This window comes from Streptomyces sp. NPDC006430 (assembly GCF_040612395.1).
GTDB lineage: Bacteria > Actinomycetota > Actinomycetes > Streptomycetales > Streptomycetaceae > Streptomyces.
The window spans coordinates 1-57,671 of record NZ_JBEXQA010000004.1 but is presented as its reverse complement, the minus strand read 5'-3'; the positions used below and the strand labels follow the sequence as shown (position 1 = coordinate 57,671).

General features: G+C 69.7%; 50 protein-coding genes and 2 pseudogenes (1 of these 52 running past the window's edge). 27 read left to right on the top strand and 25 right to left on the bottom strand.

Annotation, left to right across the window (positions count from 1 at the left end):
- Nucleotides 1-2,014 carry the 5' portion of a glycoside hydrolase family 3 N-terminal domain-containing protein gene (locus tag ABZZ20_RS08295; RefSeq protein ID WP_356868095.1) on the bottom strand. The gene continues 206 nt to the left of window position 1, outside the view, so only the first 2,014 of its 2,220 coding nucleotides appear in the window; the start codon lies at nt 2,012-2,014; its stop codon lies beyond the left edge, outside the window.
- A gap of 9 nt (nt 2,015-2,023) precedes the next feature.
- A complete protein-coding gene (locus tag ABZZ20_RS08290; protein WP_356868093.1) occupies nt 2,024-3,037 on the bottom strand; it encodes a LacI family DNA-binding transcriptional regulator in 1,014 nt (337 codons plus the stop codon).
- A gap of 288 nt (nt 3,038-3,325) precedes the next feature.
- On the opposite strand from ABZZ20_RS08290, the gene ABZZ20_RS08285 reads away from it, so the two are divergent.
- The 9 genes from ABZZ20_RS08285 (at nt 3,326) to ABZZ20_RS08245 (ending at nt 13,045) form a co-directional block, all read left to right on the top strand.
- The gene (locus ABZZ20_RS08285) at nt 3,326-4,618 is read left to right on the top strand and encodes an extracellular solute-binding protein (protein ID WP_356868091.1); all 1,293 of its coding nucleotides are present in this window, start codon (nt 3,326-3,328) and stop codon (nt 4,616-4,618) included.
- A 76-nt stretch (nt 4,619-4,694) separates the two neighbouring features.
- Complete coding sequence (locus ABZZ20_RS08280; RefSeq protein ID WP_356868583.1) at nt 4,695-5,600, top strand: sugar ABC transporter permease; 906 nt, start codon at nt 4,695-4,697, stop codon at nt 5,598-5,600.
- Entirely contained in the window at nt 5,597-6,427 is an 831-nt protein-coding gene (locus tag ABZZ20_RS08275) for a carbohydrate ABC transporter permease (RefSeq protein ID WP_356868089.1), read from the top strand. The genes ABZZ20_RS08280 and ABZZ20_RS08275 overlap by 4 nt, the downstream gene beginning before the upstream one ends.
- A gap of 95 nt (nt 6,428-6,522) precedes the next feature.
- The gene (locus ABZZ20_RS08270) at nt 6,523-7,842 is read left to right on the top strand and encodes a glycoside hydrolase (protein WP_356868087.1); all 1,320 of its coding nucleotides are present in this window, start codon (nt 6,523-6,525) and stop codon (nt 7,840-7,842) included.
- Between the two features lie 29 nt (nt 7,843-7,871).
- Nucleotides 7,872-8,930, top strand: a complete 1,059-nt coding sequence (locus ABZZ20_RS08265) for an endo-1,4-beta-xylanase (protein ID WP_356868085.1) — start codon at nt 7,872-7,874, stop codon at nt 8,928-8,930.
- A complete protein-coding gene (locus tag ABZZ20_RS08260; protein WP_356868083.1) occupies nt 8,927-9,973 on the top strand; it encodes a Gfo/Idh/MocA family oxidoreductase in 1,047 nt (348 codons plus the stop codon). The genes ABZZ20_RS08265 and ABZZ20_RS08260 overlap by 4 nt, the downstream gene beginning before the upstream one ends.
- A complete protein-coding gene (locus ABZZ20_RS08255) occupies nt 9,970-10,830 on the top strand; it encodes a PmoA family protein (RefSeq protein ID WP_356868081.1) in 861 nt (286 codons plus the stop codon). Before ABZZ20_RS08260 ends, ABZZ20_RS08255 begins: the two co-directional genes overlap by 4 nt.
- A complete protein-coding gene (locus tag ABZZ20_RS08250) occupies nt 10,782-11,570 on the top strand; it encodes a cupin domain-containing protein (protein ID WP_356868079.1) in 789 nt (262 codons plus the stop codon). The genes ABZZ20_RS08255 and ABZZ20_RS08250 overlap by 49 nt, the downstream gene beginning before the upstream one ends.
- Nucleotides 11,570-13,045 carry a non-reducing end alpha-L-arabinofuranosidase family hydrolase gene (locus ABZZ20_RS08245; RefSeq protein WP_356868077.1) on the top strand — a complete coding sequence of 492 codons (1,476 nt, stop codon included), beginning with the start codon at nt 11,570-11,572 and terminating at the stop codon, nt 13,043-13,045. The genes ABZZ20_RS08250 and ABZZ20_RS08245 overlap by 1 nt, the downstream gene beginning before the upstream one ends.
- Before the next feature lie 393 nt (nt 13,046-13,438).
- Here the strand turns inward: ABZZ20_RS08245 and ABZZ20_RS08240 are convergent, their stop codons facing one another.
- Nucleotides 13,439-14,605 carry a hypothetical protein gene (locus ABZZ20_RS08240; RefSeq protein ID WP_356868075.1) on the bottom strand — a complete coding sequence of 389 codons (1,167 nt, stop codon included), beginning with the start codon at nt 14,603-14,605 and terminating at the stop codon, nt 13,439-13,441.
- 673 nt (nt 14,606-15,278) lie between these two features.
- Here ABZZ20_RS08240 and ABZZ20_RS08235 point away from each other — a divergent pair.
- From ABZZ20_RS08235 to ABZZ20_RS08215, 5 genes and pseudogenes are all read left to right on the top strand, one after another.
- Nucleotides 15,279-15,440 (top strand): annotated as a pseudogene (locus ABZZ20_RS08235) (pirin family protein); the annotation flags it as partial.
- 554 nt (nt 15,441-15,994) lie between these two features.
- On the top strand, nt 15,995-16,177 hold the full coding sequence (locus ABZZ20_RS08230; protein WP_356868581.1) for a hypothetical protein: 183 nt from the start codon (nt 15,995-15,997) through the stop codon (nt 16,175-16,177).
- A 143-nt stretch (nt 16,178-16,320) separates the two neighbouring features.
- On the top strand, nt 16,321-16,620 hold the full coding sequence (gene merB / locus ABZZ20_RS08225; RefSeq protein WP_356868073.1) for an organomercurial lyase: 300 nt from the start codon (nt 16,321-16,323) through the stop codon (nt 16,618-16,620).
- A gap of 431 nt (nt 16,621-17,051) precedes the next feature.
- Complete coding sequence (locus ABZZ20_RS08220; protein ID WP_053790382.1) at nt 17,052-17,858, top strand: SDR family NAD(P)-dependent oxidoreductase; 807 nt, start codon at nt 17,052-17,054, stop codon at nt 17,856-17,858.
- A 127-nt stretch (nt 17,859-17,985) separates the two neighbouring features.
- The gene (locus ABZZ20_RS08215; protein ID WP_356868071.1) at nt 17,986-18,771 is read left to right on the top strand and encodes a GNAT family N-acetyltransferase; all 786 of its coding nucleotides are present in this window, start codon (nt 17,986-17,988) and stop codon (nt 18,769-18,771) included.
- 226 nt (nt 18,772-18,997) lie between these two features.
- Here the strand turns inward: ABZZ20_RS08215 and ABZZ20_RS08210 are convergent, their stop codons facing one another.
- Complete coding sequence (locus tag ABZZ20_RS08210) at nt 18,998-20,392, bottom strand: serine hydrolase domain-containing protein (RefSeq protein WP_356868069.1); 1,395 nt, start codon at nt 20,390-20,392, stop codon at nt 18,998-19,000.
- A gap of 97 nt (nt 20,393-20,489) precedes the next feature.
- Here ABZZ20_RS08210 and ABZZ20_RS08205 point away from each other — a divergent pair, with 97 nt between their 5' ends.
- The 3 genes from ABZZ20_RS08205 to ABZZ20_RS08195 all read left to right on the top strand — a co-directional run bounded on the left by ABZZ20_RS08205 (nt 20,490) and on the right by ABZZ20_RS08195 (nt 23,011).
- Entirely contained in the window at nt 20,490-21,167 is a 678-nt protein-coding gene (locus tag ABZZ20_RS08205; RefSeq protein WP_356868067.1) for a TetR/AcrR family transcriptional regulator, read from the top strand.
- Between the two features lie 468 nt (nt 21,168-21,635).
- Nucleotides 21,636-22,844 carry a hypothetical protein gene (locus ABZZ20_RS08200; protein ID WP_356868065.1) on the top strand — a complete coding sequence of 403 codons (1,209 nt, stop codon included), beginning with the start codon at nt 21,636-21,638 and terminating at the stop codon, nt 22,842-22,844.
- Nucleotides 22,841-23,011: a hypothetical protein gene (locus ABZZ20_RS08195; RefSeq protein ID WP_356868063.1), complete on the top strand. Its 171-nt coding sequence runs from the start codon at nt 22,841-22,843 to the stop codon at nt 23,009-23,011. Before ABZZ20_RS08200 ends, ABZZ20_RS08195 begins: the two co-directional genes overlap by 4 nt.
- 616 nt (nt 23,012-23,627) lie before the next feature.
- Here ABZZ20_RS08195 and ABZZ20_RS08190 read toward each other — a convergent pair.
- The 6 genes from ABZZ20_RS08190 to ABZZ20_RS08165 all read right to left on the bottom strand — a co-directional run bounded on the left by ABZZ20_RS08190 (nt 23,628) and on the right by ABZZ20_RS08165 (nt 27,348).
- Nucleotides 23,628-24,419 (bottom strand): ABC transporter permease, encoded by a 792-nt coding sequence (locus tag ABZZ20_RS08190; protein ID WP_356868061.1) that lies wholly within the window; start codon nt 24,417-24,419, stop codon nt 23,628-23,630.
- Entirely contained in the window at nt 24,416-25,417 is a 1,002-nt protein-coding gene (locus ABZZ20_RS08185) for an ATP-binding cassette domain-containing protein (RefSeq protein ID WP_356868059.1), read from the bottom strand. The genes ABZZ20_RS08190 and ABZZ20_RS08185 overlap by 4 nt, the downstream gene beginning before the upstream one ends.
- Nucleotides 25,418-25,719: 302 nt before the next feature.
- The gene (locus tag ABZZ20_RS08180) at nt 25,720-26,046 is read right to left on the bottom strand and encodes a DUF1048 domain-containing protein (protein ID WP_356868057.1); all 327 of its coding nucleotides are present in this window, start codon (nt 26,044-26,046) and stop codon (nt 25,720-25,722) included.
- Between the two features lies 1 nt (nt 26,047).
- Nucleotides 26,048-26,404, bottom strand: coding sequence for a DUF1048 domain-containing protein (locus ABZZ20_RS08175; protein WP_053790374.1), 357 nt, complete (start codon nt 26,402-26,404; stop codon nt 26,048-26,050).
- Between the two features lie 2 nt (nt 26,405-26,406).
- Nucleotides 26,407-26,727 carry a PadR family transcriptional regulator gene (locus ABZZ20_RS08170; RefSeq protein ID WP_356868055.1) on the bottom strand — a complete coding sequence of 107 codons (321 nt, stop codon included), beginning with the start codon at nt 26,725-26,727 and terminating at the stop codon, nt 26,407-26,409.
- Nucleotides 26,728-26,784: 57 nt separating this feature from the next.
- Nucleotides 26,785-27,348 (bottom strand): hypothetical protein, encoded by a 564-nt coding sequence (locus tag ABZZ20_RS08165; RefSeq protein WP_356868053.1) that lies wholly within the window; start codon nt 27,346-27,348, stop codon nt 26,785-26,787.
- 132 nt (nt 27,349-27,480) lie between these two features.
- Here ABZZ20_RS08165 and ABZZ20_RS08160 point away from each other — a divergent pair, with 132 nt between their 5' ends.
- The gene (locus ABZZ20_RS08160) at nt 27,481-29,973 is read left to right on the top strand and encodes a DUF4118 domain-containing protein (protein ID WP_356868051.1); all 2,493 of its coding nucleotides are present in this window, start codon (nt 27,481-27,483) and stop codon (nt 29,971-29,973) included.
- Between the two features lie 123 nt (nt 29,974-30,096).
- On the opposite strand, the gene ABZZ20_RS08155 is transcribed toward ABZZ20_RS08160, so the two are convergent.
- The 8 genes from ABZZ20_RS08155 to kdpF all read right to left on the bottom strand — a co-directional run bounded on the left by ABZZ20_RS08155 (nt 30,097) and on the right by kdpF (nt 38,691).
- Complete coding sequence (locus tag ABZZ20_RS08155) at nt 30,097-30,603, bottom strand: hypothetical protein (protein WP_356868049.1); 507 nt, start codon at nt 30,601-30,603, stop codon at nt 30,097-30,099.
- Between the two features lie 111 nt (nt 30,604-30,714).
- Nucleotides 30,715-30,957: a hypothetical protein gene (locus tag ABZZ20_RS08150; protein ID WP_356868632.1), complete on the bottom strand. Its 243-nt coding sequence runs from the start codon at nt 30,955-30,957 to the stop codon at nt 30,715-30,717.
- A 64-nt stretch (nt 30,958-31,021) separates the two neighbouring features.
- On the bottom strand, nt 31,022-31,537 hold the full coding sequence (locus ABZZ20_RS08145) for a hypothetical protein (RefSeq protein WP_356868047.1): 516 nt from the start codon (nt 31,535-31,537) through the stop codon (nt 31,022-31,024).
- Complete coding sequence (locus tag ABZZ20_RS08140) at nt 31,534-33,594, bottom strand: hypothetical protein (protein ID WP_356868045.1); 2,061 nt, start codon at nt 33,592-33,594, stop codon at nt 31,534-31,536. The genes ABZZ20_RS08145 and ABZZ20_RS08140 overlap by 4 nt, the downstream gene beginning before the upstream one ends.
- A complete protein-coding gene (locus ABZZ20_RS08135) occupies nt 33,594-33,917 on the bottom strand; it encodes a hypothetical protein (RefSeq protein WP_356868043.1) in 324 nt (107 codons plus the stop codon). The genes ABZZ20_RS08140 and ABZZ20_RS08135 overlap by 1 nt, the downstream gene beginning before the upstream one ends.
- A gap of 202 nt (nt 33,918-34,119) precedes the next feature.
- Complete coding sequence (locus ABZZ20_RS08130; RefSeq protein ID WP_356868041.1) at nt 34,120-36,048, bottom strand: NAD-binding protein; 1,929 nt, start codon at nt 36,046-36,048, stop codon at nt 34,120-34,122.
- Nucleotides 36,049-36,052: 4 nt separating this feature from the next.
- A complete protein-coding gene (locus tag ABZZ20_RS08125; protein ID WP_356868039.1) occupies nt 36,053-38,599 on the bottom strand; it encodes an ATP-binding protein in 2,547 nt (848 codons plus the stop codon).
- 2 nt (nt 38,600-38,601) lie between these two features.
- Entirely contained in the window at nt 38,602-38,691 is a 90-nt protein-coding gene (gene kdpF, locus ABZZ20_RS08120; RefSeq protein ID WP_107093322.1) for a K(+)-transporting ATPase subunit F, read from the bottom strand.
- A 182-nt stretch (nt 38,692-38,873) separates the two neighbouring features.
- Between kdpF and ABZZ20_RS08115 the strand changes: the two genes are divergently transcribed.
- The 3 genes from ABZZ20_RS08115 to ABZZ20_RS08105 all read left to right on the top strand — a co-directional run bounded on the left by ABZZ20_RS08115 (nt 38,874) and on the right by ABZZ20_RS08105 (nt 41,890).
- On the top strand, nt 38,874-40,466 hold the full coding sequence (locus ABZZ20_RS08115) for a Na+/H+ antiporter (protein WP_356868037.1): 1,593 nt from the start codon (nt 38,874-38,876) through the stop codon (nt 40,464-40,466).
- 87 nt (nt 40,467-40,553) lie between these two features.
- Nucleotides 40,554-40,901, top strand: a complete 348-nt coding sequence (locus ABZZ20_RS08110) for a GntR family transcriptional regulator (protein WP_356868035.1) — start codon at nt 40,554-40,556, stop codon at nt 40,899-40,901.
- A complete protein-coding gene (locus ABZZ20_RS08105; RefSeq protein WP_356868033.1) occupies nt 40,898-41,890 on the top strand; it encodes a DUF1648 domain-containing protein in 993 nt (330 codons plus the stop codon). The genes ABZZ20_RS08110 and ABZZ20_RS08105 overlap by 4 nt, the downstream gene beginning before the upstream one ends.
- A gap of 18 nt (nt 41,891-41,908) precedes the next feature.
- On the opposite strand, the gene ABZZ20_RS08100 is transcribed toward ABZZ20_RS08105, so the two are convergent.
- From ABZZ20_RS08100 to ABZZ20_RS08090, 3 genes are all read right to left on the bottom strand, one after another.
- Entirely contained in the window at nt 41,909-42,766 is an 858-nt protein-coding gene (locus tag ABZZ20_RS08100; RefSeq protein WP_356868031.1) for a GNAT family N-acetyltransferase, read from the bottom strand.
- 476 nt (nt 42,767-43,242) lie between these two features.
- Nucleotides 43,243-44,472, bottom strand: coding sequence for a hypothetical protein (locus ABZZ20_RS08095; protein WP_356868029.1), 1,230 nt, complete (start codon nt 44,470-44,472; stop codon nt 43,243-43,245).
- Nucleotides 44,469-45,458: a hypothetical protein gene (locus ABZZ20_RS08090; RefSeq protein ID WP_356868027.1), complete on the bottom strand. Its 990-nt coding sequence runs from the start codon at nt 45,456-45,458 to the stop codon at nt 44,469-44,471. The genes ABZZ20_RS08095 and ABZZ20_RS08090 overlap by 4 nt, the downstream gene beginning before the upstream one ends.
- Before the next feature lie 559 nt (nt 45,459-46,017).
- Here ABZZ20_RS08090 and ABZZ20_RS08085 point away from each other — a divergent pair.
- Both ABZZ20_RS08085 and ABZZ20_RS08080 read left to right on the top strand, forming a co-directional pair.
- A pseudogene (locus ABZZ20_RS08085) lies at nt 46,018-46,703 on the top strand (response regulator transcription factor).
- A 320-nt stretch (nt 46,704-47,023) separates the two neighbouring features.
- Nucleotides 47,024-48,448: a hypothetical protein gene (locus ABZZ20_RS08080; protein WP_356868025.1), complete on the top strand. Its 1,425-nt coding sequence runs from the start codon at nt 47,024-47,026 to the stop codon at nt 48,446-48,448.
- 63 nt (nt 48,449-48,511) lie between these two features.
- Here ABZZ20_RS08080 and ABZZ20_RS08075 read toward each other — a convergent pair whose 3' ends face one another.
- The 3 genes from ABZZ20_RS08075 to ABZZ20_RS08065 form a co-directional block, all read right to left on the bottom strand.
- Entirely contained in the window at nt 48,512-49,342 is an 831-nt protein-coding gene (locus tag ABZZ20_RS08075) for an alpha/beta hydrolase (RefSeq protein WP_356868023.1), read from the bottom strand.
- A gap of 17 nt (nt 49,343-49,359) precedes the next feature.
- Complete coding sequence (locus ABZZ20_RS08070) at nt 49,360-49,995, bottom strand: GNAT family N-acetyltransferase (RefSeq protein ID WP_356868021.1); 636 nt, start codon at nt 49,993-49,995, stop codon at nt 49,360-49,362.
- Nucleotides 49,996-50,297: 302 nt separating this feature from the next.
- Nucleotides 50,298-51,104, bottom strand: coding sequence for an SDR family NAD(P)-dependent oxidoreductase (locus ABZZ20_RS08065; RefSeq protein WP_356868019.1), 807 nt, complete (start codon nt 51,102-51,104; stop codon nt 50,298-50,300).
- Between the two features lie 681 nt (nt 51,105-51,785).
- On the opposite strand from ABZZ20_RS08065, the gene ABZZ20_RS08060 reads away from it, so the two are divergent.
- The 4 genes from ABZZ20_RS08060 to ABZZ20_RS08045 all read left to right on the top strand — a co-directional run bounded on the left by ABZZ20_RS08060 (nt 51,786) and on the right by ABZZ20_RS08045 (nt 56,707).
- Nucleotides 51,786-52,373: a hypothetical protein gene (locus tag ABZZ20_RS08060; RefSeq protein ID WP_356868017.1), complete on the top strand. Its 588-nt coding sequence runs from the start codon at nt 51,786-51,788 to the stop codon at nt 52,371-52,373.
- Nucleotides 52,374-52,447: 74 nt separating this feature from the next.
- On the top strand, nt 52,448-52,939 hold the full coding sequence (locus tag ABZZ20_RS08055; RefSeq protein WP_356868015.1) for a hypothetical protein: 492 nt from the start codon (nt 52,448-52,450) through the stop codon (nt 52,937-52,939).
- Nucleotides 52,940-53,152: 213 nt separating this feature from the next.
- Nucleotides 53,153-53,698 carry a hypothetical protein gene (locus ABZZ20_RS08050; RefSeq protein ID WP_356868013.1) on the top strand — a complete coding sequence of 182 codons (546 nt, stop codon included), beginning with the start codon at nt 53,153-53,155 and terminating at the stop codon, nt 53,696-53,698.
- A 237-nt stretch (nt 53,699-53,935) separates the two neighbouring features.
- Nucleotides 53,936-56,707, top strand: a complete 2,772-nt coding sequence (locus tag ABZZ20_RS08045; RefSeq protein ID WP_356868011.1) for a cation-transporting P-type ATPase — start codon at nt 53,936-53,938, stop codon at nt 56,705-56,707.
- A gap of 157 nt (nt 56,708-56,864) precedes the next feature.
- Here ABZZ20_RS08045 and ABZZ20_RS08040 read toward each other — a convergent pair.
- Nucleotides 56,865-57,671 (bottom strand): ATP-binding protein (locus tag ABZZ20_RS08040; RefSeq protein ID WP_356868009.1); only part of this gene is annotated, 807 nt, incomplete at its 5' end.

The window sequence follows — 57,671 nt, the reverse complement described above, 5'->3', positions numbered from 1 at the left end:
TCCGGGCGGCCGCGCCCGGCCGCAGTTCGACCCTGGCGAATCCGGCGAGCCACCGCTGCGGCCGGACGACGGACGCCACGGGGTCGGAGAGGTACAGCTGGACCACTTCGGTCCCGGCCACCTCGCCGACGTTGCGTACGGTGACCGAAACGGCGACGGCCCCGTCCGTCGCGGCGACGGGATCCACGGAGAGCTCCGAGCAGGTGAAGCTGGTCCAGCTCAGCCCGTGTCCGAACGGGAACAGCGGGGTCGGGTCCACCGAGCTCCAGTCGGTGTGCCCGCCGAGCCTGGCGTGCAGGTAGGTGCCGGGCTGGCCGCCGACCTGGCGGGGGATGGAGACGGGCAGCCGCCCGGTCGGTTCCGCGGCACCGCTGATGATCCGGGCCAGCGCCGTCCCGCCCTCCTCGCCGGGGAAGAAGGCCTGCACCACGGCCGAGGCGCGCTCGGCCAGCGTGCCGAGCGCGTAGGGCCGCCCGGAGACGAGGACCAGGACGGTCGGCACCTCCGAGTCCAGAACGGCGGAGGCGAGTGCGGCCTGGTCGCCGGGCAGTTCGAGGGTCTCTGCGTCGCAGCCCTCTCCGGAGGTGCCCCGGCCGAACATGCCAGCCCGGTCCCCGAGCACGAGCAGGTTCACGTCCGGATCGTCCGCGGTGACCGTGAACCCGGTGGCGGTGAGCGCCTCGCCGAGCGTCGGGATCTCCAGCCCGAGGTCGCCGGGCAGCGCGACGTGGTTGGGGAAGGAGTAGCAGCCGAGGAAGGACTGGGGGTCGTCGGCGTAGGGCCCGCTGATCGCGACCCGGCACGGCCGCAGCGGCAGGATGCCGTCGTTGGCGAGCAGCACGGTGGACCGTTCGGCCAGGAGCCTGGCCAGTGCCCGGTTCTCGGGCGGGTCGAGGTCGACCGGCTCGGGTTTGACGGGTTCCCAGTTGGGGTCGAGCAGGCCGAGCTCCGCCTTCTGGAGCAGGACCCGTTCCGCGGCCCGGTCGACCAGCTCCTCGGGCACGCTTCCCGCCCGCACGAGTTCGGTCAGCTGCTCGCCGTAGCACCGGGCCGTGGGCAGCTCCACGTCGATTCCGGCGGTCAGCGCCAGCGCGCCGGCCGCGCCCCGCGATCCGGCGACACCGTGCCGGGTCTCCAGGAAGGAGACGGCGTAGTAGTCGGCGACGACCACACCGCTGAACCCCAGCTCTCCCCTGAGCAGTTCGGTCAGCAGCCGTTCGTCGGCGGCCACCGGAACGCCGTCCACGTCGGTGTAACTGTTCATCACCGACCGGGCGCCCCCCTCGCGCAGTGCCCGTACGAAGGGCTCGACCAGTACGTCGGCGAACTCGCGCGGTCCCGAGGCGACGGGGGCCATGTTCCGGCCGCCGCGCGAGGCCGAGTACCCGGCGAAGTGCTTGAGCGTCGCCACGATCCCGGCGCCCTCCAGGCCCTGCACATAGGCGGTGCCGATCGCTCCGACGAGATAGGGGTCCTCGCCGATGCACTCCTCGGTCCTGCCCCACCGGTAGTCGCGGACCACGTCGAGCACCGGAGCCAGCCCCTGATGGACGCCGGCCCGCCGCATCCCCGCGCCGATGGCGGCGGCCATCCGGCGCACGAGTCCGGGATCGAAGGAGGCGCCCCAGGCCAGTGGCCCGGGGAAGACCGTCGCTCCGAACGTCATGAACCCGGTCAGGCACTCTTCGTGGGCGATCGCCGGTATCCCGAACCGGCCGGCTCCGGTCACCTGCCGCTGGAGCGAGGCGAGCCGCTCCATCCCGGCTTCCGCGGTGATCGGGGCGGTGCCGTACACCCGGGTGAGCTGGCCGAGGCCGTGGGCGACGATGTCGTCGAGGCCGGGCGCGGACTCGCCGGAGTCGTCCTCCATCGGGGCGACGGGTGCGCCCGGATCCGAGGGCAGCGCCCAGAAGCCGGCGAGCTGACCCGCCTTCTCCTCCAGCGTCATCCGTTTCAGCAGATCGGCGACTCGTACGGGCACGGGCAGGAGGGGGTCACGCCAGGGCTCGGTCAAGGAGTTCTCCTAGGAACGGGGCGGGGCGGTGGAGAGCCGGACCTTGAGCTCGGTCGAGAGCTCCATCCGGGGGCTGACCAGGGGCTGGCCGTCCAGGAGCTGGAAAAGGGTGCGGGCGGCGAGCCGGCCCATCTCCTCCAGTGGCTGGCGCACCGTCGTCAGCGGCGGTGACAGCCATCCGCACATCGGCAGGTCGTCGAAGCCGACCACGCTGAGATCCCGCGGGACGCTCAGCCCGGCCTGCCGGGCGGCTTCGTAGACGCCCATCGCCTGCTGGTCGCTCCCGGCGAAGACGGCGGTCGGCGGTTCGGGGAGGGCGAGCAGTTCCCGGGCGCGCTGGAACCCGCCCTCGTGCTGGAAGTCGCCGAACCGGATCAGGTCGCGGTCGACCTCGATCCCGGCCCGCTCCAGCGCGGCGCGGTACCCGTCGATGCGGGCCTGGCTGCAGAGCATCTCCTTGCGCCCGCCGATCGCGGCGATCCGGCGGTGCCCCAGCTCCAGCAGGTGCTCGGTGGCGGCGAGGCCGCCCGCCCAGTTGGTCGCGCCGATGCTCGGCACACCGTTGCCCGGCAGGTCGATCGGGTCGATGACGACCAGCGCCACCCCGGCCTGTTCGACCTGGGCGCGCTGCGCCTGGGTGACCGAGGCGGTGACGAGGATGACGCCGTCACTGTGGTGCAGGACCGGCAGTGCGGCCCAGCTCGAAGGCGTGGCCTCGCCCGGCGGGACGAGCGATACGACGGTGCCGACGCTCCGCTGGGCGCACTCGGCCTCGACGCCGCGCAGTATCTCCACCGCCCACGCGCTGTCCAGACCGCCGATGATCAGGTCGACCAGGCCGGACCTGCGGGCCCTGGCCTGCGCGCCGGGGTGGAGGTAGTTGTGGGAGCGCAGCAGGCCCTCGATCCGTTCGCGTGTCGCGGGTGCGACGTCGGAGCGGCCGTTGACCACCTTGGACACGGTGGCCTGGGAGACCCCCGCCTCAGCGGCGATGACGGCCAGGGTCGGGCGCTGCTCGCTCAACTTCTCTCCTCCGCGCGGACGCCTTGGGCGGGCGACAGGTATCGCAAACTTTCGAAGAGTTTCCGGGCGGTGCGACCTGGTTGTCAAGCGACAAGAAGCTTGGTGCTGAGGGAAATTCGGTAAGAAGGCTTGACCGTGAGCCTTCACGTTCCTAGTTTGTGGCAGCGTCAATTCGAGAATGTTACGAAAGATTTTCGAACCGACTGAATCCACTGAACCGACCGGGCCGGCTGAACCGACCGAACCGCACCGGCCGACCCGTACCGGCATTCCCCACCCGGAGGTCCCATGGCCAGCACACCCCCGAGTCGACGAACCTTCCTCGCGCTCTCGGGCCTGACCGCTCTGTCCGTCCCGCTCACCGCGGCCTGCGGCGGCGGGGGCTCCGGCCCGGGGTTGGCGGCCGGCGGCAAGGTGTCCTTCGCGTGGTGGAACATCGCCACGACGGAGCCGGGCAAGTCCCTGTTCCCGCAGATCTCCTCGGCGTTCACGGCCGCTCACCCGAACATCACGATCAAGACGACCTCGTTGGAGAACGAGGCCTTCAAGTCCAAGCTGACGGCCAACACTTCCTCGGGCAGGCTCCCTGACGTCTTCCAGACCTGGGGCGGCGGCGTTCTGCGGCAGCAGGTCGACGCGGGGTTGGTCGAGGACCTCACCGAGGCGTTCGGCTGGTCGTCCGAGCTCACCCCGGTCTCGCTGCAGGCCTACCAGTTCGAGGGCCGGACCTACGGGGTGCCGTACGACATCGGCATGGTCGGCTTCTGGTACAACAAGAAGCTCTTCGCCCAGGCCGGGATCACCGCTCCGCCGGCCACCTGGGCCGAGTTCCTCGAAGACGTCAAGAAGCTCAAGGCGGCGGGCGTCACTCCGATCGCCCTCGCGGGCAAGGAGAAATGGCCGGGCCACTACTACTGGGCCTACCTCGCGATGCGCGTCGCAGGCCTCCCCGCGCTGCAGCAGGCCGCGACCACCAAGGACTTCACCGGCGCCGGCTTCGTCCGGGCGGGCACCCACCTCAAGGAGCTGGTTGACCTCCAGCCGTTCCAGACGGGCTTCCTCGGTGCCGGCTACTCCACCCCCGGCGGCCAGGCCGCGACCATGGGCAACGGCGCGGCCGCCATGGAGCTGATGGGGCAGTGGGCGCCGTCGGTGCAGAAGGACGCGGGTGCGGACCTCGGAGCGGACCTGGGCTTCTTCCCCTTCCCGACGGTCGAAGGCGGCGTCGGCCAGGTCACCGAGGTGTTCGGCGGTGGCAGCGGGTTCGCGCTGCGCAAGGGCGCCCCGAAGGAGGCGCTGGACTTCCTGAAGTTCTTCGTCCTGGAGAACGAGTCCAAGCTGCTGTCCTCCAACGGTTACCTGCCGGTGGTCAAGGGCGCGGAGAGCCAGCTCACCGAGCCCAACAGAAAGGTGGTGGCCGACAGCCTGGTGAAGGCGACGGGCTTCCAGCTCTTTCTCGACCAGGCCTACCCGCCTGCGGTGGGCCAGGAGGTCAACGACAGCGTCGCCGACCTCATGGCGGGCAAGAAGACGCCCGAGCAGGTCACCAAGTCGATCACCGAGGCTGCGAAGGGTGCCTAGCCCCGTGTCCACCCTGACCGAGGAGCGGACGCGGGAGGCCGGGCCGGTGCGCCCGCCCGCCCCCGAACGGTCGCTCCTGCGCGGGCTGGGAAGCTGGGCGTCGGTCGCCTGGTTCCTCGTCCCGGCTCTGGTCCTCTTCCTCGTCTTCGTCCTCGCACCGATCGCGGTCGCCGTCTGGACCGGCTTCTTCACGTGGGGCGGGGTCGGCCCCATGGACGACTTCGTCGGCTTCGGGAACTACGCGAGGCTCTTCGATGACCAGGTCTTCCTCGGCGATCTCGGGCGCGGGCTGTACCTGATCGTCCTGTCGGTCATGGTGCAGTTGCCCTTCGCGCTGTTCACCGCGGTCCTGCTCAACCAGCGGCTGCGGGGCCGGGCGGTCTACCGGATGCTGTTCTTCGCGCCCTACGTCCTGTCCGAGGTGGTCACGGCGGTCCTCTTCACGATGATCTTCCTTCCCGGTGCCGGCCTGGCCGACCACCTCGCCGGCCTCCTCGGCCTGGAGGGGCTGCAGGGCAAGTGGCTCGCCGATCCCTCGACGGTCATGCCGACCCTGTTCGTGGTCATGACCTGGAAGTACTTCGGGTTCCACATGATGCTCTTCCTCGCCGGCCTGCAGAGCATTCCGGCCGAGATCCTCGAAGCCGCCTCCATCGACGGCGCCGGCGCCTGGCAGCGCTTCCGGAACTTGACGCTGCCGCTGCTCGGGCCGACGATCCGGATCAGCGTCTTCCTGTCGATCATCGGGGCCATCCAGCTCTTCGACCTCGTCTGGGTCATGACGGCGGGCGGGCCCAACCACTCCTCCGAGACGATGGCCATCTCGATGTTCCAGTTCGGGTTCAAGCGCTACCAGGTCGGCTACGCCAGTGCGATCAGCGTGGTGCTGTTCATGATCAGTCTGGTCTTCTCCCTCTTCTACCAGCGCTACGTGCTCCGCCGTGACCTGAGCGGGGCCATCACCTCGGGAGGCGGCCGATGAACGCCCGCAGGACGGCACGGGGCCTGTCGCTGCACGCCGTGGTCTGGCTGATCGGCGCGTTCGTCGTCGTGCCGCTGATCTACGCGGTGATCTCCGGGTTCAAGAACACCGATGAGCTGACGACCAACCCGTTCGGGCTGCCGGAGCACTGGGAGACCGGCAACTACACCGGCATCCTCGGCGACGGGATGTTCTGGCGGCAGATCGCCAACAGCGCGGGCATCGCGATCGGCACGACGTGCTGCACGGTGGCGGCGTCCGCGATGGCGGCGTTCGTGCTGGCCCGTTACGCCTTCCGGGGCAGGGAGCTGTTCTACACGCTGTTCACGATCGGGCTCATGTTCCCGTTCGCGGTGGCCGTGCTGCCGTTGTTCCTGCTGCTGCGGACCTTCGAACTGCTCGACAACCCGCTCGGAGTGATCCTCCCGCAGGCGGCCTTCGGGCTCCCCATGACGATCATCATTCTGCGCGGCTTCTTCCGGACCATCCCGGCGGAGGTCGAGGAGGCGGCCGTCATGGACGGCTGCGGCAAGTTCCTCTTCTTCTGGAAGATCCTGCTGCCGATGGCGCGTCCGGCGCTCGGCACGGTCTCGGTGCTGGCGATCGTCGCGAGCTGGAACAACTTCTTTCTGCCGCTGCTGGTGTTCAACGACCCGAAATGGCAGACGATCCCGGTCGGAGTCCAGCAGTTCCAGGGCCAGTACTCGACCGACTACGCGCTCGTCCTCGCCTACATCGTGCTCGCCATGGTCCCCGCCCTCGCGTTCTACGCCGTCGCCGAGCGGCAGCTGATCGGCGGCCTCACCGCGGGCGCCACCAAGGGCTGACCCGTCCCGCACGACCTCGCCCCCGAGGAGACATCGTGAAACGCCTCACCGCACTCGCACTGCCACCTTTGTTAGCGCTAACATCAACGACGGGCGTGGCCGCCCCCGCGCGCAACGCCATCGACTTCCGCACAGCGCACCAGCCCATCGACGGATTCGGCTTCTCGATGGCCTTCCAGCGGGCCGACCTGCTGCACGGCGCGCGCGGCCTCGGCCCGGCCAAGCGGCGCGAAGTACTCGACCTGCTGCTCAGCAAGGACAAGGGCGCGGGCCTTTCGATCCTGCGTCTGGGCATCGGGTCGTCGACCGACAGGGTCTACGACCACATGCCGACGATCCTGCCGGCCGATCCTGGCGGGCCGGACGCCACACCGAAGTACGTCTGGGACGGCTGGGACGGCGGCCAGGTCTGGCTCGCCAAGGAGGCCAAGGCCTACGGCGTCAAACGGTTCTACGCCGACGCCTGGAGCGCCCCGGCCTTCATGAAGACCAACGGGAGCGAGAACAACGGCGGCGAGCTGCGGCCCGAATGGCGTCAGGCCTACGCGAACTACCTCGTGCAGTACACGAAGTTCTACCGGCAGGAAGGCATCGGGATCACTGACCTGGGATTCACCAACGAACCCGACTGGACGGCGACCTACGCGTCGATGCGGTTCACCCCGCAGCAGGCCGTCGACTTCCTCAAGGTGCTCGGGCCGGCCGTCCGCGCATCCGGACTGAAGACCGAGCCGGTCTGCTGCGACGCCGCGGGCTGGGACCGGCAGGTCGCCTACACCGAGGCCATCGAGGCGGACCCCGCCGCCGCCAAGTCCGTGCGGACCGTCACCGGCCACCGCTACAGCGGTCCGACTGCGGTCCCGCAGCCGACCGACAAGCCCGTGTGGATGTCGGAATGGTCGCCGGACGGCGCCACCTGGAACGAGAACTGGGACGACGGCAGCGGCTACGACGGTCTCGCCGTCGCCGCCGACATCCACAACACCCTGACCACCGGCAACGCCAGTGCCTACGTCTACTGGACGGGCGCCTCCCTCGGCGCGACCCGGGGGCTCATCCAGCTCGCCGACCCCGGTGACGACTACCGGGTGTCCAAGCGGTACTGGGCCCTGGCCGCCTTCAGCCGCTTCATCCGGCCCGGCGCCGTCCGCGTTCCGGTCACGCACGCCGACCCGGCACTGCAGATCACGGCCTTCCGCAACATGGACGGCAGCCGCGTGATCGAGATCCTCAACACCGCGACCACCGAAAGCTCCGCCGAATTCTCCCTCCGCGGCGCACACGACCGGCACCCCGACGGCTACGTCACCGACGGGACCCGCTCGATCACCCCGGCCGACATCGTCTCCACGCACGGCACGACCCTCACGGCGACACTCGCCCCGCGCGCGCTCACCACGATCGTCCTCGACTGAACCGCCCGCACCCCGAGGAGCAACCCGCCATGTCCGTTCACCTGCCCGCTCCCCTGTCCCGGATTCTCACCGCCCTGTCCGCCGCCATCTGCCTCTCGGCCGGTCTCGCCGCAGCGCCCGCAGCCGCCGAGCCCCGTCCCAGGACGCTCGGCGAACTGGCCGCGAAGCACCACAAGTACTTCGGCTCCGCCACCGACAACCCCGAGTTCACCGACGCCGCCTACCTGAAGCTCCTCGGCAGCGAATTCGGCCAGACCACCCCCGGCAACGCCATGAAGTGGTACGCCACCGAGCCCGAGCGCGGCGTCTTCGACTTCACCGACGCCGACAAGGTCGTCGCGTTCGCCAAGGCCCACCACCAGAAGGTCCGCGGCCACACCCTCGTCTGGCACAACCAGCTCCCCGCCTGGCTCACCGAGGGCACCTGGACCGCCGACGAGCTGCGCGCCATCCTCAAGAACCACATACAGACGGAGGTCCGGCACTTCAAGGGCCAGGTGATCCACTGGGACGTCGTCAACGAGGCCTTCAACGAAGACGGCACCTACCGCGAATCGCTCTTCTACAAGACGCTCGGCCCCGGCTACATCGCCGACGCACTGCGCTGGGCCCACGAGGCCGACCGGCACGCCAAGCTGTACCTCAACGACTACAACGTCGACGGCATGGGTCCCAAGAGCGACGCCTACTACACCCTGATCAAGCAGCTGAAGGCCGACGGGGTCCCGGTCGAGGGCTTCGGCATCCAGGGCCACCTGGCGCTCCACTACGGCTTCCCCGCCGACGTCCAGCGGAACATGCAGCGCTTCGCCGACCTCGGGGTCGATGTCGCGGTCACCGAGCTCGACATCCGGATGACCCTCCCCGCGACCCCTTCGATGCTCGCCACCCAGGCCACCTGGTACGCCGACTACGTCAGGGCCTGCCTGGCGGTCAGGAGGTGTGTCGGCGTCACCATCTGGGACTACACGGACAAGTACTCGTGGATCCCCTCCGTCTTCCCCGGCGAGGGCGCGGCGCTGCCCTACGACGAGAACCTGCTGCCCAAGCCCGCCTACCACGCGATCAGGAAGGTGCTGGGCGGATGATCGGGACGGCGATCGTCGGAACGGGCGGGATCGCGGGCATCTGCCACGTTCCGGCCCTCCGCGCGCAGGCGCACCGGGCCCGGATCGTGGCGGCCGTCGACGTGGACGCCGCCCGCGCCGAGGCGTTCGCGGCCGAACACGGCGTCCCCGCGGTCTACACCGACCTACGCACGATGCTCGAGGAGCAGAGGCCGGACCTCGTGCACCTGTGCACGCCTCCGTTCCTGCATGCCGAACAGGCCGTGGCCTGCCTGGAATCGGGGGCGTGGGTGTGGTGCGAGAAGCCGGTGGCCCGGTCGCTGGCCGAGCTCGACCGGATCCGCCGCGCCGAAGGGCCCGCCTTCGCGGGCGCGGTGTTCCAGCACAGGTACGGCTCGGGGTGCCGGTACCTGCGCGACCGGATCACGGCCGGCACCCTGGGCCGTCCGCTGGTCGCGCAGTGCGTCACGGCGTGGTACCGCGACGACGCCTACTACGAGGTGCCCTGGCGCGGCACCTGGGAGAGCGAGGGCGGTGGCCCGACCCTGGGCCACGGCATCCACCAGATGGACCTGATGCTCGCGGTGCTCGGCGAATGGACCGAGGTACGGGCGATGGCCGGCCGCCTCGCGCGCGAGGTCCAGACCGAGGACGTGTCCGCTGCCCTGGTCCGGTTCGGCGACGGAGCCCTCGCGACGGTCGTCAACAGCGTCCTTTCCCCCCGCGAGGAGAGCTACCTTCGCTTCGATCTCACCGACGCCACGGTCGAGCTGCGGCACCTGTACGGCTACTCCAGCGCGGACTGGACCTTCACCACAAGGTCACCGGGCGTGAAGTGGGAGCCGCCGGAGGATGTGCCCAGCTCGCACACCGCCCAGCTCGCGGCCTTCCTGGACGACTACGAGGCGGGGATCCGGCCCGACCTCGGCAGGCCCACCATGGAACTGGTCACCGCCCTGTACAAGGCCGCGATCACCGGCCTGCCGGTCCGGCGCGGAGAGATCGACGCGGCCGACCCGTTCTACGGTGCGCTCAACGGAGGGCGCCCGGGGGTGTTCCGGTGAGGTTCGAACTCCTCGAGAACGAGGACTCGCTGATCGTCCGGGCTCGCGACGTCGACCTCTTCCGGTACGTGCACCGGCCGGTCGTGGACCCCTTCGAGGCGCCGAAGCCCTACCTCCATCCGGTGCGCACGCTCGCCGGCGACGTGGTCACCGGGTACCGGCCGCACGACCACCGCTGGCACAAGGGCATCCAGATCACGGCGTCGTGGGTGTCGGGGCAGAACTTCTGGGGCGGCGGCACCTACCTGCGCGGCCAGGGCTACGTGGACCTGCCGAACCTCGGCACGATGCGCAGCCTCACCGTCTCCGCCGAAACGGGCCACGGCCGCGCCGTGATCACCGAGGATCTGGCCTGGCACACGATGGCGGGGGAGCACTGGGTCGACGAGCGCCGCACGCTGACCGCACACGACGTCGGGGCCGACTTCTGGACCCTGGACGTCACCACCTCGCTGACCAACGTCCGCGACAGCGGTCTGATGTTCGGCAGCCCCGGCACGCAGGGCAGAGAGCTCGCCGGATACTCCGGCCTGTTCTGGCGCGGCCCGCGCGAGTTCACCGGCGGCGAAGTGATCGGTCCCGCGATGGGCGAGCAGGGCGACTGGCTGGCCTTCACCGGCGCGCACGACGAGGTCGACCGCTCCTCCACGCTCCTGTTCCTGGACGATCCGGACGCCCCCTGCCACTGGTTCGTCCGCAGTGAACCCATCCCCGCCGTCAACCCATCCCTGGCGTTCGGCAAGGAACTGCCGCTGGCCCCGGGTGACACCCTGTCGCGCCGCTACCGGATCGTCGTGGCCGACGGCGCATGGACCCCCGGGCGCCTGTCCCGCCACATCGCGGAACACCCGCGGTGACCCCGCTCCCCGGGGGCGTGGGAATCTCCGGGCTGACCGTCTACGACTGGGAAGCCGCCGACGGGCTGTGCGGCGGCACGCCCCACATGCACCTCGTCTGCTCCGAGGCCTACGTCGTCATCGACGGCGCGGGGAGCGTACAGACCCTCACCACCTCCGGTTTCGACGAGACCCCACTACTCCCCGGCGACGTCGTCTGGTTCACCCCCGGCACGATCCACCGCCTCGTCAACGACGGAGGCCTGCGCCTCGTGGTGCTCATGCAGAACGGCGGACTCCCCGAGGCGGGCGACGCCGTCTTCACCTTCCCTGCTCCTGTGCTGGCCGATCCCCACGCCTACCGCAGGGCGGCCGGCCTGAGCGGCGACCGTTCCGCGGCCGCCCGCCGCCGCCGCGACCTGGCACTGGAGGGTTTCCTGGCCTTGCGCGAAGGCGGGCTGCGGGAGTTCCACATCGCGGCCCACCGCCTGAAGAGCGAGCTCCTGGACGCCTGGCGGATCCGCTGGCGCGACGGCGCCCTCGCCGCGGCCGTCACGACCGGCCGTCAGCTGGAACGGCTGAAGGCCGGAGACCTCTCCCACCTCGACGACGGCGAAGTGTCACGGCTGGAGCGCCCGCAGCACCAGCGCTTCGGCATGTGCGGCCGTCTCCACACCTATCCCGTACCCGACCCCTCGACGCGCCCGCCCCGCGGTCCGTCGGGGTCACCCCGCCCCCACTCCCCGAAGGAGCTCTTCTGATGTGGTCTCGCCCTCCCTCCCCGGTCCACCTGAGACGACGCCTGCTCGCCGTCCTCACGCCCTTGCTGCTCCTGGTCGCCTTCCTCGGGGTGCAGCCCGCCGGCGCGGCGACGGCAGTCGACCCCAACGCCTCGTACGTGCTGGTCAACCGCAATAGCGGCAAGGCCCTGGACGTCTACAACCTGGCGACCAGCGACGGGGCCCGCATCACCCAGTGGACCCGGAACGATCAGAACCAGCAGCAGTGGCAGTTCGTCGACTCCGGCGGCGGTTACTACCGCATCAAGTCCCGCCACTCCGGCAAGGTGCTGGACGTCCAGAACGGGTCCACCGCGAACGGCGCCGCGATCGTCCAGTGGGCCGACGTGAACGGTACCAACCAGCAGTGGCGGCTGGCCGACAGCTCGGACGGCTACGTGAGGCTCATCGCGCGCCACAGCAACAAGGCCCTCGAAGTACAGGGCGGCTCCACCGCCGACAACGCGAACATCGTCCAGTACGACGACTGGGGCGGCACCAACCAGCAGTGGCAGCTCGTCCGGGTCGGCGCCGGCAACCCCGGCCCGTGTGATCTTCCGTCGACCTACCGCTGGACATCGACGGGCCCGCTGGCGCAGCCCAAGCCCGGGTGGGCCTCGCTCAAGGACTTCACCGTCGCCCCCTACAACGGCCGGCAGCTCGTCTACGCGACGACCCACGACACGGGGAAGAACTGGGGCTCGATGAACTTCAGCCCGTTCACCAACTGGTCGGAGATGGCCTCGGCCGGCCAGAACGCGATGTCGACGTCCACCGTCGCGCCCACGCTCTTCTACTTCGCGCCGAAGAACATCTGGGTGCTCACCTACCAGTGGGGTGGTGGGAGCGCCTTCTCCTACCGGACGTCGAGCGACCCCACCAACCCCAATGGCTGGTCGTCACAGCAGGTGCTCTTCTCCGGAAGCATCGCCGGCTCCGGAACAGGACCGATCGACCAGACGCTCATCGGTGACGGCACGAACATGTACCTGTTCTTCGCCGGTGACAACGGCAAGATCTACCGGGCGAGCATGCCGATCGGGAACTTCCCGGGCAGTTTCGGCTCGAACTCGACCGTGATCATGAGCGACACGACGAAGAACCTGTTCGAAGCCGTTCAGGTCTACAAGCTCCAGGGCCAGAACCGCTACCTGATGATCGTCGAGGCGGACGGCTCGCAGGGCCGCTACTTCCGCTCGTTCACGGCCACCAGCCTGGACGGCACGTGGACGCCCCAGGCGGGGAGCGAGAGCAGCCCCTTCGCCGGCAAGGCCAACAGCGGCGCCACCTGGACCAATGACATCAGCCATGGCGAGCTGATCCGCACCACCGCCGATCAGACCTTCACCGTCGACCCCTGCAACCTGCAGTTCCTCTACCAGGGGCGCGACCCCAACGTCGGCGGCGACTACGGCTTGTGGCCCTACCGGCCGGGTCTGCTGACACTGCAACGCTAACGACGTGACACGGGTCCGGCCCCGGACTGGAGCCGGCGTGGCGGGCTCGGCGGAAGGCCGAGCCCGCCCGGGTCACACGAAGGGACCGACGCGCATACGGCGACGTCGATCTACACCGCCGACCGTCCTGGTGCGGAACCGGACGGCCGCCACCTGATCAAGGACGCGAACGGTCACGTACATGCGGTGGGCTTCGCGGCGTCCGACTACCCCAGCAGTACACCTCCCCGGGGCGACTCGCCCTCCTGAGCGAGGTCAAAATCCACATCGGCACCGGTCTCGGCATCGCGGGAACCGCCGAGGAGAAGGAGGGGCGCGCACGTGGAGGACGGGGCGGCGTCCGAGGCCTTCGGGGAGCTGTCCGGTTCCCCGAAGGCTGGACGGAAGCCGCGGTCAGCTGAGGTGGAGCCGGCGCAGGGCCATGACGGTCCCGTCGGGGTGGAGGGAGACGGGGCCCCGCCATTTGGCGTCCCAGGAATCGGTGTGCCATGAGTCGCGGAGGGCATGGGCCTCGTGGCGGTACTGCTCGACCCTGCCGTCGCGGAGATGGTCGAAGAGGTCCTCCGCGAGGCCGGAGAAGGCCTCCACCCGGACGCCGTTGAGGCGGAAGACGTGATCGGTACCCGCGAACCTCTTGCCGTGGATGGTGTGGGTGACGTCCTGGACGATGCCGGTTCCGGCGTGGGTGAAGGCCTCGAAGTGCCCCTTGCCCTGGCGCCTCGTGAGGTACCGGGCAGTAGGTTCGCCACCTCCGGTGAAGGCCATCAGCCCCGCGGCGTCGGCCTGGGCGAGCACCCGGCCGAACCAGCCGCACTCCTCGGGGCGCACGTGGTATCCGACCGGTTGTTCCTCGTTCGGTTCGGCCGGTGCGTCGATGCCGGGGGCGATGCTGCGGTCCTCGACCGGTGGATCGAGGTGCAGAGCCTTCGCATCGTGCAGGATGCCGTCGCCCGGGGCCTGGAGCACGTAGAGCGTGATGCTCTCGCTCTTCTTGGGGAGCGTGGTGCCGAAGACGAAGGCCGGCGTTTCGTTGTACGTCCCGATGTGGATGCCCTCCACGTCGGCGGAGGCGGTGGCGAGCTGCTTGTGCACCTGGGCGGCGTTGCCGTGGGTGCCCTTGCAGGTGACCGGGATGACCCGGGACGGCTCACCGGGCCGCCACACCTCCAGGAAGAAGCCCGGCCGACGCGGGGCGCTGCTGCGTCCGGCCTCCTTTCCGGTCAGCGTCCAGCCGGCCCGCATGGCTATCTCGGCGTCGATGACCGAGACCGAGTGGTCCGGGTACTGCGCGGCGAGCACGCGTCGGGCGAGTGCCAGGGCGAAGCCGATGCCGAGCTCGCCCGACTGGGTGGCGGCGTAGTGGCGCCTGGGGTTGCGACCCTCGGTCGACAGTGCCATGTAGCGGCCGTCGTTGGCGGCCAGAGCCTGGCAGTACTTCAGGCTGGCCCAGTTCTCGGCGAGCCCGCGCCCCGCGCCTTGACGGGCGAGGACGTCGGCCCGCCCCAGGGAGTGCAGGACGTCCCAGGGCGTGAGCTGGAGCGATACGCCGAGTGGCTTCACGGGTAGGGGCCGGAGTTCTGGTTTGCGGCGGAGAGGAGCCTGGTTCTTCTCCCGCTTGGCCTTGTCGTCTGTGGTCGCAGCCTTCGCAACGCTGCCCGCAACTCCGATGTTGAATGAACAGCCACGTTCCACGGCTGCGCGAGATCCCTCAGCACGTCTGCTCGCTTCAATCCGCTGCCCCCCTACGTCCGTATGGGTGTTACAGGCCGACGTCGCAAGCTACGTGGGGGAGTAGGGGCGCATGAAGGGCGTAAGCGTGCACATCGGGCGTGACCTCGTCGAGGTGGCAGGAGGCGGCATCTTGACCGCGCTGGCCCGCTTCCCGAGGGCGCCAACGTGCTCGCGATCAGGGTCCCGGAATCGGGGGTCCCTCCACCGCCAGAAGCCCGCCGGCAGTCCCCGCAACGTCTGGCCCGGAGACCGTACCGGAGATCACCCGACAGGGCCGCCGCCCACCTTAACCTCGCCGACGGCACGGAAATCCGGGTAAGCCCCAAGGCCACCGTAATCAACCTCGTCGAGGTCTGACTGTGACGACCGGTGCTGCAATCCAGCTCTAGAAGGTGCAAAACCTCACGATTGTGCCCGTGGAAGAGCACGCTGATGCTGACTTTTGCTGACTTTGAAGGACTCGCAACGCTCTGACCTGCAGAAACGCTGAGTGATCCTTTGGTTCTGGAACTGGATTGGACGGTCACGCGAGGATATCGCACAGGCTCGCCAGGACTGGATCGATGGGACGAGATTCGGCGAGGTGAAGGGGTATGACGGCCCTCCACTTCCGGCTCCTGACCTGCCCCCGGCCCACCTCAAGCCGCGCGGTCGAGTGCGCTGAACTGCGATAACTGGAGAGAGGCGGCCCTGCGGGGCGCGAGTCAGATGCCTTCCGGTTGATGAATCCTCGGCGCTTCCGATCGCGTCCCGTGCTTGCCCTTCGATGGTGCGGGGCCTTCCCCCTCTGTGGGCGTCCGTGGGTGGGTGTGTGTCTACGAATGCTGACCCAATGCTGACTTTCCTGATGCTGCGTCAGGTCGGGCTTCGGGCAGGTGCAGACGCCGAAGCGGCTTCGTCGGCGATCGGCGCTTGTCTGGAAGTTGTCCCCGGCCACGTACCAGTCGGGTTGCCCGCTGCGCTCCGCAATGGCCGGACCGAGAGTCTGATTGCTTGGGCGTTACCGCTTGTAGGGAGCCGACAACCCGTGCAGCGGCCGTCGAAGCGGTCTCCCGGGAAGGGGACAGCGGGTGAATGCCGCGTGTGTTTGACCCCGGGTGTGCAGGTCCGGCAATCCGGGGGCGAGGTCCGGGTGCTGGCCTGCGAGGTAGTCCAAAAGTGAGCGCGATCCAGCTGTGGGCGCAGCCGCTGTGAGCGCGCCGGGCCGATACCGGCGGGCTGGGTCGCCTGTCCTGCTGTAAGGGCGTCGTACGGGGTCCGGACGTCGAGGCTGTAAGCGCGGCCGACTGGGAGAAGGCCATCATGACCGGCTATGAAGCCTGGCGGCAGTTGCGCAACCACGGCGGCGGCCAGCTCGAACTCGACCTCGACGCACAGACCCTGTCCTTCCTCGAGCCCTGACCCCCGGCTCCAGAAAGCGATGCACTTCGCGGCCACCGGAACCGCCCCGATGCGCAGACGCTTCGGGCGGCGGCGGCCGGGGCCGGCCGAGGCGGGACGGAGGTGTGGCCGATGTGCGCGATCGACGCCCTCGGCATCCCCGCATGCTGAACGAGGACGTCGTGATCTCGTCCGCCGACCCGGTGACCGGCGATCCCATCACCGTCACCTGCGAGGCAGGGGTCATGCGCTGGGAGCCGCCGAGTGCGGTGGTGCTGGTCGGACAGCGCCCCGGTGGCAGGCCCGCGGCCACCGCCTGCTGCGACGCCGTGAACTTCTTCACGGACGTGCGGAACGCCCGCAGCTGGGTCCGGCAGCACCCGGACGTGCCGAGCCGCGTGCTCGACCAGCCGACCGCCGAGCACATCGCCGGCCAGACGTTCGGTCCTCTGCTCCTCGCGTGAGCGCCTGGTCGCTCAGGGCGCCTCGGCGCGGTCATCTCCCGGCTCCGCTTCCGCACCACCGCGGAATCGGCACCAGAGGCTCACGACGTCTCACTCAAGGAGTCTTGACGGGACTCGTTCTGCTGGCCGGGCCGAATTCCGTCAAGGCGTCGTCAGGGGGCCGTCAGGGCGCTTGAGGTCTCCATCGCAGGCCGGTTGGATGGATGGCGTGAACATCGGTCTGCGCCATGACGACCGGCCACCGAATCGGGTGCTGCCGACGATGTGCCCTGTTCACCTACCGGTGCACTAGCGCCCGTCGACCCGCGACAGGACCCTCGGCCGCGTCGCCGAGGGCCCATGCCTGCAAGCGATACGGAATCTCTCTCACCGCACGGCCACGGTCCCGCCGCATGGGATCTCGTAGCCATGCCTTTCCCCTGGAATCACTCATGTCTTCCTTCCTGTCAGGCCGGACCATCATGGTCACCGGTGCCACCTCGGGCATCGGCTACGAGACCGCCCGCCTGCTCGCCGAATGCGGGGCCACCGTTCTGCTTCACGGCCGTACGCCCTCGGAGGCACGGGAAGCCGTGGCCCGGCTCATCGCCACCGCCGACGTCGACGCCGAACTCCTGCGCCCGTGCGCGGCGGACTTCGCACACCTCGACGAGGTCGAACGGCTCGCCAACCGGGTCATCGTCGGGCACCCGCACCTCGACGTCCTCGTCAACAACGCCGCGGTAGCGGCCCCGGAGCGCCACACGGTCACCCCCGACGGCAACGAGCTCTCCTTCCAGGTCAACTTCCTCGCCCACTACCTGCTGACGAACCTGCTCGAACCGGCACTCACCACCTCCCCAGGAGGACGCGTCGTGAACGTCTCCTCCTCGATGCACCGCACCGCCTCAATCATGTGGAACGACCCCAACCGCACCCGTCGTTACTCACGCCTGGCGGCCTACGCGCAGTCACAGCTGGCCCTCACCGTCTTCGCTGCCGACCCCCGGGTCACCGCCGTGTCCGTCAACCCGGGCGTATGCGAGACCGCGCTGAGGCCGCTGTACGGGCACGAAGGCGCGACGCCTTCCGAGGGCGCCGCCCACGTCGTCCGCCTCTGCGACCCGGCGGTCGAGATCGTCAACGGCGCCTACTACGACCGGAACGCGCGGATGGACCCGGCTCCCTGCGCGACCGAGGAGCGCACCGTCAAGCGGCTGAACAAGCTGGCCGACGTACTCGTCGGCCACTCCGCCTGAGAGCAAGCCAACCGCGGCCGCAAGGCCGACCGGCGCTGACGCTCACCGGCGCCGGTTCCCCGCGGGGGCGGCCCACCGTCCCGGGCCGCCCCCGCCCCACTTCCCCTGAACCTAGGCGGCATCCGTCGTGATCGAGCTCCTTCCGTCCCGTCTCCCCGCTCTCGCCCGCTGGTTCCCCGGCGGGGCGCCCGGAGTCGCGGCCCTCCCCGAGCACGTCCTGGCCACCGGCAACGGCCGCTGGTGGGCGGACCGTGCCGTGGACCCGCGGGTCGTGGCGGTCTCCAGCGGCGATCACATACTGCTCCGCGGAGAACCGGGCGCACTCTCCCCTGAGGCGCTCGCACGGTTCGAGGGCAGCTACGTCGAGGCGCCGGCCCGTTTCCTGCCCGCCCTCGGGGGCGCGTTCGCCCGCGTCGACCCGTGGGAGCGCATGGTCTACGTGCACCAGGAGCCCGCCCTGGCCGCCCGCCCGGCGCACGGCATCACCGTGCGCCGCCTGACACCCAAGGACGCGCCGGCGATCTTCGCGCTCGGACCCGAGACGGCCTGGATCTACAAAACCTGGGGCGGCCCGGAGCAACTCGCCGCCTCCGGCCTCGGCTGGGGCGCCTTCCACCGCGGCCGGGCCCTCTCGCTGGCCTGCACCTACTTCCTCGGCAGCGGCTACGAGGACGTCGCCGCCCTGGCCGACCCCGGCCACCGCCGCCAGCACCTCGCACTGGCCTGCGTCACCGCCCTGTGCGAGGACATCGCCGCCCGCGGCCGTACACCGAGCTGGACCTGCTCCCGCGACAACCGCCCCAGCCGCCTCCTGGCCTGGTCGGCAGGCTTCCGCCTGACCCGCGAATACGTCCACTACGCGACCGGCCCGGCGCGCCGTCAGACCTTCCACAGGCCGGCAGAGGCGGCGTGAGCCCGTACGGGAACTCCTGAACTTCCCCCGAAACGGCGGGGGATCTGGGGCCTCGATGAAGCGGTCCGCGAAGGGCCGGAGATCCTTGGGCGCCACGGCATGCGGATCTCCGCGCAGGAGAGGCAGGCAGCAAGGCGTCCCGTCACAGCGTTCGCTGTGACGGGGAGCGCCTGCCGCGTGCTTGGCGAGCCGTCCGGCAGGACAGGCCTCGATGGAGGGACGTGCTCTAGGACACGGGCTGGGCCCCCGTGGCCCGGGTGAAGAGGCGGCCGCCCAGGTCGACGCCGGTGACCGCGCCATCGGCGGCGCGGGTGAAGTAGCCGCGCTGTCCCTTCAGGCCGCCCTCGGTGAGGAGGTACTCGTCGCCGTCGCCGGGCAGGAAGCCCATGGCGGCCGGGGCGTAGTCCGGCGGCATCTCCGTGTCCGAGGCGGCGCGGATCTCCGGCTTGATCTCGACCGCGAGGGTGAGGCGCTGCCCGTCGGTGGCGATGTCGATGTTCATGACGTCGCTCTCGTAGCGGCCGGCGACCTCGCGAGCCCGCGTCTCGTCGTGCGGCACGGGCTCGGGGTCCTTCTCGACCAGGCCGAGGTAGTGCTCGAACGCCGCTCGGATCACGGCCTGGTTGAAGACGTAGCCGTCTTCGGAGTTGGCCAGCGACGCGACGGCGAAGTCGTGCTCGGGGACGAGGTGGAGTTCGGCGAACTGCCCGTTGCCCGAGCCGCCGTGGCCGATGGTGCGGACTCCGTCGACGCCGCGCAGGAACCAGCAGATGCCGAAGCCGTCGCCCAGCGTGCTGCCGCGCAGTTCCACCGTTTGCTCGCGCATGCCGTGCAGGGTGTCGGCGGCCAGCAGGCCGTCGCCGTCGCTGAGGTGGAAGCGGGCCCAGGCGAGGAGGTCGGCCACGTTGGAGACGATGCCGCCACCGGGGTTGTCGCCGCGGGCGCCGGCCCGGTACGCCTTCCAGGGCCGGGCGGGCTTCAACTCGCCGGCCTCGTCGCGGACGTAGCCCACCGCGAACTTGCGCACCATGACGTCGTCCAGGCCGAAGACCGTATTCGCGAGTCCGAGTGGCTCCAGGAGCAGGGAGGCCACGGCCTGCTCGTAGGTCTGTCCGGTGACGTTCTCGATGATCCGGCCGAGGAGGTTGTAGCCGGCCTGGCTGTACGAGGCGCGGGCGCCGGGTGGTGCGATCAGCGGGAGCCGGTCCAGCTTGGCGACGAACGCGGCCAGGGAGCCGTCCTCGTCCTCGCTGTCGATGAAGTTCCAGTCCAGGCCCGCGGTGTGGTTCAGCAGGTTGAGGACGGTGATCCGCTCGGCGGCCGCCTCGTCGGCGAGCACGAGCTCGGGCACGTACCGCCGCACCGGCGCGGCCAGGTCGACCTTGCCCTCCTCGACGAGCCGCAGCAGCGCGGTGGCGGTGAAGGTCTTGGTGGTGGATCCGAGGTGGAACAGGGTGTTCTCGTCGACCGGGAGCGGGTGGGCGAGGCTGGTGACGCCGTGGTTCAGGAAGATCGTCTGGCCGCCGGCCAGGATGCCGACGGACGCGCCGGGCACGCCGTACTCCTCGGCCAGGGCCGCGACGACCGCGCCGAAATCGCCGTGCTTCTCCTGCTCCTGCATGGTTTCCCCCGGGGGTTCGTGAGTCACAAGGATTCTTGAACTAAGTGCAATTGAGGATAGACACGCCACTGCACTAAGTTCAAGTAGTCTCTTGGGCATGCCTCGCAACACCCTCTCCCCGGACCAGATCGTCCGCGCCGCCATCGAGCTGCTCGACGACGAAGGCCTCGACGGCCTCAACATGCGCAGCCTGGGCGGGCGGCTCGGCGCGGCCGCCACCGCCGTCTACTGGCACATCAAGACCAAGGATGAACTCGTCCGGCTCGCGGTCGACGCCGTGTGGAGCGAGGTCGAGCTGCCCGACCTCGACGCCATGGACTGGCGTAGCGCCGCGACCGCCATGGCCGGCAGCCTGCACGCGATGCTCACCCGGCACCCGTGGCTGGGGCAGGCCTTCGGCAGCCATCTGCTCTACGGACCTGGTAAGGCCCGCCACGACGACCACAGCCTCGCCCTCTACGAGAAGGCCGGCTTCTCGCCCGCCGACGCTGACCGGGCGGCCGCCACCGTGTTCATCTTCGTGCTGGGCAGCGCCCTCGGCTCCGCCGCCCAGGTCTCGCTGACCCGCCGGCTGGGCAGGACCGGAGACCCGGAGAAGGGGCTGGCCGACGCCGTGGCGGCGGCCGCCGAGATCGGCATGGCCTTTCCGAGGCTGCGCGAGCGTATCGTCGGCAGCTCCGCGACCGGGTACGCCGAAGCCCCCGACAGCACCTTCGAGTTCGGCTTGCGGGCCACCCTCGCCGGCTTCGAGGCACTGCTCAGAAGCGAAAGCTAGTCCCCACGCGTCGGTTAGCGGGCGGTGGCATGCGGGGGCTCTGGGCCAGCGCAGTCCATCACGTGAGCGTGCCGATCATGGCCCGGAGCTTGGCGCTCGCCCGCTCGCATCGCGATACGGGCAGGGGGCGTCAAAGCCGCGTCAATTGTTGCTGCGCCGCGTATGAAGGCCGTCAACGCCCTTGGTGAGTCGAACTGTTGAGCGTGATGCTGGCCTGCGCACGGGACGTACGACCGGCCCGGTTGTGAGGCTGGAGGGCGAGTGACGATCACCGCCGGTACGGAGCACAGTCGGGCGGCAGCGGGAGCCCCGAGAGCTGTCGCGGAGACCCCCGCGCCCGAGGTTCGCGGCGGTGGAGTCCCGCGATCGCCGTCCGGAGGAGATCCGCGAGGAGGAGACGCGCAGCAGCGGCCTCCCCGCATTGCCGCGCGGCTGGCGCGCCTGATCGGCGACCGGTACTCGGCCACGTTGCCCGGTCGGCTGCGTCTCGCCCGCGCGCTGTGTGTGCTCCTCGTTGCCGGGCTGCTGATCCTGCTCGCGGTCGCGGCGACGGGGGCGGCCACCACCTGGGACGAGACGGCCCTGCGCAACGCGCCCCGCACCGTCTCCGCGACCCAGCTGAACCTCGCGCTCAACGACATGGACGCGCAGACCGCCAACATGGCGCTCTCCAGCGGTGATTCAGGCACCGGCAAGGGGCGCCTGGACGAGTCGTACACGAAGGCCGGCGGCTTCTACCGGGACGCGCAGGAAACCATCAGCCGCTCCCTGCGCACGCTCGCCGCCGCCTCGGAGGGTGCCCCGGCCACCGAGGCGACCGTCGTGCGGCTCACCGATGACTTCGCGCATTACCAGGAGCTGATCGGGCGGGCGCTGGAGAACGACAGCCGGGCCGGCGGGAAGGATGCCGCCCGTGAGGACTACCGGGCCGCGACCGACCTCCTCGCCCAGCGGCTGCTGCCGGAGGCTCGCAAGCTCGTCGATGCCAACAACGCAGTGTATGAGCGGCAGTACGCTGCCGCGAGGGCCGACCTCGGCGTGCAGCGGACCGTCGCGGCCGTCCTCGGCGTGCTGCTGATCGCCGCGCTGGTACTGCTCCAGATCACTCTTGTCCGGCGCTTCAACCGCGTTTTCAATCCGGGGTTGATCGCTGCCACCCTCTGCGCCGTGGTGGCGGTGGTGTGCGGCGCCCAGCTGCTCACGATCACTGACGACCGGATGAAGGTCGCCCGCCAGGACTCCTTCGACTCGGTCATCGCGCTGTCGCGTTCCAAGGCGATCGGCTACGACGCCAACGCCGACGAGAGCCGCTACCTTCTGGACCCGACCGCCGTCCCGCGTACGAGTTCTCGTTCCTCGACAAGTCGCAGCAGCTGTACGGGATCGAGGGTGCCGGACTCGGCACGTACGACCGGAAGCTCGCCGACACGTGGGCCACGTACCGGAAGAACCACGAGGACAAACGGTTCACCGGCGAGTACCGGCGCGAACTGGACAACATCACCTTCGCGGGCGAGCGAGAGGCCGCCGAGAAGACCGTCGAGGCGTACGCCGTCTACCAGCGCGACGACCGCACCTTCCGGCAGCTGGTGGCTGAGGGGAAGATCCAGGAGGCCACGGTCTTCTGCACCGGATGGGCATCGGACACCTCCAACGCCCACTTCGGCGAGTGGATGAAGGCCCTGGACCAGGTCACCGCGATCAACCAGAGGCACTTCGAGCTCGCCGTCCAGGAGGGCCGCGGGGCACTGACCAGCCAGGCCCCGACCGCCGGCACGGCGCTGCTGCTCACGGCCGGGCTGACTGTGCTCGGGCTGCGGCACCGACTGGCGGAGTTCCGGTGAGGAACGCCCTGCACCCCTGCCGTGTTGTTCCTGACGCCATTATCCCTATTGTGTCGGCGTGTTGAAACGGATCGAGCAAAGGCGGGTTCGTGACTGGATGGCGTACGTACTGGGTGCCGCAGCGCCGTTGTGTGGAGTCAGTCCGCGCCATCCAGGCCGCAGCACAGGCGCCGGCCTTCGACAACTTCGGCAACGCGCGGCTCTGCTGGAGCGTCGAGCCGACTCTGAGGCGGTACCGAGGCCGCTTGCGCGCGGCGGACGCAGTTCAGATCCGGCAACTGGAAGCAGACGTCGAAGCACCCGTCGGAGCACTTCATCCGTCCCAACTGGAAAGCAGCAGGCCCCGGACCCAGCTCACGAACCCCGAGATCCGCCTCCTGAGGTATCGGGCGTCCGGCCAGGGGCGCCTGCCATGTTCTCGACCAGGTCGCTGCCGGAACAGGTGCTCGCCGCGGTTGGTCGGCTGCGGATCGATGCGGATCAGTGCAGTGTGGCGAGAGTGGGCCAGAGCCAGCCGCCACGGGCTGCAGCGATCAGCCCCGCCTCCGGCCGGTCATACGGATGTAGATTTGCAGCCAGATGGGGCGAGATGAGGTGCGGGAAGCGGTCGTCTCCGCTACTTCGGGTCGCGGTTGAACTGCGCCGTCGACCAGCGGTAGCCGAGTGCGATCAGGCCGACGCACCAGGCGATCGCGATCCAGCCGTTGTTGCCGATTTCGGTGCCGAGGAGGAGACCGCGGAGGGTCTCGATGGCGGGGGTGAAGGGCTGGTACTCGGCGATCGGCTGGAACCAGCCCGGCATCGTGCCGGCCGGGATGAAGGCGCTTGAGATGAGCGGCAGGAGGATCAACGGCATGGCCATGTTGCCGGCCGCTTCGGGGTTCGGACTGGCCGCGCCCATGCCGACCGCGATCCAGGTGAGTGCCAGGGCGAACAGTGTGATCAGCCCGCACGCCGCGATCCACTCCAGTGCCGTGGCGTCCGTGGACCGGAAGCCCATTGCCACCCCGACGGCGCCGACGAGAACCACGCTCATCACGCACTGCAGCACGCCGCCGACGACATGCCCGACGAGCAGAGAGCCCCGGTAGATCGCCATCGTACGGAAGCGGGCGGTGAGGCCCTGGGTCATGTCCGCGCAGACGGACACCGCAGCGCCGATCACGGTGCTGCCGACGGTCATCAGCAGCAGGCCGGGGACGATGTAGGCGATGTAGTCGGACCGGTCGGCGCCGCCGCCGCCGATGCCGGCACTCATCACGTCGCCGAAGATGTAGACGAAGAGCAGCAGCATCATGATCGGCGTGAGCAGCAGGTTCAGCGTGCCGGACGGGTAGCGCCAGGCGTGCAGCAGGTTGCGGCGCAGCATCGTGGTCGAGTCGCGCACGGCGAGGGCGAGCGAGCTCATCGGACGGTCTCCTTGGGCTGGTTGGGGACGTCGGCGGGGCCGGTCAGTGCGAAGAACACGTCATCGAGGTCGGGGGTATGGACGGTCAGTTCGTCCGCCTCGATGCACACCGAGTCGAGCCAGTCGAGAATGGAGCGCAGTTCGCGCTGACTGCCGTCGCTGGGGATGGACAGCGACAGTGCCTCGTCGTCCCGGGTGACCTCACGCAGGGCGTCAGCGGCGGACTGGTATGCGACCGGGTCGGTGAAGCGGAGCCGGATGTGCCCGCCCGGGATGAGCCGCTTGAGTTCTTCGGGGGTGCCTTCGGCGGCGATCTTGCCGTCGTTCAGTACCGCGATCCGGTCGGCGAGTTCGTCGGCCTCCTCCAAGTACTGGGTGGTGAGGAACACGGTGACGCCGTCGGAGACGAGGCCGCGGATGATGTCCCACATGTTGTGGCGCGAGCGCGGGTCGAGCCCGGTCGTCGGCTCGTCCAGGAAGATGATCCGCGGGCTGCCCACCAGCGTCATCGCGAGGTCCAAGCGGCGCTTCATGCCGCCGGAGTAGGTGGAGGCGGGCCTCTTCGCCGCCTCCACCAGGTCGAACCGCTCCAGGAGTTCAGCGGCGACCCGCCGTCCCTCGCTCCTGGACAGGTGGTGCAGGTTCGCCATGAGAAGCATGTTCTTCTCGCCGGTGATCAGGCCGTCCACGGCGGAGAACTGCCCGGTGACACCGATCGCCGCCCGCACCGCCTGTGGGTCGGCGGCCAGGCTGTGCCCGCCGACGTGCAGGTCACCGGCGTCGGCGGTGATGAGCGTGGAAAGGATCTTGACGGCGGTGGTCTTGCCGGCGCCGTTCGGGCCGAGCAGCGCGAACACAGACCCGGCCGGGATGTGCAGATCGATACCGTCGAGGACGAGCCTTTCGCCGTATGACTTGCGTAACCCGACGGCGGAGACGGCGGTCGGTGACGGATGACCGTCCCCTCGGCTGGATGTGGGCATGACAGATGAGGGCATGGCGGCTTCCTTTCGGAGGCTGGAGATGCAGGGGGTGGAAGATTTCGGAACCCGGATCGAGTGACGGTCCGTACTACATGTCAGTCGTGTCGTTTCGGGGATTGGTGTCGAGCGGTCCGCCGCAGGGGACTTGCCCGCCGGGGGCGGGGCCGGGGGCAGGTAGCGTCGGCCTGCTCGACCGCTTCGGTGGACAGGATGTGTCACGGCCTCCGGTGGCCCGCCCGCGCCCGTTCGCACTGCGCCGAGGCGAATGAAGGGCGCGTGCGGGCTACTACGCCCACTGGCGTGGGGGCGGCCCACTGCTACTTCTCGGCCGTGCCCGGTTCCCCGCTGATGGACTCCTGATAGGCGTCCGCATGGGTGCGTGAGTCCTTGACCAGGTCGTCGCAGAACGCGGCGACGTCCGTGCCGATGAGTTCCAAGACGCCCTTGCCCGCGGCGACGCCTTCCTCGAAGAAGTCGACGATCCCGGGGAGCAGGGGCCCGTCAGGCAGGTCGATCGGTCCGACCTTGAACAGATACTTCTGCATCTCCTTGTAGACGATCCGGTAGTCCGGCGGGAGCGCCTTGACCCGGGCCGTGTGCGCCCGCCATTGCTTCTTGCCCTCGATGATGTCCTGGATGCTCACGTCAGCCTCCCAGCCGGTTCAATTTCCTTGCGACGTTGTTGTTCAGCTGCTCGCGCCACCGGTCGCGGTAGGTTCGAGCCCCTTCTCCACCGGCCAGCGCCGTGCAAAAGCCCCGGATGTCGTCGCCGAGGACCTCGCGGACGCTCTGCCCGTCCGCCGCGGTTTCTTCGAGCAGTCCCAGGGCAGCGTCGAGGATCGGCATCAGGTTGCGGCCGGTGAAGTCCCCGTGGGGGAGGAGGTGGCCCTTGATCTGTTCCCACGCCGCCCGGTAGTCGTCCGGCAGGGCCTCGGCCCGGGCTTCGAACGCTTTCCATTCCCTGGTGAGATCGCTGCCGGTGATGGTCTCCCAGAAGTTCATCTCTAGCCCTTCCTGAGCCTGTCGATGCGTGATGAGACGTACTGCCATTTCGTCCAGAACTTCGCGAGTTCCTCGCGTCCGGTGTCGTTGAGCGCGTAGAACTTGCGCGGCGGGCCGACCCCGGAGGGTCGTTTCGTCACCTGGACGAGTTTGTTCCTCTCCAGTCGCAGCAAGATGGTGTACACCGTCCCTTCGACGACGTCGACGAAGCCCAGTTCGTTCAGCCGGCGAGTGATGGCGTACCCGTAGGTTTCCTCGCTGCTGATGATTTGGAGCACGCACCCTTCGAGCGTGCCCTTCAACATCTCCGTCAGGTCATCCATCAGGAGCCCTCCTCAGCCCTAGCGGTACTGCGTAGCACCGAGTACCACTATACGGTATCACTGAGTAGTGGAGGTGTCAGCGCGGCAGTCTTGCCTTCTGCAGGCTTCAGGCGCTTCGGTCGCTGCCGGGCGGCGGGATCTCCACCCCTTCCGGTGCCACTCGTAGGCACTGGTCACGCCGAGCAGTTCACGCGGCGAGCCGACGCCGGGCCCGGGGCACGGGCCGTACGCGTGGACGCAGGCCTCTCGTGCCCGGGGTGCGCGGCACAGCGGGATCGTCCCGTCGCCCTCGTACGGAACGAGCAGCCTGCCCAGCAGCCCTGCCCGGCGCTCCTGCAGACGGCGGTGCAGGAGGAAGGCGTGGGCGTGTGCGTGGGCGAGGGCCGGATGCCTGCGCTCGGCGCGGCGGTCCAGGGAGGTGAGGAACGTGCGTGCGGACGGGTAGTCGCCGCCCCAGAGCAGGGCGGTGCCCTCACTGATCAGCCGGTCAGCCTGCGCGACGCTGATGCTGTCGTCAACGGTGATGACGTGTTCAGGGGGCGGGGCTCCGTTCCCCGAGTACCAGCGGGCCGACGTCCCTGGCCTGCCCGCCGTCGTTCGCTGCCTGACCTGCGTTTTCATCGAACATGAATTTCCATGAGGGTTGATCACTCTTGACGCGCCACCGGCCCTGGCGCGAACCGGGGAGGGGCCGGTTGACGCACCATGGAAAGGAAGGGCGGGGGGTGTGACTACCGGCTAGGAGCCCCGTCGATGGCGCGTGGACGATTGCGGATCTACCTCGGGGCAGCGCCCGGGGTGGGGAAAACGTACGCCATGCTGGAGGAAGGGCAGCGTCTGGCCGCGGCCGGTGCCGACGTGGTGGTTGGCTTCGTGGAGCCGCACGGACGACGGCCTACCGCTGCCCTTGCGGAGGGACTGGAGATCATTCCGCGGCGTTCCATGGAGTACCGGGGTGCGCAGTTCACCGAGATGGACCTGGACGGGGTACTCGCCCGCCGCCCACAGGCCGCCCTGGTCGACGAACTGGCTCACACTAATGTGCCCGGCTCCCGCCATGCCAAGCGGTGGCAGGACGTCGAGGAACTGCTGGACGCGGGCATCGACGTCGTCACCACGCTCAACGTCCAGCATCTGGAGTCCCTGGGCGACGTGGTCCGGCAGATCACCGGTGTGCCGCAGCGGGAGAGGCTGCCCGACGAGGTGGCGCGCTGTGCGGACCAGATCGAGCTGGTCGACCTGCCGCCCGAGCTGCTGCGCCGGCGCATGCTGCACGGTGAGATCTATCCCTCGGAGCGCATCGAGGCCGCCCTCACCCACTACTTCCGTGTTGGCAACCTCACCGCCCTGCGCGAGCTCGCCCTGTTGTGGCTCGCCGACCGGGTCGAGGAGGGGCTCCAGCGCTACCGCGCCGAACATGGCATCACCACCCCCTGGGAGACCCGCGAGCGCATCATGGTCGCCCTCACCGGCGGCCCCGAGGGCGACACCCTGATCCGCCGCGCCGCCAGGATTACGGCCCGCGTCCCCGGCAGTGAGCTGCTGGCACTACACGTCGTACCCAGCGACGGCCTCACCCACGGGGATCAGGCCACCCTCGCGGGCCAGCGCGAGCTGGTGGAGTCGCTGGGCGGGAGCTACCACCAGACCACGGGCGACGACATCCCCGAGTCGCTGCTCCAGTTCGCCGAGGCCGAGAACGTCACGCAGATCGTGCTCGGCGCGAGCCGCCGCGGCAGGTTCTCCACGTTCCTCCACGGCGGCGTGGGCCCTCGCACGATCCGGAGGTCCGGTCCCATCGACGTGCTCGTCGTGACCCACGAGCACGCCGCCGGGACCGGCTCCGCCCTGCGGCTGCCGCACCCGAGCCGTGCCACCGGCCCGCGCCGCTTCTGGACGGCGATCGCGCTCGCCGCGATCACGCTCCCGGCCCTCACCCTCCTGCTGGTCCTCCTGGGCGAACACGTGGACCTCGCCCTCGCCCTGGTGCTCTACCTCTTGACCGTCGTAGTGATCGCCCTGGTCGGCGGCCTCGTCCCCGCCCTGCTGGCCGCACTCGCCGCAGGACTGCTCGCCGACTACTACTTCACCGCGCCGGTGCACTCGCTGCGCGTCGAGCGCCCCGCTGACGTCTTCGCGCTGGTGGTGTACGTCGTCACGGCCGTCGTCGTCGGCACCGCCGCCGGCATGGCCGCGCGCCGCACGTACCAGGCCGTCCGGGCGAGCTCCGAGGCCCGGGCGCTGAGCCGGCTGGCCACGGCCATGATGCACGGCCAGGACCTGCCCGCCCTCCTCGAACAGGTACGGGAGGACTTCGGCCTGGACGCGGTGAGCCTGCTGGAGAGGGATGACGGGCATGCCGCCGAGCCCCGCTGGTTCGTCGCCGCCAGTACCGGAACGGACGCGCCGGAGCGACCGTACGACGCCGACGTCGAATGCCCTGCGGGCGACAACCTCACGCTCGCCGCACGTGGACACCCGCTGAGCGGCGAAGACCAGCGCGTGCTGGGGGCGTGCGCAGCCCAGTTGGGCATGGCCTACTCCCACGGCCGGCTCGCAGTCCACGACGCCGAAACGGGTCGGCGCGCCGCGGCCGAGCACACCCGGGCCTCGATCCTCCTCACCGCGAGCCGTGATCTGCGGGATCCGCTCCGTGCCGCCGACAGAGCGCTCGGCAACCTGCCCGCCCACGGCGACGCGGAGGAGACCCGGCTCCTGGACCAGGCCCGATCGTCGGTGCGGCGTGGCTTGCAGCTGGTGGAGGATCTGGACGAGCTCAGCCGCCTGCACGCCGGAGCGCTTGACCTGTATCTGCGCCCGGTCGCCTTGGACGAGCTGCTGACCGCCGTCTTGGACGCCCTCGGCCCCGGTGGCCACACGATCCGCTGCGTCTTGCCGGAGCGGCTGCCCGATGTGATCGCCGACGCGGCCGTCCTCACCCGCGTGATGACGGCGCTGGCAGCCGAGGCCCAGCGGCACAGCCCGACGGACGGCAGCGCGCTGCTCACAGTCGAGGCCCGGTTCGGCCGGGTGGAGATCCGGGTGACGGACGGGACCGACGGCGGAGCCCGAGGTGTGGAGCGCGAGACGGGTCCGGGCCGCGTCGCAGCGGACAGCCTGACCCTGCGGATGTCCCGCGATCTCACGGAAACCATGGGAGGCACACTCGAAACCGTGGCCGCCGGCTCAGGGTTCGCAGTGAAGCTCACCCTTCCGACAGCGGCTCCCCGAACGGGTGGTCAGTGACCGGCGGAGGGCGCTGCCCTGCGGACATAAACTCCGAGGTGTTCCAGCAGACCGAACAGGGTCACCTTGTCGGGCACGCCGACGGGATGCCGGGCGGCCCGAGGGACGGCAGCTCGGAGTCGGTCACTGCAGGCCGGAGACTTTGAAGACTGTCTGGGCCGTCTCGCGGTCGATGCGCTCCGACAGCTCGCGCAGGGCGGTCGTGCCGCTCAGCAGGGTGCCGCGCCGGATCGAGGTGCGGGTGTCCACGTCGAGCCGGTGCCACATCGCGGGGTTCCGGACCAGGACGGTCGGGTCGATCTCGACCCGGCTGCCCTCGGTGTCCCGGAGAACCATTCGCTGGGCCACCCCGTCGTACCACCGGACCGAGACGAGGGCGTCGGTGCGGACGGATTCCTTCACGAGCAGCCCGCGGGTGCTGAGGCGGCCGGGCCGTACCGAGACCCGGGGCGGCAGCAGGATCACGTAGAGCAGGCCGGCCAGGCCGGTCCACAGGAGGCCGCGGGTCACGTCGAGCTCGCCGAGGCCCGCGTCCATGCTGAACAGGGCCGTGAACAGGAGGAACGCGACACCGATCGCCGAGCGTCGCTCACCGGCCCAGTGGGTGTCCTGTGTGAAACGTCGTTCCATGAGGATGACGTTAGAGCGGGAAGAGGCCTCGGAACCGGACCCTGACGCACTGCTGATGTGTCGGCTACGGGATCTTGACAGGGTTCCCGCCCGGCGGGAACCCCGTCGGCTTCAGCGGCCCTGCGGGCTACTCGAAGGCGGCGGCCAGGAGTAGTCGTACCGGGGGGTCCATGGCGTGGGGTCGGGGGCCGGCTTGAACGGTCCGGAGCGGTTGCCCATGAGGATCATCATGATCGCGCCGAAGAGCAGGGTGATGACGATGAGGGCGAGCCCGATGGGGTTGCGCGGGTTGTAGTAGTAGCGGTTCGTACCCCACTTGCTCCGCTTGAAGACCGGTTCGTCGTCGTGATGCACGGGCTGTGTCCTGGGTTGGAGGTTCGTGGGGGTCCGCTCTGCCTCAGAGGGCTGGTCCCTATGGTCAGGAGGTGCATCCCACCGCCTTCTTGGCGGCGGGGAAGTACGCCTCCATGAAATGGGTGAGGGCTTCTCGGCGCTTCGTGGCGTCGTCACGCTTGGGGTAGAACCGCTCGGCCTGGACCACGAACTTGCGGTGCCCGCTTTGGTGGGTGCACGAGGCGACCGCGACCACGTTGATGTCGCTCACGCGGGCGTCGTCTCCGACGTCGATCTTCGTCGCATGGGGAATCTGCCATTCTCTCCGCACGCTCGGATCCTGATCTGCCGGGATGACCTCCCCCTGGACACTCAAAATGCTCTCCTGGTCCACCTGCACGAAACAGTGAGGGGCGTCCGGCCTGGAAAGGGCCGTCGACTGCTCCAGCTTCTCGCCCGGGAGGAGCAAGGGTTCGAGGACAGCGGCCTCGACCGGGACCCCGCAGACGTCATTGGGCATCGCGTACTGCGAGGGATTCGAGCAGCCTGCCACGGAGAGGAGGGCAGCCGCGGTGGCGACCGCCGCCATGCGGCGCCTCACGGGGTACCCGCCAGTCCCTTGGCGCGCTTGTTGCCGTTCACGGCCGCCAAGTCGATCTCGTTCTCCAGAGTGTAGGGGTCGTTGCTGTGCCCGGGGTTGGCCTTGGCCCACTCCTCGGAGAGGGTTCTCAGCTGGTTCTCTCGGAGGCGGAAGACGTCCTGGTTCTTCTCTTGGAACCCCTGGTCGATACGTGCCTGCTCGTCGATTTGCCACTGATAGGCGAGCGCGTCGACACCTCGCTGCGCGATGTCGCCCACGACGGGGATGAAGTTCGCGGCGCCGCCGAAGCCGTGGTAGAGCCACTTGGCCTCCCAGGTGGGGTCGTCCTTGTCGGTCTTCAATGCCTGGTAGCGGGCCTCTTCGAGGAACCCGACCGTATTGCCTGCCCGTTGCAGGGTCTCCTTGGGGTCCTTGGGCCGGTCGCCGTAGATATCGTTGATCATTTCTCGGTTCATGGCTTCGTTGAGCATGCCGTATGCGTTCTGGTCGCGCGAGAGCTGCTTGCTGACCTCCAGGAGCTGCTGCCGGTCGAGCAGCCGGGGGTCATCTGTGGCCGACAGGGTGCTGGCCGAGTGGTGGACGACGTCGCTGTGGGCGGAGAGGACCTTGGCCATGTCATCGCGCATCTCCGGTGGGAAGTCGTCGCCCCGTTCGGAGAGGTACTTCAGGGAGCGGTCCAATACCTTGCGGTGCTCCGGGGTGAGGTCGTCGGGGCGTGCGGTCATGTCATTCGGGTCGACGCTGGTGGCCGCGGCCACCAGGGCGGCGCCGGTGGCCTCGCGCGCCGAGTTGCCGTCCTTGCTGTTGAGTGGGGTGTCGTCGAAGGTCTGCCGGTCGCCGAGGATGTACTGGGCGTTGTCGGTGGGCTGGGTGGCGTTGAAGAACTCGGTGGCGGCGTTCGGGCTGGCGGCCAGGGCGGTCATGAAGCCGGTCATGGGGTCGCGGCCGAAGTCCTCGCCGATGAAGTTCATCTTCGGCACTGGCGGGAGGCCGCCGTTCCAGTAGTTCGCCGGGAGTTTCATCTTCTTCTCGGTGGCGACCAGCGCGTTGCCGTAGTCGTTCAGGAAGCGGTTGTCCCAGTCGCCGCTGCGCATGAGGTTACTCATCACCTGGTAGCCGTAGACCTGGCTGCCGCGGGTCTGGATCCGTTCCTCGCCCAGCTTGACCATGTCGTTCTCCCAGGTGCGCATGGCGGGGCTGTCGGACTGGGTGGCGCCGGCCAGGGTGAGGGAGAGGTTGCGCTGGAAGTCGCCGAGCTGGTCGTGGCGGGAGCGCTGCAGGGTGCCGCCGTCGGAGGGGTCGGCGAGGTCGGCCCAGAAGTCGAGCAGGCCGCGCGGGCCGATGGTGGTGGCGAGCTTCTCCTGGAAGAGCCGGTCGTCCTTGTACTTGGCCAAGTCCTTGTTGAGCTTGTCGAATTCCTCGGGGGACATGTCGTCGCCCTTGGTCTTGAGGAGATTCGCGATCCGGTCGGCATCCTTCATCGCGTCCGCCGCGCGGTCGCGGTCGTAGTAGGCGGCGTCGGTGAATCCGTACGGGGTCTGGCTGACCAGCATCGTGAGGGCCTGGGCTGCCGTGGTGTCGCTCTCGGTGGCACCTTGAAGGATGCGCTGGACCTCGTCCCGGAAGGCGGTGGCGTCTTCCTCCGTGTGCTCGGGGACCGTGTGGCCCTTGGCGGCGCGGTCGGGGTGGATGTTCATCGTGACGGTGAAACCGCCGTCGCCCGTTCCCACGACGGTGAGGTTCTTCTCCAAGGCCCGCGAGATCGCGTCGTTCAGCCGGGCTTTGTAGTCGACGAGTTCTCCGTGGGTGTCGCGCAGGATGTTCCCGATGCTCGTGGCCTCGGTGGCCGCGTCGGCGAACTCCTTGGCGGTCTTGCCGATGAACTCCCGGGTCACGGTCGCGTTCACACCCGCCCAGTCGGCCTTCGCAGCCTTCCCGCCGAGATCGCCGCGGGCGTCCGATTCGAGCTCCCACAGCTTGGTTGCCATGGCCGTCCAGTCGGCCACGGCCGTGGACAGCTTCGAGAAGTCCGCGAAACGCAGTGCGTCCAGATCCATCAGTTCTGTGCCCTCTCCTCGAAGCCCTTGTCCAACTGGGCGAACTTGAACTGCGTGGCGATCCAGTACTCGTCGCCGGCATGAGCCTTCTGCGTGTAGTCCAGGTGGTTGGAGATGTGGGCGCAGGCGTCCAGCAAGGTGCCCACCTGGGCGTGCCACTTCTCCGCGACCGTCGAGAGGGCGGCGCCCAGGGCGAAGTCCTTCTTCAAGGTGGCTGCCGCCTCGTGCGTGCTCGCCTTGGCGTGGTCCCCGTCGGTGCCGAGCCTCTGCCGCAGTGTGAATGCCGCGTCGCCGACTGCCGCCAGGTCCTTCTGGGTGACCACCAGATCCCCCTGCGGCCCCGGTCCGCCGCCTCCTCCGGGATCCAGATGATTGAGCCGCATCGCAGTTTGGTCCTGGGCTGCTGCTGACTTCAGCTCCGCCCATTCCTCATCGAATGACATAAGACCCCCATGGTGAAAATGGCATACCCGGACCGAGCCGGGTCTCAAGGTGACCGGCACGGCGATTCCGGTTCAGGTGAGTTCAATGGGCCGGACGAGGCCGGCGGCCCTCGGGGCGGGGCTGGACGCCGGTCATCAGAACGTCCAGTCCTCGCCGTGTGGTGACCAGCACGACACGGTCGTCATGGCGTAGGACCCGACCGTGTGGTGGGCGCCAGTCGAAAGCGGCCCGGTCCGTGCGGAATCCGCCGAGAGTGTCGTTCGATGAGGCCGAATGCCTGCTGGTCGTGGGGCCGACGGCGAGTACGCGCCACTCGTGCTCCTTGAAGGCCGCGTGTATGGAGTGCCCTTCCAGTTCCGGATGGCCGGCGACGTCCACGACGGTGAAGAGCAGGGATCCGCGCTCCACCGGCATCACACCCAGCACGTGGCGGCCCATCATCGCGGCGGCGAAGGAGGGTGCCGCCAGTGCCGAGACACTGCGGCTGCGGGTGAGAGCCTCCGGGTAGCCGGCGCGCATGGTGCGGGAGACGGTGGCGGCGAAGTCGTCGCCGTACAGGCGCATCACGGCGCGCACGCGGGGGTTGCTCTCGCGGGCGGCCATCACGATGTCGAGGTTCTCGCCGTCGTCGTGGGTGAGGACGAGCAGCGACTTGCTGGTGCCGATGCGGGCGAGATCGAGGACCCCGGGGGCGGCGGCGTCCTCAAGGAGCAGGTGCACACCGAGTTCACGCGCCAGGGCGACCCCGCGGGCCTGCGGGTCCCGCTCGATGACCACGACCTTGTGGTCGGTGGTGCACAGCTGTGCCAGGACGCGCGTGCCGATCTTGCCGAGGCCGACCAGGATGATGTGGTCGTGCAGTCCGGCATCCGGTACGTGGTTGGCCGACGCGGTGCGGAAGGCCAGCGTGGCGTTCATCGCGGCGGCCACGACGAGAGGGAGTACGGCCAGGCCGACGAAACCCGCGATGAGCTGGAGGACCTGGCGGGCCGTGGACTCTTCGGTTGCCGGGTCGCCCATGGTGAAGATGTCCAGCAGCGGCAGGTACACCGACTTCCACAACGGTCCGTCCTCCACGACAGCCGTCGCGGTGGCCAGTAGCACCACGGCCGCGGCGAGCACCCCGAAGACGGCGGTCACTTCACGGGATACGAAGATCTTCCAGGGCAGGTGCCCGAGCCGGTCGCTCAGCCAACCCCGGTAGGCCCGCCGCCGCCTGGCGGGGGACGCCAGCGCGTGGTGGTGGGTCACCTCTTCGAGCATGAGCCGGCCGTGCGTGAACTGCCGGTGATAGGCGGTAGCGGTGTCGGGCAGCAGCTGGGTGCCGTTGGCGCCCGGCGTTTCAGCGCTGTCCTCGCCCATCAGGTCGTCCATGTGCGTACCGGAGAGAACGGCGAGCGTGGCCAGGTCCGTCGCGTGGGGCGGGGTCCCGGCGGGGCGGACCACTCCGCGGAACACCTTGCCCTCGACCTGGAGGGTGGGCCCGTGCCCGACTGCCGCGGCGGCCACCAATTCGGGGACGGCCGTGTCGGCGTCGGAGAGCACCGTCGTGGACGCGTCGATGAACGCGTCGTCGTGCCCGGCGTGCGCGGCTGCCGCCCGGTCGAGGAGCAGTTCGAGATGGCGACCGCGGTCCCGGTTGAACATGCGGATGACCAGGCGTACGGACGGATTGATACTGCGGGCGAGCAGGGCAGCGGTCATGTTGATCTGGTCGTCGCCGTAGGTGAGGGCAAGCGCCGCGGCACGCTCGACGCCGGCCTCCCGGAGGGTCTGCTCGTCGGGCCGCGCGGAGATGAGCAGCTCCACGGGGGAGTGCGGATCCCGGTGCAGGGCGACGACCTCGGCGCCGTGCCCCTCGCGGCGCGACGGCAGGACGACCGTGACGGCCTCGCCGCACACGGCGTCGAGTTCCTGTGCCAGGCGGTGTGCGAGGCCGTCGTCACCACAAATGATCATGTGTTGGGAGCGCTGCCCGACTCGCGCTCGGAGCTGGAGGGTTGCGGACATGCGGTCAGAACCGCCCTGCTGTCACATCGGTGGCGACCGGCAGGGACAGGACCATGGTCAGTCCTCCGCCGGGGGTGTCCTCGGGTGTAAGCGTGCCGTCCATGGCCTCGGCGAGTCCCCTGGCGAGGGCGAGGCCGAGGCCGAGTCCGGCGGTGTTGTCGCGGTCGCCGAGGCGCTGGAACGGTTCGAAGGCACGCTCGCGGTCGTCGGCAGCGATCCCGGGGCCCCGGTCGGCGATCCTGATGTCGACCCGCCCGGCCAGCGTGCTGGCCGTCACCAGCACCGGGCACTCCGCGGGTGCGTGGCGGACCGCATTGCCGACGAGGTTGGCCAGCACCCGTTCCAGCAGCGGCGGGTCGGCCTGAAGCGCCGGTACCGATTCAAGGCTCTGCACATCGACGGCCGGCCCGCCATCGGGCATCAGGTCCAGTGAGTCCAGCGCGGCCGGCAGGACTTCCTCCAGTGTGGTGGCCCGCATGTCGAGCGTGAGGGCGCCCGCTTGGAGGCGGCTGAGATCGAGCAGGTTCTCCACCAGGCGGTTGAGCCGGTTCAGGGACACCTCGGCGGAGTCCAGCAGTTCCGCACGATCCTCGGCCGAGAACTCGATCTCCTGGTTGCGCAGTGAGCTGACCGCGGCCAGCGCCCCTGCCAAGGGGGTCCGCAGGTCGTGGCTGACGGCCCGGAGCAGGGCGGTGCGCAGGCGGTCGGCGGCCTTGATGGGTTCGACCTCGGCGGCGGCCTCGGCCAGCCGGGCCCGCTCCACGGCCGCGCCGACGTGCGCGGCGAAGGCGGCCAGCACGCGGCGTTCGGAGGATGGCAGCGTACGGCCGCGCAGGACGAGGAAGGCCTCGGGGCCCGCCGCCACCACGAGGGCGGTGTCCGTCGCGCCGCCTGTGCCAGGGGCTTCGGGAGCCAGCTCGACGGTGTCCATGCCGAATGTTTCACGCGTACGTTCCAGCAGCGCCGGGATCGTCTGGTCGCCGCGGACGATGCTGCCGGCGAGGGAGGACATCGTCTCAGCCTCGGCCGTGGCACGAGCCGCACGGCGGGAGAGCCGCAAGGACCTGTCCGCCGCGGCGGCCACGGTGGCGGCGACGACGGCGAAGACCACCAACGCCAGCACGCTGTCCGGGTCGCTCATGGTGAACTCGCCTATGGGCGGCATGAACCAGTAGTTGAGGAGCAGTGCGGCGGTCAGCGCCGCGATCAGGGCGGATGCCACTCCGCCGATGCAAGCCACGCCCACGACGGCCACCAGGAAGAGCAGCGCCTCGCTGGTGAGGTTCAGTGTGCCGCGCATGCGGTCGAGGCCGAGGGTGAGCAGCACCGGGAGCACCACGCCGGCCACGGGTCCGGCGATGAGCCGGGAGGTGGGGAGAGTACGGCGCCCGGACGGGAGTAGTCGGCCGTGGCCCGCCCGCTCGTGCGTGACCATGTGGACGTCGATGTCCTCGGACAGCGCCACGACGGTCTCGCCGATCCCGCGTCCGGTGAGGAAACGTTCCAGCCGACGGCGGCGGCTCGTACCGAGGACGAGCTGGGTGGCGTTCTCCGCCATCGCGAAGTCCACCAGTGCGGTGGGCACTTCGTCGCCGACGACGGAGTGGTAGCTGCCGCCCAGGTGCTCGACGAGGGCCCGCTGGCCGGCCAGAGCCGCGTGTGAGACTCCGGAGGCGAGCCCGTCGCTGCGCGCGATGTGCACGGCGAGCAGTTCACCGCCGGCGGACCGGCCGGCGATGCGTGCCGCGCGACGGATGAGGGTCTCGCCCTCGGGACCGCCGGTGAGGGCGACCACCACGCGTTCCCGGGTCTCCCAGACATCCCCGATGCCGTGCTCGGTACGGTACTTGTGGAGGGCCTCGTCCACCCGCCCGGCCAGCCACAGCAGGGCCAGCTCCCGCAGCGCGATGAGATTGCCGGGGCGGAAGTAGTTGGCGAGCGAGGCGTCTATCCGTTCCGGGGGATAGATGTTGCCGTGGGCCATCCGGCGTCGAAGTCCCTCGGGGGGTATGTCGACCAGCTCGACCTCATGGGCGCGGCGCACGAACTCGTCGGGCACCGTCTCGCGCTGTGGGACTCCGGTGATCTTCTCGACGACGTCGCTCAGCGACTCCAGGTGCTGGATGTTGAGCGTGGTGACGACATCGATCCCGGCGGCGAGGATGTCCTCGACGTCCTGCCAGCGCTTCGGGTGCCGGCCGTCCCCGGGGACATTGGTATGGGCGAGTTCGTCGATCAGCACCACCTGCGGCCGCCTCGCCAGCAGCGCTTCACGGTCCAACTCCGTGTACCGGCCGCCACGGTATTCCTGCCCGGCCGGCGGGAGGATCTCCAGGCCGTCGAGTTTCTCTTCGGTGTGCCGGCGCCGGTGGCACTCCACGAAGCCGGCCACCACATCCGCGCCGCGGGCCGCCCGGCGGTGTGCCTCGTCGAGCATCCGGTACGTCTTGCCCACGCCGGGTGCCGCGCCCAGAAAGACCTTGAGCCTCCCCAGCCGTACGGCCGGCTGTCCCGCGCCGGGCACCGGGCCCGCCTCGTGCGTGGTCGTCATGCTCAGAACTTCTCGGGGAAGAACAACGCCAGGACCAGGTACCCGACCAGGCTGACCGCAACGATGATGCCCACGACAGTTTCCGTACTCACCCGTACCCGACTCCTCCGTAAGTCCTCAACTTCACCAGCGAACATCAGCCAAGAGGTGATGGAAACGGCCCTGACGCACTCCTGACGCGAGTCGACCGGGACTTTGACGGTGTATTGACGGCCGTTGCATCGATAGGGTGAAGGCGGTGTGCCGGGAAGCCTGGTCGGCGTCGCGTGACCGCATGGTCCGCGTCGACTTGGGTGGGGGCGGAATGCGCAGCGTCGGTACGGTCTTGTTCCTCGTGGTGCTGGCCACGGTCGTGGCCACGAGTGCCCGCCGCTGGCGAATCCCCGCGCCCTCACTGCTCGTTGTCGTCGGCCTCGTCGTCGCGCTGATACCGGGCACTCCGGAGATCCGGGTCAGTCCGGAGGCCATCGGCCTCATCGTCCTGCCGCCGCTGCTGTACGCCAGCGCCGAGGAACTGTCCTGGCGCGAGCTGCGGCTGGTATGGAAGCCGGTCAGCGTGCTCGCGGTCGGTCTGGTCCTGGCCTCGGCGGCCGCGGTGGGTCTGGTCGCGTCGCTGCTCACCCCGCTGACCTGGCAGATGGCGCTGGTCCTGGGGGCCGTCCTCGCGAGTACGGACCCGGTGGCGGTCACCGCGCTCGGCCGGCGCCTCGCCCTGCCTCCCCGCGTCCAGGTCCTCGTACAGGCCGAGAGCCTCTTCAACGACGCCACTTCGCTCGTCCTCTTCCGTGTCGCGATCGTCGTGGCAGCAGCCTCCGCCGGGGTGTCCTGGCAGGCGGCGGGCACCGAGTTCGCGCTGCTCGCTGGCGGCGGCATCCTCATCGGAGGTGCGGTCGCCGGAGTGGTGGCTCTGATGCGCCGCAGGACCGAGGACCCCGTACTGGAGACCGTCATCGCCCTGGTGACCCCGTACGCCGCCTACGTGCTGGCCGAAGCGGTGCACGCGTCCGGCGTGACCTCCGTTGTCGTGGCGGGCGTGGTGCTCGGAGGCCGGGCCGACCGGTTCACCAATGCCCGCACACGGATCCAGCTGCACGCCGTCAACGGCACCGTGGTCTTCCTGCTGGAGAGCGTCGTCTTCAGCCTGATCGGCCTCACCCTGCCCGGACAGGTCGCCGCACTGACCGCTGCCGACGGGCTCTGGCCGCTGTACGCGCTGGCGGTCGCCGCGACCTTGGTCACCGTTCGCCTGCTGTGGGTCCTGCCCCTCTCGGCCGTCGTCCAGCGGAACGCGGGCGTACGTCCCTCCTGGCGAGTCCCGGCCGTGCTGACCTGGGCGGGCACGCGCGGCGTCGTCCCACTGGCCGCGGCCCTCTCCATCCCGGTCGCGGAGGGCGACGGCAGCCTCCTGGGCCAGCGCCCGCTCGTGCTCGTCCTGACCACGTCGGTGGTGGTGGTCACCCTCGTCGGCCAGGGCTTCACCCTGGCCGACGTGGTCCGTCGCTCCGGAATCGCCCTCGAACCGGATCACACCGAACGCGAGGAGGCCTCCGCCCGGTGCGCCCTTGCCGCAGCCGGCATCCGTCGGCTGGACGAGGTGTCCGACCTCGAAGCGGTACCGGACGTCGTCGCAGACCGGCTCCGGCGCAGCCTCCAGGCCCGGCTCGAACACGCCCGCGACCGCCTGGAGGAAGCCGACCTGGCTGAATCCGCAGACCAGGTCTATCGGCTGCTGCGCCGTGACCTGATCCGGGTGGAGGCCGTGGAACTCCAGCGTCTCTACGACGAACACCACATCAGCGACACCACCCGCCGATGCCTTCAGCGGTCCCTGGACCTGGAGGAGGCGCGGCTGGACCTGGCGAGATGATGTCGAGCTGCCGCCCACACGGGTTCTGTCCGGTGGATCCCCTGGATATCCCTCCTTGGTGATGATGGTGCTAGTTTCATTAGCACCATGCTGTTGAAGCTGAACATTGCGGACAACCGCCCTCTGCACGAACAGGTCGCGGGTGCGATCAGACGTGCCATCGCCGAGGGTGAGTGCGCTCCAGGTGAGCGCCTGCCATCGGCACGCGATCTCTCCCAGGCGTTGGGCGTCAACGTCAACACGGTCCTCCGCGGTCTTCGAGGGCTTCGCGATGAGGGACTACTGGAGTTCCGCCGCGGTCGCGGTGTGACCGTGGCCGAGGGGGCGGAGCAGCGCTCGGTGCTGCTCGACCGCGTGCGCGAACTGGTCGGTGACGCGGCGCATCTGGGCTACAGCAAGGCCGATCTCATGGAAATGATCAGGAGGCTGGCATGAACGACGGGACGGGGCGAAGGGGCGGAGAACAGTGGGGTGTCGCGATTTGGGCCGTGGCGGTCCTGGTCGCGCTCGTCGCACTTCCCTGGGCCGCCGGTGACCGGCTGCCGGAGCGGTTGGCGACTCACTGGGGCGCCGGCTCCGGCGGACCGGACGGCTCGATGCCGCTGTGGGCAGCCGCGCTGTTTCCCGGGTTGATCTGGCTGGTCCTGGTGCTGTTGACCGTCGTGCTCGCGCGGCGGCGCGAGGGGGCGACCTCAAGTCCGGCGATGCGGGGCTGGGCCGTAGCCGCACTGCTGTCCAGCGGTGTCCTCCTCGCTGGTGCGCAGGCATCCATCGTCCGGGCGAACCTGGATCACACGGACTGGCGGCAGGCCGATTCCGTGAGTCTGTGGACTGCGCTGACGTTCGGGGTGGCGACCGTGGCGGGGCTGGCCGGGTGGGCGGTTACCCGCCGCGGTCCGGCTGCGGCGCCGCCCGCGGTTGTGGGCAGTCCGAGCATGGACATTCCGGTGGGCGAGAAGTTCGTGTGGCTTTCCCGTACGACGAACCCGTGGCTCCGCTGGATCGGGGCCCTGTTCGGGCTGGTCGCGCTCGCTGCAGGACTCGTCGCGGTGAGCGGCCTGATCGAGGCGCAGTGGGTGGTCCTCGCACCGTTCGCCACGGTCTCCATCGCGGCTCTCTCGTGTGCCTCCGTACAGGCGCGTGTCACCGAGAAGGGCTTGGACGTGGTTTTCGGTCCGCTCGGCTGGCCGGTGCGGCGCTGGCTGGTTGAGGACATCGAATCGGCGCGTGCCGAAGACCGCACCCCCGCCCAGGTGGGGGGCTGGGGCTATCGGCTGAGCGGCATGGGCACGACAGTGATGCTCCGCGGCGGCGAGTGTCTGGTGATCCACCCCCGGCGGGGGAGTGAGTTCGCGGTGAGCGTGGACGATGCCGAACGGGGCGCTGCCCTGCTCAACGCCCTTGGCGGGCAACGCACCCACTGAGTCGGCGCTCGGGCCGCGTCACCCCGTCATCACTATGCGAGGGCGGGCGTGGTGATGGGACGGCTGCGCTGCCCTGTGCCCGACCTCGTGTGCCAATGCCCTGCCGGTGACGTGGTGGACGTATTCGCGGGTCAGCCGGAAGCCGGCCGTCCAGGCCAGTAGTCGGCTGGGCCGGTTGTCGTGTGAGCAGCACCAGCTCGCGGTGTGTCCCCGTGCCTGGATGTCGGCCGTCAGGCCGGCGACGCAGGCCAGTGCGGTGGGGGCCCCTCCCAGCGGTAGCTGGGGGAGCTCACGGCGGCGATCGGGAACGGTGACGACCGCGATGTCCTCGTAGGCGCTGCCGAGGAAGTAGGTGCAGGCGAGGGAGAGGATCCGACTCTTGGCGAAGGCGGCCCAGCCGTGGCCGGAAGCGGCGAGGCCGCTGGGTCCGCCCCAACTGGCATGAATCCAGGCGTTCTTGGAGTCCATCGCGGCCAGTGCCGGAACGTCTTGGGGAGTCAGCCGCCGCACTGTTGCGCCACGCGGGGTGCGGGGGAGGGGCACCGGTGCCTGAGGCTGGTGGACGTACAGCATCCGTTCCCAGGGGACGACGCGTTCGAATGCGGAGCCGAGCGACGGCCAGAACCGGGCGGGCGTCTCTACGTACCGGCCGGCGAACCGGGCCAGGGCGTCCTGGGTGAGCACGCTCGGATCGCCGCGCAGCAGCACGTGGTCCGCGCAGCTGACGGCGAGGACGCGAGGCCGGTCGGGGCGGTCGGCCCACCAGTGTCCGGCGCCCGTGGTCAGTACGTGCTCGGCGAGAGTCCCGGGACCGGGGGAGCCGGTGGGGAACCAACGGCTCAGGGCGGGGAGCTGCTGCGAGGAGATCCCGATCACGAATGCCTCCAGGTGGTGCTGCAACGGGTTCTCGGGCAGGGGGAGCGGGCGGTACAGGGCAGGAGGCCGCTCCGCTCCGGGCCGTGGCTCGCCTTCTGGCGTTGTGGCCGACGGGCGCAGGCACCTGCAGGTTGGGTGAGGAGGGGCGTGCGAGGCCGCGTGCCTGCCCGGGGCGGGGGCAGACACGGGACGGAAGCGGCCGCCCGTCATACGGGTGACTGTGGGTGGCCGCGGGTTGAGAACCCGTGCGTCAGCGCACCGGCAGGTGAGCAGCGCGCGAGGCCGGGCACACCGTATGCGGTGGCCGGTCGTCATGGAGCAGACCGCTGTTCACGTCATTCATCCAACTGCTTCGTGAGACGGGGATCAAGGAGGTCGGCCGGTCCTTGACACAGCTTTGATGCCGGCATGACTGACCCCGGCCACGACGGGTGGTACCGATCACGGGCCACACAACCCGCCCCGCCGTCCGCGGCTCACCCGCTGGGCAGTGTCACCTTCTCCTGGCCGCAGCCGATACGGCTGGACTCCGCCTCGACGTAGGCGGGCAGCAGGTCGTGGACGAACGTGAAGTCCTGCTCCCCGAACCGGTCCTTCTGTTCCAGCATGAAGATCACGTCCCCGGTCTGGCACTGCGCCCGGTACACGGCCCGGCTCACGTTGAACGCCCCGTACCCGTTGGTGCCCTTGAAGGACGAGCCGCCCTTGAGTAGATCCTGGGAGAAGACGGCGGTCAGTGCCGGGTCCACGACGGTCGTCATCCGAACCGTGGCCTTGGGGTAACGGCCGGACGCCTCGCATATCCGGGCAGAGCCGCCGTCGCCGCTGACCCGGGTACGTGACAGGCTCTCGCGGTAGGCAGCCGGGAGGGCGAGGCCCTTGATGCCGCAGAAGGAGTCCGGCTGGGTGTCCCGCCACACGACGACGTCCTTCGGCAGGTCCGGAGACCGGTAGACCCCGGAGCAACCCAGCTCGCGTATGACGCCGTTGGCCGCATCCACCGCAGCGTGCGCCAGAGCGGCGCGGTCCTCCCGCTCGTACTCCGACGAGACGTCGATGCCCGCAGGCCCCATGCCGACGTCGACCACGACCGGGCCCTCGAACTGGTCGGGTCTGCCGGTGCAGGACTGGGGAAGCGCCACCCAGGCGCGGGAGGAGGAGGCCATGCCCGGCAGGCCTTCCCCGAGTGCCACCATGCCGGCCGCGAGGAACTCCTCGGGCCACTGCCGCCCGTCGCTTCCGTAGAGACCGTCCAGCTTGTGCACCCGTACGGTCAGCTGCCTTCTGGCCATGTCGTCCTTGTAACTGGTGATGCGGCACTGGCCGTAGGACAGTCCTTGGCCGTGCGGGTCGGTCTGCAGCACCTGCTCCTCGACCTCGGTCCTGCGGTCGCCGAAGAGGGAGGACACGGTCGAGTCGCCGAGGGAGTCCCAGCAGGGGGCGGGGCCGAGCAGCGGCAGGGTGTCCGTACGCCAGGCGACGGCGCCGGCCCCGAGTAGGCCGCCGGCCAGGACGCCCGCCGCGGTGGCCCGGACGGTGCGGTTCCGTAGCAGCCGGCGCACCAACGAGGGCCGCGCGGGTGAGGGAACCGAGGGAATCAGGTCCTGGTCCTTGTCCGGCTCCCGGGCAGGGGTCGTTTCGCTGTCCACTGCGGGTGTCACGCTCTCTCCGTTGTCCGCCACGCTGCCGTTGTTGTCTGAGGTCACCGGTTCTCCCCGGCCTGGCACCCGATGCGCTTGCTCACGGACGCGGTGAAGTTCGCGAACACCTGCTGGTCGTCCGGGCGGCTTCGGCCCTTGAGGCCGGGCTCGACGTTCCCGTAGAACACGGTCCGCCGACCGCCACAGGTGGCCCGCACAAGTCCCCGGCCGTTTCCTTCGGGAAGCCCGTCGAACAGTGCGACCATCCGGGGCTCGGACGCCATCACGAACTGCGCCGCCGGCTCATCGGGCACCCCCCGGGAGCGCCACACCACCGAACAGGTCTGGAGCCGCTCACCGACGACGCCCACCTGCTGCTGATAGGCGGAGTCCTTTCCGAACTCGAAAGTCACCCCCGGAATCCTGCACAGAGGACTGGAGGCCCTCTCGTCCTTCTCCGCGGTGACCAACATCGGCGAGGACAGGCGCAGCGGCTTTGCGGGCTTGCAGCCCGCCTTCGACGCAGCGGTGCCGGCCGCGTCCAGCAGCATCCGGGCGACGTCCATCCGGTTTCCGATGGTGAAAGGCATGGCCTTCCTCCCCAGGTGGCCGTCACCCCAGCTCTCGCTCCGGATCGTGACCACGGACGGTCTGCCGTCCACATCACAGGCCTCGGGCAGCACCAGCATGGCTCGATCGCGGCCGACCAGCCCGTTCAGTCCGTCGGGCAACGGAGAAGCCGAACCGTCGAAGAAGTGGGCTATCCACGCACGGCGTTCCTCGGCCGAGGCCGGGACGGGGCCGTACGCGAGGGTGACGCGCTCATCGAAGGTGAGCGGGTCGGTGGAGTCATCATCGGCGACCGACGAGGCGACGGTGACCGTGCACGTGGCGGTCGGCCTGGTGGACGAGGGCGGCGCCGACTCGGTGGCCCGGCGCGCGGAGCCGGACTTGCCGAGCGCCTCCTCGCCGAGGAAGGACGGACCACTGTCCTCCTGCCACGCCCCCCAGCAGTAGCTCGCGTGGAACGGCCAGCTGCCTGTCGCGCTCAATCCGTACAACCCCGCACCCGAGGCAAGAACCGCCCCACCTGTAACAAGGGCGAGGAGCCTCCCCCGTTGCCTGCCGCCGATGCCCATGACATTCCCCCTCGTGAACCATGTAGATCACAGCAAACGCACCGATGCTACGCCCGATGTCGGTGGTGTTTACGACTCATTTACGGCACCCCGATGCCCGCCATCAGCAGCGCGTCAGGAAGTGCGGGTTTGCCGTAAGAGGGGCGTCAACCTGGTGCGTTGGCGCACGGCGGTGATCGCAGACTGAGTGGCAGGGGGAAGCGGACGACCGTCCGTGATGCGAGGTTGGAGGGCGCGTGACGATCGCCGCCGAGACCACACCCAGTCCGGACCGCGGGGGGTCGGGCTGGAGCCGGGACGCATCACGGACGGGCCGTCCCGTGCACCGTCGCGCGAGCCTTGCCGTGAGGAAGCCGTCAAAGTCGCACCCACGGCCGTATGGACGTCGTCAACGCCTGCCGAGGTGGCCGAACACCGCTGTTCCCTCCGGTTATCCGTACTCACAGGACGACAACAGGAAGGCGGCCCGCCAATGCCCCGGGTGCTGGTGGTGGATGACGAACCGCAGCTTGCGCGATTGCTGGTGATCAATCTGAAGGCGCGGAAGTACGACGTGGACTGCGCGTCGGACGGGGGCACGGCCCTGGAGGCCGTGGCGGCCTGCCGTCCAGATGCGGTCCTGCTGGACCTCGGGCTGCCCGACATGGATGGGATCGATGTGATCAAGCGGCTGCGTGGATGGTCGCAGGTGCCCGTCCTGGTGGTTTCTGCCCGCCACGGCTCCGAGGAGAAGATCCAGGCCCTGGACGCGGGCGCCGACGACTACGTCACCAAGCCCTTCAGCATGGACGAACTGCTGGCCCGGCTGGGAGCCGTCATCCGCCGGACACCGACACAGGAGTCGGCCGCCGCGGACGAAGCGGTTGTCGAGACCGAGGAGTTCACCGTCGACCTGCTCGCGAAGAAGGCGAGGCGCAGAGGGAAGAGCACAGGCTCACGCCGACGGAGTGGCATCTGCTGGAGGTCCTGATCCGCAACCGGGGCCGGCTCGTCAGCCAGCGGCGTCTGCTCCAGCAGGTGTGGGGTTCGTCCTACGGAACGCAGACCAACTTCTTGCGGGTGTACATGGCTCACCTCAGGCGGAAGCTGGAAGCGGACCCGGCGCACCCGCGGCATCTGATCACCGCCCCCGGCTTGGGGTACCGCTTCGAGGCGTGAGTGCGGCGGAGCCGACGGACCGGGGGGCGCCGTCAAGGCCCCGTCAATTCTGTGTATCCCCGCGTATGAAGACCATCAACGTGCCTGGTGGGTCGAACTGTTGAGCCAGATGCTGGCGTGCACGCAGGGCCGTACGAACGGCCCGGGTGTGAGCTGGAGTGCGAGTGACGATCACTGCCGGTACCGAACCGACCCAGGGAGCGGGGGCTCCGGAGACTGTCACGCAGAGCCCCGCACCGGACACCCGTCGCGTGAGCGTCCCACGTTCGCCGTCCGGAGGAGAACTGGGAGGAGGGCCGTCGGGACCACGGCCTCCCACCGTGATCGCCCGGGCGGCCCGCCTGCTCGCCGATCGCTACTGGGCCACCTTGCCCGGCCGGCTGCTCCTCGCTCGTGCGGCGAGCCTGCTGCTCGTCGCCGGGCTGCTGATCCTGCTCGTGGTCGCGGCGACGGGCGCGACCACCGCTTGGGAAGAAACGGCCCAGCGCGACGCGCCCCGTACCGTCTCCGCGACCCGGCTCAACCTCGCACTCAACGACATGGACGCGCAGACGGCCAACATCCTGCTCTCCAGTGGTGATTCCGGTACCGGCAAGGGGCGCCTGGAAGAGTCGTACGCCAAGGCGAGCGGCTACTACGGCGAGGCCCAGGAGACCATCAGCCGCTCCCTGCGCACGCTCGCCGCCGCCTCGGAAGGAGACCCGGCCACCGAGGCGACCGTCGTGCGGCTCACCGATGACTTCGCGCACTACCAGGAGCTGATCGGGCGTGCACTGGAGAACGACAGCCGGCCCGGCGGCAAGGACGCCGCCCGCGAGGACTACCGGACCGCGACCGACCTCCTCACGGGGCGGCTGCTCCCGGAGGCGCGCAAGCTCGTTGACGCCAACAATGCGGTGTACGAACGGCAGTACGCCGCAGCGCGAGGCGACCTCGACGTGCAGCGGACCGCCGAAGCCGTCCTCGGCGTACTGCTGATCGCCGCGCTGGTACTGCTCCAGATCCGCCTCGCGCGCCGGTTCCACCGGGTCTTTAACCCGGGACTGATCGCCGCCACCCTCTGCGCCGTGGTCGCGGTCGTGTGCGGAGCCCAGCTGCTCACGATCACTTACGACCGGATGAAGGTCGCCCGCCGCGACTCCTTCGACTCCGTCATCGCGCTGTCACGGTCCAAAGCGATCGGCTACGACGCCAACGCCGACGAGAGCCGCTACCTCCTGGACCCCGACCGCCGCCCCGCGTACGAGCTCTCATTCCTCGACAAGTCGCATCAGCTGTACGGGATTCAGGGCGCCGGACTCGACACGTACGACCGGAAACTCGCCGACACGTGGGCCACCTACCTGAACAACCACGAGGACAAACGGTTCACCGGCGAGTACCGGCGCGAACTGGACAACATCACCTTCGCGGGCGAGCGGGAGGCCGCCCAGAAGACCGTCGAGGCGTACGCCGTCTACCAGCGCGACGACCGGACCTTCAGGTGGCTGGTGGCCGAGGGGAAGCAGCAGGAGGCCACGGTCTTCTGCATCGGCTGGGCACCGGACACCTCGAACGCCCACTTCGGGGAGTGGATGAAGGCTCTGGACCAGGTCACGGCCATCAATCAGAGGCACTTCGATCTCGCTGTCAAAGAGGGCCGTGCGGCACTGACCATGCGAGGCCCGGTGGCCGGAGCGTCGCTACTGCTCACGGCCGGGTTGACGGTGCTGGGGCTGCGGCGCCGGCTGGCCGAGTTCCGGTGAGAGGGGCCGGTGAGCCGTACGGACGCGGGCAGGGGCGGGGAGATCGGCGTGCCTGATGTCCGCTCATACAAGGGCCGCCAGCCGTCGGGGGTGTTCCTCGACTACGAGGTGGCCGGCGTCCGGGATGACGTGCAGATCGGTGTCGAGCACGGTGCGGACCGCGGGGGCGAGCCGTCGCGGCGGCAGGAAGATGTCGTGCGCTCCCGTGATGACCAGCCGGGGAACGGCCCGCGCAGGGAGGTCTGCAACGCCCGGAGCTCCACTCGAGCGGGAGTGGCGTGCGACCAGCGTCATCCACTCCACCAGTTCCTCGCGCGGCTGGTGGCCGGGCGCGAGCATGGCCCGCAGGAGCCGGGTGCTGCGCGCCGGAGTCGGTCGGACGAACCAGGCGGCGGAGACGGCGAGCAGGCCGGGGGTGAGGCGCAGCCTGCCCAGTCCGCCGGGTGAGACGAGCACGAGCCGGTCGATGCGCGGTGAAGAGCTGGACAGGGCGATGGCGGCGCCGAAGGAGTGCCCGATCACCACCAGGGGCCCGGTTGCGGCGCAGGCGTCGAGGACCTCGCTCAGCCATGTGCCGTACCACGACAGGCGGCCGCCGGAGATCCCGCGCTCCCCGGAACTGAGACCGGGCTGTCCGGGGACGTCCGGCAGGACGAACCGATGGCCGGCCGCGACAAGGGAGGTGGCAAGGGGTAGGGATGCGGCGGCGTTGAAGTTCGTACCCGGCACGAAGACCACCGTGGTCGGGCCGGAGCCGGCGCTCACCAGGTGGGTCTCTGCTCCGTTGGCGGTCACCACCGTCCGCTCGTGCGGCACCGGCCATGCGTCGAGCCGGTCGGTGCACCAGCGGCGGATGTGCTCCCGGCCCGGCGTGCTGCGGTAAATGGAGTCCACCCGGCGAGTATCGCCTCTCATCCCGCCGCCACTCTTCCGGTTGCCGTCGGTGTGCCGACGGCGTAGTGGGCGTACTCCCGCTCCGGACGGAAGCCGGCGGTCCAGGCGAGCAGGCGGCCGGGGCGGTTGCTCGCAGAGCAGGCCCAGCTGGGGGTGTGCCCTCGGGCCGCTATGTCCGAACACAGGGCGTTGATGCAGTCCAGAGCCAGGTACTGGAGGCGCGGGTCGGGCACGGTGACGCAGGCGACGTCCTCGTAGGCGGTGCCGAGGAAGTAGGTGCAGGCCACGGCCACGATGCGGTCGCCCTGGAAGGCGGCCCAGGCGTAGCCCGAGCGGACGAGGGCGTCCGGTCCGCCCCAGGTGCGGTGTATCCAGCTCATCGCGGGCGGAAGGGTGGTGAGCGCGCGCGTGTCGCGGGCGTCCAGCCTACGCACGGTCACACCCCTGGGCGGCCGGGTGGCGGGCACGGGGGAGCGCTTGACGTACACCATGCGCTGCCATGGCACGACCCGGTCGAACGCGGCCCCGATCAGCGGAAGGAAGCGGCCCGTAGCCTCGATGGAGCGGTCCGCGAAGACCCCGAGATCCGTCGGCGTCAGGGCCTGCGGGTCTCCGCGCAGGAGTACGTGGTCCCCGGATTCGGCGGCGATCACGCGCGGCTGGATGACGCGGTCCACCCATCAGCGGCCGGCCTCGGTGGTCAGGACGTGCTCGGTCAGGGCGGCCGACCCCGGGGCCCCGGTGGGGAACCAGCGAACGAGGGCCGGGAGTCGGTGGGGCGGCAAGTTGGTCATGAGGCTTCCTTGTCGGGACATGGAGGCGGGGCGGCCCTGTTCGGAGGGCCGCCCCGCGGAATGGGCTGTTGGCTAGCAGGTGGGCTTGCTGCCGTGGTTGGAGCCCTTCTTGCGGCGGGCCCTCTTCTTGCGTGCGCGCTTGGACATGGACGGGTGTCCCTTCAGGCGGTGTGGCCGACGAGGAGGTCGGCGAGCTTGTTGAGGCGCTTGATCGTGCGGTCCTCGGTGGCGGCGGCGGCCGGGGCGACGCGTTCGTCGCGGTCGTAGTAGGCGCCGTTGACGATCTCGGTGGCCGGGTCGCAGAGGCGTACGACGTGCTGGGCGCCCTCGGCGGCGGATTCGCCCTCGTTGCCGTAGAGGGGGAGCAGGCCGGTCTCGCAGACACCGGGGTGGACGGACACGGCGGTGACACGCGGGTCGGAGGCGAAGACGGTCAGCGCCAGCTGCGACTGCGCGTAGGCGGCGAGCCGCGAGTATCGGCGCTCCCGGTTCGGGTCGCTCCACTGGATGGCGGCCGTGCGGTGGAGCGAGGAGGAGACGTTGACGACGCGCCCGCCCGGGTCGCTGGTGAGGGAGGGTTCCAGGAGGTTGGTGAGAAGGTAGTGCGCGAGGAAGTTGACCTGGAAGGCGATCTCGTTGCCATTGACGGTGAGGGTGTGACGCTCGGGGGCGGCGATGGCCGCGTTGTTGACGAGAACGTCGAGGCGCGGGTGTTCCCGTACGACCGCGTGGGCCAGGTTCTCGACTTCCTCCAGGCGGACGAAGTCGGCGGCGAGCGGGCGCAGCAGGGCGCTGTCGATGCCCTCGGTGGTCACCAGACGGTCGGCCGCGGCCTGGGCCTCCTCGGCGGTGCGGCCATGGAGAAGGACGGCCGCGCCGCGCTGGGCGAGCTGGCGAGCGGTCTCGTAGCCGATGCCGGCGGTGGCGCCGGTGACGAGGACGGTACGTCCGGACAGGGATGAAGACATGTCGGATTCCTGGAAGCAGGCATGGCTGACGCGCCCGGCGCCCCCGGCGTAGGCAGGGGGCGAGGGCTCAGGTCATGCGGGGAAAGGGGAGTACGCGTACGAAGCCCTGGCCGGAGTCCTTCAGGACGCCGGTGGCAAGTACGCGGAGGACGCGCGGCCGATGTCAGAGGGCCGGGCGGACAGCGGGCGCCGTCGGCTGCACCGGATTCGGTGGCCGATCGTCGTAGCGCGGACCGCTGTTCATGACTCCATCCCAGCGCATCACGGATGCCGAGGCAAGATCCTGAACGGGACTTTGACGGCCTTCTGACGGCCGTCGGGTAACCGTGCGAATCCGGTCTTCGCGCAGGTCATCAGGGCCGCGTCAAAGATCGACGACCGTGCGGAAGGAACGCGTAAAGGAGCGTTGTCACGGACGTCGGCCGGGAGCAGACTGGCGGAGCGACGGAGCCGGTGACGGTCCGGTGGCACGCGGCTGGAGGTCGGTGACCTGAACACCGCCGAAGATGCGCATGGTCCGGCCGTGGGGGTACGGGCCGATGCGACCGCGTGCTGGTCAACCGTCGCACAACACATGAGCCGTCCAGCTCCCGGTGTGGGGATACCGGAGCTGGGCGGCTCGCGTGTTTCGGGCGTCAGCGCGTACACCAGCAGACGATCCTTTCCGGCAAGTAGTTGCTAATGCGGCAAGTAGGCGCGATTGGGACCGAGCGGTTCCGCCGTACCCTGGCCTGGCACATCGCACGCCGTCCCGGCGGGCTCGTCGCCCTGGCCATCCAGTACGGCCACATGCGTACCGCCGTCAGCGCCGGCTACGCGGCGCGAAGCCGCGACGGCATCCACGACCTCCTCGACATCGAGACCGCCCGTGCCACCGCCGACACCATCGCCGCCCTCCACGAGGATCTCTCCGAAGGCGCCGGCATCTCCGGGCCGGCTGCCCGGCGGGCGATCCACGCCGCCGCCCAGGCGCAGTTCACCGGCTCGATCCGCAGTGCCCGTCAGGCCAGGGCCATCCTTCGCAACTCCAGCCTGGCCGTCCACGACAACCCGCACGCCTATCTGATGTGCGTCTACAACCGCGACAAGGCTCTCTGCCACCGCTTGGGCACCGGGGATGCCCCCACGCTGGACCGCTGCGTGCCTTCCTGCGCGAACATCGCACGTACCGACCGGCACACCGCCCAGCTCACCGCACAGGCGGAGAACCTGGAGGAGCAAGCAGCCTCACAGATGGTCCCGCACCCGCTGGCCGACCGGCTTCTCTAGCGCGCGGACCACCTGCGCCACCTCGCAGACCAGCACTCCCGCCATCGCATCGGCGGACAGGAGGAAACCCCCGCATGAGCCCGGCCCCTGACGAACGCGACCGCATCCTCGCCGCCATGGGCCGCATCCTGGCCGGACAACCCCAGCGGTCGAACGGAGCGCTGACCATCGTCGCCCTGGCCGAGGAAGCCGAAGTGCCCCGCAACGCCCTCACCCAGCGCCACACCGACCTGAAGAACGAGTTCTACGAGAAAGTCCGGGCACGCGGAGGAATCCCCGACAGCGAGAGACGGCTGCGCCAGCAGATCTGCAGGCTCAAGGAACTCCGTGCCGCGGATGCCGAGGAGCTTCGCCAACTGCGTGAGGACAACGAAGCCCTCGTCGGCGCGCTGCACCAGGCCGTGGCGGAGAACCGGCTCCTGCGCCAGCAAGCCGCAGAGCAGCACCGCAACATCCGTGTCCTGCCCACCAGTGCGGCCGCAGGACAACACGGACCGTCCCTCCCCGCGCGGGGGAGCTCCCCGCGACCATCGACCGTCGCGGAATGCGGCTGTCTGGATACGTAGTGCAGTGATGTCGACTTGGGTTGCGGGGCCTCTTCATGTCGCGGCCCGCGGGTCCGGTAGGGGTACGGCTGGGGACTGTGTGGCCCTTGAGGGGCGGGCGGGGCGGTGCAGAGATGGGTGTAGGCACCGGGGGCGGGAGGAGGTGGGCTCATCATGTGGGCTTTCGGGCCTTGGAGAATCTGCCCTGCGCGGGCGCGAGGGAGGCTGCGGCGGATGTGCTGTGCGGATCGGCTGCAGCGGCCGTCTGACCGGCTGGAGCTGTGGCTGGTGCGGCTGCTTTGGATCTTCGCTGTGGTCGCCGTACCACTGGCTGCCTGGTTCGCGGCTGGCGCTGCCCATGGGCACTACGCCGAGGTGCGCCGTGCCCAGGTGGACTCGCGTCATGTCGTTGATGCCAAGGTAGTCGCGGATAACGACAACCAGGGCGGCTCGCGTTCGGATGGTGCGCGGGTGCCTGTGGAATGGCGTGACGCCGGCGGGTATCGCCGTACGTTCGTAGAAGCGGCTGTGGGGCTGCGAGAAGGCGGACACCTGCAGGTCTGGCTCGACGGTCAAGGCCGCGTCACCTCGCCTCCCATTCGCCCGTCGGCGCCCGTGGCTGCCGGTGCTGTCGTGGGCACCGGCGCTGCGGCTGGTACCGCTGCGGCGGTCTTCGCGGTCCGCAAGATCGTCGCTCTCTCCCTCGAACGGCAGCGGCTCCTTGAGTGGGGCCGCGAATGGGAGCGGGTGGAACCTCGCTGGACCGGCCGCACGGTATGACCGCTCAGGTCGCGTTGCGCTCCCGTCGGTGCGGCTGCTCTGCGCCTTTGGTGCGGGCACAGGGTGTAACCGACTGCAGGGGTATCGGCGTAACTGGCCGCGGTGGAGGGCCGCGCGCACCCTGAGAGTGGAAGCCGAATGGTCCGGAGCCGCAGGGAGGTGGTGGCTATGCAGTGCGGGATAGCGGCCCGGTGGGGCCCCCATCTGGGCCGCGCCCTCGATTCGGGGTGAGGTGACGTGTCCGGCGAGCTCGGGGTGTCGGAGCCGGCTGCGGCACCGTTGGACCCTGAGGAGCGGGTGGATCTGCTGCTGCGGGACCTGCGCAGTACGCGGGAGGGGCTCACCGCGCGGGAGGCGGCCCGGCGGCTGGTGCACTACGGGCCGAACATGCTGCGCCGGCGCGGTGGCCGGCGCTGGCCCGGGGAGCTGGCGCGGCAGTTCACCCATCCTCTGGCGCTGCTGCTGTGGGCGGCGGCGCTGCTGGCGTGGTGGGCGGGGATCGTCGCGGTGGCGCTGGCCATCGTCGTGGTGATCGTGGTCAATGCGGCCTTCGCGTTCGTGCAGGAGATGCAGGCCGAGCGGGCGGTGGAAGCTCTGGCGGCCTATCTGCCGGAGCGGGCGAAGGTGCTGCGCGACGGGCAGGAGCAGATGGTCGATGCGGCCGATCTGGTTCCCGGGGACGTCCTGGTGGTGGAGGAGGGGGACCGGATCTCGGCCGACGCGCGGCTGATCACTGGAGGGGTGGAGGTCGACCTGTCGGCGTTGACGGGCGAGTCGATGCCCGCCTACAGGTCCGCGGAACTCGCCGATGTGCATGTGCCGCTTTTGCAGGCCCGGGACCTGGTGTTCAGCGGGACCGTGTGCACGGAGGGCGAAGGGCGGGCCCTGGTTTTCGCCACCGGCATGCACACCGAGCTGGGGCGGATCGCCGCGCTCTCGGAGCGGGTGGAGCGCGAGGTCAGCCCGCTGGAGAGCCAGGTCAGACGAGTGGCCTGGCTGATCGCGCTGATCGCGGTGGTCATGGGCCTGGCGTTCTTGCCGGTGGCGGTGTACGGCGCGAAGCTGCCGTTCCACGACGCGGTCGTCTTCGCAGTCGGCCTGCTGGTCGGCAACGTCCCCGAAGGGCTGCTGCCGGTGATCACCCTGGCACTGGCCCTGGGGGTGCGGGAGCTGGTACGGCGCGGGGCGGTCGTCAAGCGGCTCAGCGCGGTGGAGACCCTGGGCTCGGCGGACGTGATCTGCACCGACAAGACCGGCACCCTGACCGAGAACCGCATGCACGTCGCCACCGTGTGGACCACCGCCGGACCACAGCACCTCACCGGCGCCGACACCGTGCAGGGAACGGACAGCGACGCGGCCCTCGTCGCCCTCGCTGCGGTGATGACCCGCTGCAACAACGCCCAGCCCGCCACCGCCGAAGCCGACGGCACCGCGATCGGAGACCCCACCGAGCTCGCCCTGCTGGAAGCCGCCAGCCGTCTGGGCCACGGCATCACCCCCGCCGACCGGGAACGGGACCGCCGGCGGCAGTTTCACTTCGACCCGGTTCTCAAGCTGATGTCCACCGTGGACGAACGCGACAACGGGGTATGGACGGACACCAAGGGCGCACCCGAAGCGGTGGTACCCCACTGCAGCCGGATCCTGCAGACCGACGCAAGCACCCAGCCCCTCACCGACGACGTCCGCCGCCGGGTCGAGGAACAGGTCGACGCCCTTGCCCGGCATGGACTACGGGTCCTGGCCCTGGCCGAGCGCCGCCTGAACGCCGCCGCGCTGCCCGAAAACCGTGCCGAAGCCGAGCAGGACCTGACCCTGATCGGCCTGGCGGCCATGGCCGACCCGCCCCGCCCCGAAGTGGCCGAGGCCGTCGCCCACTGCCACGGCGCAGGCATCAGAGTCATCATCGTGACCGGCGACCACGCCCTGACCGCCGCGGCCATCGCACACCAGGTCGGCATAGGCGGCCCGCACCCCCGGGTGGTCACCGGCGAGGAACTCGACCGCATGCCCGAGGACGACCTCGACCACCTCCTGCGCCACCACCGCGAACTGATCTTCGCCCGCAGCTCACCGGAGGCCAAGCTGCGGATCGCCGACGCGCTGCGCGCCGAGGGCCATGTGGTGGCCATGACGGGCGACGGCGTCAACGACGCACCCGCCCTGCGGCGCGCCGACATCGGCGTGGCCATGGGACGCTCCGGCACCGATGTGGCCCGCGAAGCGGCCACCATGGTCCTCACCGACGACAACTTCGCCACCATCGTCACGGCGATAGGTGCCGGGCGCCGGATCTACGACAACATCCGCAAGTTCATCTGCTACATCTTCGCCCACACCACCCCCGAGATCACCCCGTTCCTGGTGTTCGCCCTGGGCGGTGGAGCGATCCCGCTCCCCCTGACCGTGCTGCAGCTGCTGGCCTTCGACGTCGGCACCGAAACCCTGCCCGCCCTCGCCCTGGGCCGCGAACGGGCCGAACCCGGCCTGATGGACCGCCCGCCTCGACCGCGCTCCGAAGGAGTCATCCGCGGCTCCATGCTCCTGCGTGCCTGGCTCTTCCTCGGCGTCATCTGCGCCGCCCTGCAGATGGCAGGGTTCTTCGCCGTCCTCATCCACGCCGACTGGCACCCCGGCGACCCCACAGGCCCCGGCACCCCACTGCACCACTCCTACCAGCAGGCCACCACCATGACCTTACTGGGCATGGTCGCCGGCCAGATCGGCACCGCCTTCGCCGCCCGCACCGACCACGCCTCCTTGCGCTCCATCGGCGTCTTCACCAACCCCCTGCTGCTGTGGGGCATCGGCTTCGAACTCGCCCTGGCCGCACTTTTCATCTACGCCCCGCCCTTCCAGGACCTGCTGGGCACCGCCGCCCTCACCCCCGCCATGGTCGCGCTCGTCATCCCCTTCCCCTTCGTGGTGTGGGGCGCCGACGAACTACGACGCTGGCTCCTGCGACGACAAACACACGCGTCGACCTCTGCCCGCCGGAAGAGCTAATGCGCAACTGGCTGTCTCTGACCGAGGAGGGGATGACCGCTTATCGGCGTCACCTCGCCGCCCTCACGGCCATCGCGGGCTCACTGAGTTGATGCGGGGGATGATCGCCGGCCACAGGATGTGACCGGCGATCATTTGGCCTGGTCCGCGGGCTGGTTCAGGTGACCGCCGACGTCGGGAGATCCGCCGTGACCGGCGGTGCGCCACCCGCTATGGGGAGGGTGATGACCATGGTGAGGCCGCCGCCGGGAGTGTCCTCGGCCGTCAGCGTGCCGCCGATGGCCTCGGTGAAGCCGCGGGCGACCGCGAGGCCGAGTCCCACGCCTGCGCCGCGTGGGGCGTCGCCGTGGCGCTGGAACGGCTCGAAGATCCGGTCCTTGGCCTCGTCCGGGACGCCGGGCCCGCGGTCGACGACGCGCAGTTCCACGCGCTGGTGCAGGGCGCTGGCCGTGACGTTGACGGGCTGGCCGGCGGGGGTGTATTTGACGGCGTTTTCGACGATGTTGGCGACGGCTCGTTCGAGCAGGCCGCGGTCGACGGCGATCATGGGGAGGGTTTCGGGGATGTCGAGTTCGACGCTGTCCTCTGGTATGCCGCCCAGGGCCATCGGGACGACCTCGTCGAGGTCGGTCTCGCGGATCAGCGGGACGACGGTGCCGGTGTTGAGGCGGGACATGTCGAGGAGGTTGCCGATCAGGGCGGCGAGGCGGTCGGCGCCGTCCTCGATGCCTTCGAGGAGTTCGGCCTTGTCGTCCTCGGACCATTCGACGTCGTCGGAGCGGAGCGAGGTCACGGAGGCCTTGATGCCGGCGAGCGGGGTGCGCAGGTCGTGGCTGACGGCGGCGAGCAGGGCGGTGCGGATGCGGTTGGCCTCGGCGAGTTCGCGGGACTTCTCGGCTTCGTCGACGAGGCGCTGGCGGTCGAGTACGACGGCTGCCTGGGCGGCGAAGGCGCCGAGCACGCG

Coding starts and splice junctions, on each gene's coding strand:
- ABZZ20_RS08285 (WP_356868091.1), top strand. CDS start 3,326: ATGGCCAGCACACCCCCGAGTCGACGAACCTTCCTCGCGCTCTCGGGC.
- ABZZ20_RS08275 (WP_356868089.1), top strand. CDS start 5,597: ATGAACGCCCGCAGGACGGCACGGGGCCTGTCGCTGCACGCCGTGGTC.
- ABZZ20_RS08265 (WP_356868085.1), top strand. CDS start 7,872: ATGTCCGTTCACCTGCCCGCTCCCCTGTCCCGGATTCTCACCGCCCTG.
- ABZZ20_RS08260 (WP_356868083.1), top strand. CDS start 8,927: ATGATCGGGACGGCGATCGTCGGAACGGGCGGGATCGCGGGCATCTGC.
- ABZZ20_RS08250 (WP_356868079.1), top strand. CDS start 10,782: ATGGACCCCCGGGCGCCTGTCCCGCCACATCGCGGAACACCCGCGGTG.
- ABZZ20_RS08245 (WP_356868077.1), top strand. CDS start 11,570: ATGTGGTCTCGCCCTCCCTCCCCGGTCCACCTGAGACGACGCCTGCTC.
- merB (WP_356868073.1), top strand. CDS start 16,321: ATGCTGAACGAGGACGTCGTGATCTCGTCCGCCGACCCGGTGACCGGC.
- ABZZ20_RS08220 (WP_053790382.1), top strand. CDS start 17,052: ATGTCTTCCTTCCTGTCAGGCCGGACCATCATGGTCACCGGTGCCACC.
- ABZZ20_RS08210 (WP_356868069.1), bottom strand. CDS start 20,392: ATGCAGGAGCAGGAGAAGCACGGCGATTTCGGCGCGGTCGTCGCGGCC.
- ABZZ20_RS08205 (WP_356868067.1), top strand. CDS start 20,490: ATGCCTCGCAACACCCTCTCCCCGGACCAGATCGTCCGCGCCGCCATC.
- ABZZ20_RS08195 (WP_356868063.1), top strand. CDS start 22,841: ATGAAGGCCCTGGACCAGGTCACCGCGATCAACCAGAGGCACTTCGAG.
- ABZZ20_RS08190 (WP_356868061.1), bottom strand. CDS start 24,419: ATGAGCTCGCTCGCCCTCGCCGTGCGCGACTCGACCACGATGCTGCGC.
- ABZZ20_RS08185 (WP_356868059.1), bottom strand. CDS start 25,417: ATGCCCTCATCTGTCATGCCCACATCCAGCCGAGGGGACGGTCATCCG.
- ABZZ20_RS08175 (WP_053790374.1), bottom strand. CDS start 26,404: ATGAACTTCTGGGAGACCATCACCGGCAGCGATCTCACCAGGGAATGG.
- ABZZ20_RS08170 (WP_356868055.1), bottom strand. CDS start 26,727: ATGGATGACCTGACGGAGATGTTGAAGGGCACGCTCGAAGGGTGCGTG.
- ABZZ20_RS08165 (WP_356868053.1), bottom strand. CDS start 27,348: ATGAAAACGCAGGTCAGGCAGCGAACGACGGCGGGCAGGCCAGGGACG.
- ABZZ20_RS08160 (WP_356868051.1), top strand. CDS start 27,481: ATGGCGCGTGGACGATTGCGGATCTACCTCGGGGCAGCGCCCGGGGTG.
- ABZZ20_RS08155 (WP_356868049.1), bottom strand. CDS start 30,603: ATGGAACGACGTTTCACACAGGACACCCACTGGGCCGGTGAGCGACGC.
- ABZZ20_RS08140 (WP_356868045.1), bottom strand. CDS start 33,594: ATGGATCTGGACGCACTGCGTTTCGCGGACTTCTCGAAGCTGTCCACG.
- ABZZ20_RS08130 (WP_356868041.1), bottom strand. CDS start 36,048: ATGTCCGCAACCCTCCAGCTCCGAGCGCGAGTCGGGCAGCGCTCCCAA.
- ABZZ20_RS08125 (WP_356868039.1), bottom strand. CDS start 38,599: ATGACGACCACGCACGAGGCGGGCCCGGTGCCCGGCGCGGGACAGCCG.
- ABZZ20_RS08115 (WP_356868037.1), top strand. CDS start 38,874: ATGGTCCGCGTCGACTTGGGTGGGGGCGGAATGCGCAGCGTCGGTACG.
- ABZZ20_RS08110 (WP_356868035.1), top strand. CDS start 40,554: ATGCTGTTGAAGCTGAACATTGCGGACAACCGCCCTCTGCACGAACAG.
- ABZZ20_RS08105 (WP_356868033.1), top strand. CDS start 40,898: ATGAACGACGGGACGGGGCGAAGGGGCGGAGAACAGTGGGGTGTCGCG.
- ABZZ20_RS08065 (WP_356868019.1), bottom strand. CDS start 51,104: ATGTCTTCATCCCTGTCCGGACGTACCGTCCTCGTCACCGGCGCCACC.
- ABZZ20_RS08060 (WP_356868017.1), top strand. CDS start 51,786: ATGCGGCAAGTAGGCGCGATTGGGACCGAGCGGTTCCGCCGTACCCTG.
- ABZZ20_RS08055 (WP_356868015.1), top strand. CDS start 52,448: ATGAGCCCGGCCCCTGACGAACGCGACCGCATCCTCGCCGCCATGGGC.
- ABZZ20_RS08050 (WP_356868013.1), top strand. CDS start 53,153: ATGTGCTGTGCGGATCGGCTGCAGCGGCCGTCTGACCGGCTGGAGCTG.